Raw genomic sequence first — 57671 nt, 5'->3', positions numbered from 1 at the left:
GGGATGACGGCCATCATCAACGGTATCGCACTGCACGGTGGTTTCGTCCCTTACGGCGCAACCTTCCTGATGTTCATGGAATATGCCCGTAACGCGATGCGTATGGCTGCCCTGATGAAAGTTCAGAACATTCAGGTATACACCCACGACTCCATTGGTCTGGGTGAAGACGGCCCGACGCACCAGCCGGTTGAGCAAATGGCTTCTCTGCGCCTGACGCCAAACATGAGCACCTGGCGTCCGTGTGACCAGGTTGAATCTGCGATGGCGTGGAAACTGGCCATCGAGCGCAAAGACGCGCCAACCGCGCTGATTTTCTCGCGTCAGAACCTGGCTCAGCAAGAGCGCAGCGAACAGCAGGTTGCTGATATCGCAAAAGGTGGTTACATCCTGAAAGACTGCGCAGGCAAACCTGAGCTGATCCTGATTGCCACCGGTTCTGAAGTTGAGCTGGCCGTGAACGCAGCGGCTGAACTGAGTGCAGAAGGCAAGCTGGTTCGTGTTGTTTCAATGCCGTCTACCGACGCATTCGACAAGCAAGATGCGGCTTACCGTGAATCTGTGCTGCCATCTGACGTGACTGCCCGTATCGCCATTGAAGCCGGTATTGCCGACTTCTGGTACAAGTACGTTGGCTTTGACGGTCGCATCATCGGCATGACCAGCTTCGGTGAATCTGCACCGGCTGGCGAGCTGTTCAAACTGTTCGGCTTTACCACTGAAAACGTGGTGAGCACGGCGAAAGAACTGCTGGCTTAAGCACTACCCGGACCAATTGTTATGCTCAGGTTGCAGAAAAATTATTTCGAAGGTTGAAAAAAAGGCTCCGGAACGGGGCCTTTTTTATCCCGCGAATGTGTGAATCAGATATTTGATATAAGGGACAATAGTGTCGGAGCGGGCGTATTTACTGGATTTGTGACCTCCTCACAGAGAATCATTCTGGGGGGTGAGGCGGGTCACAATTAGGGTGATTCTCGTTAACGCTTGGTATACACTAGAGCGGCTTTTCACTTTTGTAGCACGGATATGACAGTACGAGTCGCAATTAATGGATTTGGCCGTATTGGCCGCAGCATTCTGCGGGCCTTATATGAAAGCGGCAAACATCGCCAGATCAAAGTCGTGGCGGTCAATGAACTGGCTCAGCCGGAATCAATGGCGCATCTGCTCCAGTATGATTCCAGCCATGGTCGTTTTGGCCGTAAAGTGACGCATGATCAGGAGCATCTCTTCGTGGCCGGAGAAGACGGCGAAGATGCGATTCGTATTCTGCACCTGAGTGATATCGAGCTCTTGCCCTGGCGCGATTTAGAAGTGGATATCGTTCTCGATTGCACCGGCATTTTTGGCTCCAGAGCAGATGGCGAAGCCCATCTGAAAGCGGGCGCCCGGCAAGTTCTTTTCTCTCATCCTGCTGCAAATGACATCGATAACACGATTATCTTCGGTGTGAACCACCAGACATTGTCGCCTCAAGACCGCATCGTTTCCAACGGCTCCTGTACGACCAACTGTATCGTCCCTGTAATTAAAGTGCTTGATGATGCCTTCGGCATTGAATCCGGTACTATCACAACCATCCACTCTGCGATGAATGACCAGCAGGTGATCGATGCCTACCACACGGATTTGCGACGGACACGTGCTGCCAGTCAGTCGATTATTCCTGTCGATACCAAACTGCACTTGGGCATAGGTCGTATTTTTCCCAAATTTGCGGACAAATTCGAGGCGATTTCAGTCAGGGTTCCTACAATTAACGTCACCGCGATGGATTTAAGCGTCACCGTCAAAACTAATGTCTCGGTTGATGATGTAAATCAAGCTCTGGCTGAGGCCGCTCGGTGTAAATTGACAGATATCGTCGATTACACCACTGCACCGCTTGTTTCTGTTGATTTCAATCATGATCCCCACAGCGCCATTGTTGATGGTACCCAAACCCGGGTCAGTAACCAGCACCTGCTGAAGCTGCTGGTCTGGTGTGATAATGAATGGGGATTTGCCAACCGTATGCTGGATACGGCGCTGGCGATGTATCAGGCAAGCCACAAACTAAAAGACGTCACAGAATTTCCCAGTCAGGCGAATTCGCAGGGCTGAAAGTATTTATCATTTAAACAGTAAGACTATTGAGAGGACAAACCATGTCTGTAATCAAGATGACTGATCTGGATCTGGCCGGTAAACGTGTACTGATCCGTGCTGATCTGAACGTGCCAGTCAAAGAAGGCAAAGTAACTTCTGATGCACGTATCCTGGCATCTCTGCCAACGATTCAGCACTGCCTGGCGGCAGGTGCTAAGGTAATGGTTACCTCTCACCTGGGTCGTCCGACCGAAGGTGAATACTCGGAAGAATTTTCTCTGCAGCCTGTTGTGAACTATCTGCAGGACGCACTGGATTGTGACGTGAAACTGGCGAAAGACTACCTGGATGGTCTGGAACTGAACACCGGCGAGCTGGTTGTTCTGGAAAACGTTCGCTTCAATGCGGGCGAGAAGAAGAACGATGAAGCGCTGTCCAAGAAATATGCTGCACTGTGCGACATCTTTGTTATGGATGCATTCGGTACCGCGCACCGTGCGCAGGCGTCTACGCATGGCGTCGGCATGTTTGCCCCGGTTGCCTGTGCAGGTCCGCTGCTGGCAGCTGAGCTGGAAGCTCTGGGTAAAGCGCTGGATAACCCGGCTCGTCCAATGGTTGCCATCGTTGGCGGTTCAAAAGTATCGACCAAACTGACCGTGCTTGAGTCTCTGGCGAAAATTGCCGATCAGGTTGTTGTCGGCGGCGGTATTGCGAATACCTTCATCGCAGCAGAAGGCCACGGCGTTGGTAAGTCTCTGTATGAAGCTGATCTGGTTGATACGGCGAAAGCACTGATGGCACAGACTGACGTGCCAGTGGCAACTGATGTTGTGTGTGCCAAAGAATTTTCTGAGTCTGCTGAAGCGACCATTAAAGCTGCGAACGAAATCGCAGAAGACGACATGGTACTGGATATTGGTCCGGACTCAGCGGCTGAGTTGGCTCGTATCATCAAAGATGCGAAGACCATCCTGTGGAATGGCCCTGTGGGTGTCTTCGAAATTGAGCAGTTTGGCAAAGGCACTGAAGTGGTTTCTAAAGCCATTGCTGAATCCGCTGGTTTCTCAATTGCAGGTGGCGGTGATACGCTGGCAGCGATTGATAAGTACGGCATCAAAGATAAAGTATCTTACATTTCAACCGGTGGCGGCGCATTCCTGGAGTTTGTGGAAGGTAAAAAACTGCCAGCCGTTGCTATGCTGGAAGAACGAGCGAAAGCCTGATAACAGTTGCGCAGGGTTGGTCCCTGCGCCCTGAACATGCGGTGTGTGGCTGTACAGCCAAAACAGATTCTGGCGGCCACACCAATTTGCAACGAGTTTATCTTTAAACCCGGACAACAAAGCTAATAGGACTATTGTTATGTCTAAGATCTTCGACTTCGTAAAACCTGGTGTGATTTCTGGCGATGACGTTCAGAAAGTTTTTGAAGTGGCAAAAGAAAACAAATTTGCCCTGCCAGCAGTAAACGTGGTTAACACTGACTCTGTCAACGCTGTACTGGAAGCTGCTGCAAAAGTAAAAGCGCCGGTTGTGGTTCAGTTTTCTAACGGCGGTGCCGGGTTCTTTGCGGGTAAAGGCCTGAAACTGGAAGGTCAGCAAGGCCCGATCCTGGGTGCTATCGCGGGTGCGAAATACGTTCACGCTGTCGCTGAGACGTATGGCGTGCCAGTTATTCTGCACACCGACCACGCGGCGAAGAAACTGCTGCCATGGATTGACGGTCTGCTGGACGCTGGTGAGAAGCACTTTGCAGAAACAGGCAAGCCGCTGTTCTCTTCTCACATGATTGACCTGTCTGAAGAGTCTCTGGAAGAAAACATCGAGATCAGCGCCAAGTACCTGGAACGCATGAGCAAGATGGGCATGACGCTGGAAATCGAACTGGGTTGTACCGGTGGCGAAGAAGACGGTGTTGATAACTCTCACCTGGATCAGTCTTCTCTGTACACGCAGCCAGAAGATGTTGCTTACGCTTACGAGAAACTGATCGCAATCAGCCCTCGTTTCACCATCGCGGCCTCTTTCGGTAACGTTCACGGTGTTTATAAGCCAGGTAATGTTGTCCTGACGCCAACCATTCTGCGCGACTCTCAGGCGTACTGTGCTGAGAAATTCGGTATTGCACCAAACGCACTGAACTTCGTATTCCACGGTGGTTCTGGTTCAACGCTGGAAGAAATCCGTGAGTCTATCGGTTACGGTGTGATCAAAATGAACATCGATACTGATACTCAGTGGGCGACCTGGAATGGTATCCGTGAATACTACCTGGAGAATGAAGCTTACCTGCAGGGTCAGATCGGTAACCCAACTGGTGAAGACGCACCAAACAAGAAATTCTATGACCCACGCGTATGGCTGCGTAAAGGTCAGGAATCGATGGTGAAACGTCTGGAACAAGCTTTCTCTGATCTGAATGCGATCGACGTTCTGTAAATCTCAGTAATTTGAGAAGAAAGCCCGCGAATGCGGGCTTTTTTATTGTGTTTTACCAGACTTTCACAATAATTTGTTGGTTGCCGCATAAACTGAACCTTGTTCCGAATTGCACGGACAGCGTCAATTGAGCAATAGTGATTATTCGGTAAGACAAAGCGGTTCAATGTTGATAGGTTAGAGAGAAATTCAGTTTGTTTCATTATCAGGGACGTGCATGATCGCGTCAGTTGAATAATAAATAATAGAGAGAGTGCTATGACTGAAAGCGTGACAGATAAAGTGGTGGATACCATAGCAAATAATGAGTTGGCGGACGGGGTCAAACAAGCTGGCGGCTGGATTATGGATAATCAGGATCTGCTGATCCAGTACGGGGTAAACCTGATCTCAGCATTGCTGATTCTGTTTATCGGTAATCTGATTGCCAAAGGCATTGCGAACGGCTTCAGTAAGATGCTGCGCCGCAAGCAGATGGATGAAGCGGTTGTGAAGTTCCTGCAGTCACTGGTGCGCTATCTGCTGTTTGTGATTGTCCTGATTGCGGCGCTGAGCCGGGTAGGGGTGCAGACGGCTTCCGTTGTCGCGGTGATCGGTGCCGCCGGCCTGGCCGTGGGTCTGGCCTTACAGGGGTCTCTGTCTAACTTCGCAGCCGGTGTGCTGATTGTTGCGTTTCGTCCTTTTAAATCCGGCGATTATGTGGAAGTGGCAGGGGTTGCAGGCTCTGTGGAGTCGATTCAGGTATTTCAGACTGTACTGAAAACGCCGGACAACAAAATGGTTGTCGTTCCGAACTCTGCTGTGATTGGCGGACCGATTACGAACTACTCCAGACATGAGACCCGCCGGATTGACTTCTTGATTGGCGTTTCATACAAGTCTGATCTGAAGAAAACCAAGGAAGTGCTGAAGCGAGTGGTGGATGCTGAGTCGCGTGTGCTGAAAGATCCGGCACCGACCATTGGTGTGGTTGCACTTGCCGATTCTTCCGTGAATTTCGTAGTACGCCCCTGGGTGAAGACTTCTGAATACTGGGCTGTGTATTTTGATTTGCTGCAGGCAATCAAAGAAGGGCTGGATAAAGAAGGCATTGAGATTCCATTCCCGCAAATGGATGTGCATCTCAACAAAGTCGAAGACTGATGTCTTTCAGACTGACCCTGAACAATGGAGCCGTTTGGCTCCATTGTTGTTTAGGGACGGATTAAACCAGTAAACCTTTGGCTAAATGGGCCGCGATGACAAACATCATTGCGGCGACGGCGATATCAATGCCCCGTTTGACATGAGGCTTCGATAACGTCAGTGCCATTTTTGCTGCCGCAACCGACAGGGTAAAGAACCAGACAAAAGATGCCAGAATGGTGCCGATTGCAAACGCAATACGGTCGTGTCCTTCAAATTGACCGCCAATGGACCCCAGAATGACCACGGTATCCAGATACAGATGCGGGTTCAGCACCGTCACTGCCAGTGCGCCGGCAATCACGGCCCGTCGGCCGCGGGCCAGCATCTGGTCCTGAGCTTCCTCTGAGGATGGATGGCTGAAGGCGCTTTTCAGAGAGAGGCTGCCGTAAAACACCAGAAATGCGATGCCCCCCAGAGTGACCACCAGCAATACGGTTTCATTACTGGATAACAGGGCGCCGCCGCCAAAGACCCCCAGACTGATGAACAGCATGTCCAGCAGACTGCACACCGTTGCTGTGGTCAGGTGATGGTTGCGTTTGATTCCCTGATTCAGCACATAGGCATTTTGTGCGCCGATAGGGATAATCATACTGGCGCCCAGGCCAAAGCCTTGCAGTAACGGCCACAGACTCATATTTTTTTGTCCTTACTCTGAATTGTGATGATGGGCTAAAACTTTCAACTGGCTAAAGCTTAAAGGGCTCGCTATGATTTAGTAAAACTAATAATTTTTATGATTTATTAGATTGGCTAATAATCAAGGGGTGACATGGAAGGACTCGATTATCGCTGGGTACAGGCGCTGGATGCTGTTGTGTCTCAGCGGGGCTTTGAGCGTGCAGCCGAAGTCCTGTGTATTACGCAGTCCGCAGTTTCGCAGCGGATCAAACAGCTGGAAAAACACATGGCTCAGCCGCTGCTTGTTCGTGAACAGCCTCCGCGTCCGACACCGGCAGGGCAAAAGTTGCTGGGGTTGTACCGGCGAGTGCGTTTGCTGGAGCAGGAGCTGTTGCCGGATATCCGTCCCGGCGAGCAGAGTCAGCCGCTGCAAATGTCGATTGCCTCCAATGCCGACAGCCTGGCAACCTGGTTGCTCCCGGCACTCAGCCCGCTGCTCAAACAGCGACGCATTGAAATCAATCTGATGCTGGAAGATGAAAGCCGCACACTGGACCGGTTACGCAGCGGGGAAGTGGTCGGCGCGATCAGCATGGAAGCAACGCCAATGCCGGGCTGCGTGGCCGATTATCTAGGCCGGATGGACTATCTGTGTGTTGCCAGCCCCGACTTTCAGGCGACCTATTTTGCAGACGGAGTGAATCGCGATACGTTGCTGGGAGCCCCCGCTGTAGCTTTCGATCAGTACGATGACATGCACGAAGTTTTCATTCAGCAGCACTTTAATCTGCCGCGGGGCAGTGTCCTGACACACCGGGTGCGCTCTTCGGAAGCATTCGTCAAGCTGGCGCTTCACGGCGTGGCATACTGCCTGATCCCGAAAGTGCAGATAGAAGAAGAGCTGGCAAGCGGCGAACTGGTGAATCTGACGCCGGGCATCATGCTGACCCGGCGAATTTACTGGCATCACTGGGCACTGGAAAGCGGTGTATTCAGCGAAGTGACCGCTCAGTTGCTGGACCATGCCCGGCATAAGCTGCCGCAGTGAGGCTTTTCCGGAACGCCGGATGTCCTGTCATCAGCAGAATGTTTTGTGTAAATTGATGTAAAGCCGGGATAAATTCTTTTATCCGCTTGTCCAAACCCGCACAAGTTTACAGAACCGGATACCCGTAACACCTCAGAAGGCTGGGTGTCACTTTATCAATAGATTGGGATGGTGTTATGAAGAAAACTTTGCTTGCTGTTTGTTTCGGTGGTGCCAGTCTGCTCAGCCCGCTGGCTATGGCAGATGACAACTTTCCGCGGCTGGAAACCATTGGCGTGGGCGAGGTGACTGCTCAGCCAGATATGGCTATGTTCACGGTCGCGGTTGAGGAAACCCGTAAATCGGCACAGGAAGCCAAGCAGGCTGTCGACAAAGCTGTGACTGCGTTCATGGACCGTCTGCAAAAGAGCGGCGTGAAGCGTGCAGATATTGAAAGTGCCAACATCTATCTGCATCCGCAGTACCACCGGAGTAACGACAATCCGCCTGAACTGGTCGGCTATCAGGCGACGCGTCAGGTGACGGTGATGGTCCGTGACCTCGATAAACTCAATACCTATCTGGATAATGCGCTGGGTGACGGGATCAATCACATTCAAAATATTGAGCTGAAGGTCAGCGACGCAGAAAAGTATCAGGAGCAGGCTCGTCAGGCTGCTATCAAAGATGCGAAGAGCAAAGCCAAATCTCTGGCAAAAGGCTTTGATAGCGATATTGATGGGGTCTGGAATATTCGTTATTTCGATCCGATGCCTCGCCCGGTCATGGGACGCATGGCGATGGATGCTGCGGTTGAAACTAAAGCGACCTATCAGGATGCTGAAATCACCTTTCGTGACCGTGTGGAAGTGGTCTTCCGTCTGGAAAACTAATCTCAGCTGGTTTATCTCCGAAAGAAAGAAGCTCGCCATAGGGCGAGCTTCTTGTTGTTTACAAGGAAGGAAACTGAACGGTTAGTGCAGGATACGGGCTCGAATGGTTCCGTCGATAGCCTTCAGTTTGTTCAGGGCTTCTTCTGAGCGCTCTGTCTCAACATCAATGACCACGTAACCCAGTTCAGGACTGGTTTGCAGGTATTGTGCCGCGATGTTGATGCCTTCTGAAGCGAAAATCGTCGTAATTTGGTTCAGAATGCCCGGACGGTTTTCGTGAATGTGCAGCAGACGTGAACACCCTCTGTGCTCGGGCAAAGTTACTTCCGGGAAACCAACGGCTGAAACGGTTGAACCGTTGTCTGAGTACTTCACAATCTTACCGGCGACTTCAATGCCGATATTCTGTTGCGCTTCCTGTGTTGACCCACCGATATGCGGCGTCAGAATCACGTTGTCGAAACGGGTCAGTGGTGATTCAAACGGGTCGTTATTGGTTTTAGGCTCAACCGGGAAAACATCAATTGCCGCACCGGCCAGATGCTTGCTCTCCAGTGCACTGCACAGCGCGTCAATATCGACCACAGTGCCGCGGGCCGCGTTGATGAAGATGGAACCCGGCTTCATGCGTGCAAACTCTTCTGCACCCATCATGTTCTGAGTATCCAGCGTTTCCGGGACATGCAGTGTGATGACATCGGCTTTGTTCAGCAATTCACTCAGCGTATCCACCTGGGTTGCATTGCCCAGGGTCAGCTTGTTTTCAATGTCATAGAAATAAACATCCATTCCCAAGTTTTCAGCCAGGATACTGAGCTGTGTACCGATGTGGCCGTAACCGATGATCCCCAGTTTTTTCCCGCGGGCTTCATAGGAGGCGTCGGCGCTTTTCTGCCATTCACCGCGATGGGCTTTGGCATTTTTTTCCGGAATGCCGCGCAGCAGCAAAAGAATTTCACCCAGCACCAGCTCTGCAACACTTCGGGTATTTGAGAATGGGGCGTTAAACACCGGGATACCACGGCGGCTGGCTTCCGCCAGATCGACCTGGTTGGTCCCGATACAGAAACAACCGACGGCGATCAGTTTCTTGGCGGCATCAAAGACTTCTGCGGAAAGCTGCGTGCGGGAACGGATACCCACGAAATGCGCGTCTTGAATTGCTTCCAGCAGTTCATCACCAGCCAGAGAGCCTTTGTGATACTCAATGTTTTCGTAACCGGCTTGTTTGAGAACTTCCAGTGCTGAGGGGTGAACGCCTTCCAGGAGCAGGATTTTAATTTTATCTTTATCCAGAGAAACTTTAGCCATAGGTTCTTTTCCTTAAAAACAACAGGTATTCCATTCAGCGAGCAGGATAACGTGCTCCCGCCACATCACTGTGTGATGCGGTATGGTGACAGGCGTACACCCTGTATTGCTGTCTGGTGAGCTTAAACGATTGCGTTCTCACTAAAGTATCAAAAAATTTGGTGGCGTGGCGAGAATATTACGAAATGGATAAGAAAAAACGGCATATATTATGCCGTTTAGTCATCAAGCCGTATGAAAAGCGTCAAAACTGTTATTTAGTGACAGTTTTCACGCCCTTAGGTGTGCCAACCAGCAGGACATCTGCGCCACGATGGGCAAACAGGCCAACCGTAACCACGCCCGGCAGGGCATTGATTTGATCTTCCAGTGCTTTCGGGTCGGTGATTTTCATGCTGTGGACATCCAGAATGATGTTGCCGTTGTCTGTGACCACGCCTTCACGGTAAACCGGGTCACCGCCCAGTTTCACCAGTTCACGGCCAATGAAAGACCGGGCCATCGGAATCACTTCAACGGGCAGCGGGAATTGGCCCAGCACGTCGACTTCTTTGGTGTTATCGACAATACAGATGAACTTCTTGGCAATTGCGGCCACGATTTTTTCGCGGGTCAGGGCGGCTCCGCCCCCTTTGATCATGTCAAACTCGGCATTGATTTCATCGGCACCATCGACGTAGATGTCCAGTGAGGACACTTCGTTGGCATCAAAGACTGGGATACCCAGCTCTTCCAGACGCTTGGTGGAAGCCACAGAACTGGAGACCGCCCCTTTGATTTCTTCTTTGCGGGTGGCCAGGGCATCGATGAAGTGATTGACGGTCGAGCCGGTGCCAACGCCGACAATGCTGCCTTTGGTCACATAGTCCAGGGCTGCCCAGCCCGCCGCTTTCTTCATTTCATCTTGTGTCATGCCTTTCTCCTCGTGATGACCAACAGAATGCGAGCGCTGATTATAGCCGACCCTGCGGTTGCTGACATTGGAAAAACATGACTGAGATCCCTGTTTAGATATCCTGTGATTCAGATGTTTACCAATGATGGTAGGCCGATGGGGTGATGATGGCGGGTAAGGGGACATCCCAGGCTTCGGATGGCAGGTGACGGACCTGCTGGCAGTCATGTGCCAGTCCGAGTGGCCGAGGTCCTTTTCCGTGATGATGCCACTGGCTCAGCGTACGGTCATAATAGCCGCCGCCCATGCCCAGTCGCTGCCCCTGTTCATCAAAGGCAACCAGTGGCGTGCACATCAAATCCAGTTCGTGTACGGGTTTGACATGGCGAACATCCAGCACAGGCTCCGCTATGCCGTAGCGGTTACAGTGCATCCGGCTGTCCGGATGATAGTGTAAAAACAGCAGGTGGCCTTTGCTGAAGGGATGCAGTACCGGCAGATACACGGTTTTACCATGATGCCACAACCACTCGATCAGCGGTCCTGTATCCAGCTCTCCGTCACTGCTGAGGTAAATCGCAACATGCTGCGCGTGATGCACATCCTGAAGCTGATTAAAACGTGCCAGCACGGCTTTGCTCGCCTGTTCCTGCTGGTGAAGCGACAGTGTCTGACGTTTCAGGCGGACTTGCTGACGAAGTTGCTGTCGGGTGGATTGAGTTGTCAGGCCAGCCTGGCCATGGCGGTGGAAGGCATCCATATCATGCTTTATCCGTCGTCACCTGCTCAGGAAAATACTGCTGGCTGAGAGCAGGATAGAAAAGAAGGAGTACCCCAAGGTGCCGTTGCGAATTGTTGCCCTTGAACCAGACGTTCAAGGTGGATTGGCAGCATCAGCCGTAGGCTTCTCAGTCATGCTGAGCCTGCTCAGTAGCTGATAAAAGCCGATCCTGGTTTTTTGCTTATCGGCTCGGGGACGTCGATTCGCTGACGTACACCCCAGGGTCAATTCATTATCAACGTTGCGGTTGATTTTGCAATGCCTGATCTAAGCTTTCTGCTAATTGTCCGATTCGGTCGGACACAGATTGCGCATTGCTGCTAAATTCTTTACGTTCTTTGTGCAGCTCGCTGCAAATGTTTAGTCCGGTAAACATCAGTAACTGTTCTGGATTCGAGACTTTGGTTCGCTGAGACAGCTCTTGCAGGCGGTTATCAAAATCTGCCGCCGCCGCACGCAGTGCCGTTTCCTGGCCTTCCGGACAATTGACCTTAATGGTACGGCCTAAAATTTCAATTTCAACTGCCTGCGAGCTCATAGCTGTCTTGGTTCCGTGTCAGTCACTGTGATTTGATTGAGCCATTATCCCCAACTGACCTCAAGCGACAGAGACCATCAACCGGTACCGGGCCTGTGAACCAAGCAAATCTGACTGAACCAGACTTCTTGAGGGGATTTGGATATATCTGCGGCTAATATAGAAAAAGCCAATTTAACTTGCAAGCGCGCGACTGGGTCAGACTGAAGGGAAGCCATCAGGGAGACAGTTCTTCATCAGTTCGGCGCTTTTTCTGTCATTCTGCTGAAGGGAGGCTGCAAAAATGACGGATGAATCAATCGCCTCCTGCTTTACGTTAGCCTGAAACCAGCCTTAGTGGTAGCATATCTCCAACCCATCTGACACCAACTGATTAAGGTGAAAAGCCCATGAGCGAAGTAAAGTTGCCGGCATATGAAGCGGTTGAAACTGCTTTGAAAATTCAGTCTCTGGCAGTCACGCCTGCTGAACTGCACGGACTGCTGACAGGCATGTTGTGCGGCGGTTTGCCGGCAGACGGAGAACAGTGGATTGGTCCGATTGCGGACTATGCCAATAACGGTGAATCGCTGGGTGGTGAAGCCAGAACACTGACACAAAGTCTGGTGGAAATTACGGCCAAAGCGCTGGCGAGTACCGGGTTTGAAGTCACTTTGCTCCTGCCGGATGATGAAATGGACCTGATGGATCGCGCCGAAGCATTAAGCGAATGGGTGAACTGTTTCCTCTCCGGGCTGGGTTTGATGGGATTGAATCATGAGAAATTACCGGCTGCCGTCCAGGAAGCGCTGGGTGATTTGCAGGATATTGCACAGCTGGGCATCGATGAAGATGACGATATGGAAGAGCAGGCCGCGCTGTTCGAACAGGTGATTGAGCATGTTCGCATGTGTGCACTGACCTGTTACTTTGAACTGGTTGCACGGCACCAGAGTGAGCAGGCTGACAAGCCGACCCTGCACTGATCATCGTGGTGTTCTGAGGGAAGACAAACGTGAAGCAGTATGATGTTGTGATTGCCGGAGGCGCAATGACGGGCGCCAGCCTGGCGCTGGCGCTGGACAGGCTGAGTGAAGGCGCTTTGCGTATTGCTGTTGTTGAGGCCGTGTTACCGGAGCAGTCCGGCCATCCCGGTTATGACGCCCGCAGTATTGCCCTGTCGCTGGGGTCGGTGCAGCTGATGACGGAGCTTGGTCTCTGGTCTGCACTGAAGCATGAAGCAACTGCGATTTCCCGGATTCATGTGTCTGACCGGGGCCATGCCGGTCTGGCTCGGATCGCGGCAGATGAATATGGTGCTGATGCGCTGGGTTATGTGATCGAACTGGCTCAGGCTGGCGCGGTTTTTCATGAACAGCTCGCGCAAAGTTCAGGGATTGATCTGCTTTGTCCGGTAAAAATCATGTCGATTGAGCGGGAGACTGATCAGGTCATCCTGCAGCTTTCTTCCGGTGAATCCTGCCGGGCGAATTTGTTGGTTGCTGCAGACGGAGGGCTGTCGGAATGCTGCCTTCAGCTGGGAATCAACCAGACGTCACTGAATTTTGAACAGGTGGCAATTATTGCCAATGTGTCAACTGCGAAACCGCATGAGGGCGAAGCTTTTGAACGCTTTACGCCCTTTGGCCCGCTTGCCCTGTTACCGATGAGTCATGGACGCAGCTCACTGGTTTGGTGCGTTCCCCCGGAACAGCAAGAGACGGTGATGGGCTGGGATGACGAAATGTTTTTGCAGCAATTACAGAAAGCTTTTGGCTGGCGTCTGGGACAGATGGTCAAAACGGGTCAGCGCTATGCCTACCCGCTGAGCCTGCGTCAGGCGGAGCGTCGGGTGTCGCACCGGTTCGCGGTCATTGGCAATGCAGCACAAACCCTGCATCCGATCGCCGGACAGGGATTCAATCTGGGGTTGCGTGATGTGATGACGCTGGCTGAAGAAGTTGTGGCCGGCGTTTCGCGGGGCGATGAGGCTGGCAGCATGGCTGTACTCAGTCGTTTCCGTCAGCGCCGAGAGTCAGATCAGGCCGCCACAATTGCGATGACCTCAGGATTGGTGACAGTCTTTGCCAACGAATACTGGCCATTGGTGGCAGGCCGGAATGCCGGTCTGATGGCCATGAATGCACTAAACGTATTGAAAGCACCGCTGGTGAAGCGGGCGATGGGACAGGTGGACAGATAAGCATGATGCAAAGCGTAGATGTAGCAATTATCGGCGGTGGTATGGTTGGCCTGACCCTGGCTGCGGCACTGGCAGATACGGAGCTCCGGATCGCTGTGATTGAAGGCCACCTGCCGGAGCCTGCATTGTCGTCGCTGCCGGATGTCCGGGTATCGGCGCTCAGCCGGGCCAGCGAACGTATCCTGCGCCGTGTCGGCGCCTGGCAGGGGATGGCAGCACGCCGGATCAGCCCCTATCAGCAAATGGATGTCTGGGAGCAGGACAGCTTCGCTCATATCAGTTTTGACGCACAAGCGTTGTCACAGCCGGATCTGGGCCACATCGTTGAAAATCGTGTGATTCAGTTATCTTTACTGGATCAGATCCAAAAACAGCACAATGTCAGCCTGATGGCTCCTGTCCGTTGCCAGCAACTGGCCTTTGGTGAACATGAAGCCTGGCTGACCCTGGATAACGGACAGCATCTGACGGCCAAACTGGTGGTTGGTGCTGATGGCGCCAATTCCTGGGTACGCAATCAACTCGATATTCCGCTGACACACTGGGATTACGGTCATCATGCGCTGGTGGCAAATATTCGTTGTGCGGAGCCGCATCAGCAGACTGCCCGGCAAATTTTCACGCCGGATGGCCCGCTCGCATTTCTGCCGCTGGCAGAGCCGGATTTGTGCTCCATCGTGTGGTCCGTCACACCGGAGAAGGCGGAAGCGCTCCTGGCCATGACGCCGGATGCATTCAATCATGCCCTGACAGCTGCATTTGATTGTCGTCTGGGCTTATGCAGTCTGGAAGGAGAGCGTCAGGTTGTGCCGCTGAAAATGCGTTATGCCCGTGACTTTGTCCGGGATCGTGTTGCTCTGATTGGAGACGCTGCCCATACCATTCATCCATTGGCGGGTCAGGGCGTGAATCTGGGACTGCTGGATGCGGCGAGTCTGGCGGAGACGTTGATTGAACTGTGGCGTCAGGATAAGGATATCGGCGCTCGTCAGCACCTGCGTTACTTTGAGCGCTGGCGTAAAGCTGAAGCCGCGAAGATGATTGCGACCATGCAGGCATTCCGCGAATTGTTTGACGGCAATCATCCGGCGAAAAAATTACTGCGTGATGTCGGCCTTCTGCTGGCCAATCATGCCCCGGGCGTGAAAGATCAGTTCATGCGCCGGGCGCTGGGTCTCAGTGGCGACTTGCCGGCACTGGCGAAAGCGTAGGCAGAGAATCAGTCGTTGAGCTGAGTGATTATTTTAAAATTTGAAACAGAAGCCGTCTCGAAAGAGGCGGCTTTTTTTTGTGAGGGTATTTGCTTTCAATCTGATTTTTTTCTCCTAAAGTAATGTTAGGCAGGGCTGGCGAAGCCCGCTTTTCGGGAAACTTCTTTTGTCGAGAACGTGTCGGCTGTCGCGAAACAGGCCGCTTTGGGTAAGGAACTATTTATGAGTCACATTCCTTCTGAACTGAAATATACGAATACCCATGAATGGGTGCGTCCCGAAGGGGATGGCGTTTATACCGTAGGGATCAGCGATCATGCTCAGGAATTGCTGGGAGATATGGTTTTTGTTGATCTGCCGGATGTGGACAGTACGACAGAAGCGGGCGATGAATGTGCCGTTGCGGAGTCGGTGAAAGCGGCTTCCGATGTGTATGCTCCTTTATCCGGGGTGGTCATTGCGATCAATGAAGATCTTGAGCTGGCTCCGGAACTGGTGAATAACGATCCTTACGGCGATGGCTGGCTGTTTCAGATCAAAGCGGATGATGAAGGTGAACTGGATGAACTGCTTGATGCGGCGGCATATCAGGAGTTAACACAAGAAGAAGATTAATCCATCGGGTTGTTGATCTTTGCCAGTCAGGCCGGTTGTGACCGGCCTGCTCATTTCGGTTACGCAGCCTCTTTCAGGCGGCGGATTTCCTGATTGACTTCTTTGACGGTGTCAAAATGACGCTGTTGTGCTTTGGTTGGGATTTTTAACAGCCCATTATCGAATTCATACCCCCCGCGACCATCAATATAAATTCTTCCACTGAATAGCCTGCTGACGTGTTTTGCAACCATCTTGGGGATGTACTGTTTAAACATGCGCATAATGATGAGCAACCTTGCCTTAAGTTTTTATGTTTTCTTGGTGTTCGTGACCGGGGGCATTATAGGGAATCAACTGTGAAATAATTGTGATATTCACAGCATAATGTTTATGTAAAATGAGATCTTGATTTAAATAATTTTGTCAAAATCCGACCGATACAGGATAAAGTTCTGAAGTATTGTATGGATAGCCATGTAACAAAATGTTTGGAAACAGACAGATGTCTGTATTTGATTTAGATATTCCTTATATTTATCAGTGGTTTAAAGCTTGTTTTTGGAGTGCTGTGCAACTTTCCGACACGTTCATAAGGCTGGGGTGTGGTGAAATATGAGGCAGAAAACGGGAGAGCCAGCAGATAAAAAAGTAGGATCTGCTGGAATTTATGACTGCTCCGATCTCTGCGTTTTATGACGGAAAAGTTGCATGTTTACGCAAATGAGAATCAGATGCTGAGGAAACCTAACGGCAAATGTCGCCGTACATCGGCGCACAGAGCTGAACTAAATCCTGCATTGCCAGTTCAATTCCGGCCATACGGTCGCCGCTGCTGATATTGACGCGCTGGAATTCTGCCAGCGCGTGGTCGAAGACGACCGGCAATCTTTGCTTCAGCCCGATGGGGGCGACGGTGCCAATGATCAGTCCGGTGACACTTTCGACGTCTCTGGCGTCTGCGCAGGTCATACGCCGGCACGCAAACAGAGCCCGGACCTTCTTGGGATCGACCTGCCTGGTACCCGGCACACAGGCCAGGACATGAAAACCGCTCATATCCCGCAGCAGAATCGATTTGACCATTACTTCGGGTGCGACTCCGCGGGCTTCAGCTGCTTCCTCGATGGTACGGGCGGGTTTGCTGTGCGTCAGCAGCAGGAAGTCGATGCCTTCCTGCTGAAGATAACGGGTGACAGGCGTATCTAACATCAGGCCTCTTCATCCAGCGAATAGGGCAGTGGTTGTTGCAGCCACTGACCTTCAGGCTCGGCTGCCAGACGGAAAGCCGTTCCCTCATCCAGATCATTCGGCAGCACAACCAGGGCAATCGCCTGACCATCGCTGAACTGATAACCGGCAATCACCGTGCCGCCTTTACGCCAGTTTTCGCCGACGCTGCGCTCCAGTACGTCTCCGGCTTTCGGACAGTGCGCTGCCGGTCCGGACAGCAAATACATGGCGCGTTTATTGATGCCGCGCCATTTGGCCCGGGCAACGGTTTCCTGGCCGGTGTAGCAGCCTTTCTTGAAGCTGATCCCGTCCAGTGCCTGCAGATTCAGGGACTGAGGAATGAATTCAAGCTCAGTTACTGATTCGATCCGGGCAATGCCCTGACGGATATCATAAAGATCCCACAGTGAATCATCAGACAATAAGGCTGTGCCACTCAATTTGGCTGCAATGTCATTGGCCGTTGCTGCATCGACGGCCAGCAGCCAGCGCTGATCATCAATTTTCACGGCAGTGCCATCAGGCAGCGGGCGCACATCACCTTCGCCGCCAACAAGCTGATCGATCATGGCTTCAGCCTGCTCACCCGCGAATCCCAACAGAATGTCCTGACTGGCTTCGATGGTGGTTTTTGAGAAGATGGCGTACTTTTTCAGTTCCGGTAACTGGGTGTCCATCACGCTCTTGCGCTGTAACCAGCCCAGCCCATCCCGATGGCGGAACAGACGGAAGACGGTCCGCATCTTGCCTTTGGCATCACAATGAGCGCCCAGGGTAGACTGGTCCGGCGCCAGTGAGACGACATCACAGGTCACTTGTCCCTGCAGGTATGAAATGCTGTCCGGGCCAACGAGAGTCACCAGTCCCCAGCTGCTGAGATCGATCAGGGCAAGGGAAGGCATTGCGCTTTCAGCGGTAAGCGGGATTTTGTCGAATTGCAAAGTTTCAGACCAGGTACTCATCATCGTATCCATTGTTGAAAGAGGGAACGAATTACCCTCAGAAAGGCATCGAATAAGCGCTATGTTATCGCTCTGGCTGGATTTTGTCAGCCAGCAGTCTGCAATACCTGAGTTTTGATGTCAGGTATTATCTCGACCAGCTCTCATTTTACTGTGCCGTCTGCTTGTGCAGATAGGCGGCGGCCAGCCAGGCTGGTAGTATTGCCGCAATATATACACCAACAGGAGTTGAGGTTGGAAATGATAGGTGCCAATGATAAAGCACGAATTAGGTGGGCTTGCCGCCGTGGCATGCTGGAGCTGGACGTCATCCTTTTGCCGTTTTTTGAAGAGTGCTTTGATGATCTGAGCCCGCAGGAATGTCAGGATTTCGTTTCTCTGCTGACATGTGACGATCCTGACTTGTTTAATTGGCTGATGGAACACGGGAACAGCAGCAACCCGGTTCATGCAGCGATGGTGGACAAAATTGTTGCCCACAACAAGAGTAAGCTTCGCTAATCTGCATATCTTTCCTTCTGATATCTTGCTTGTCGCTTTAACCGGGGCTTACCTGACGGCGGCAGGCATGCTGTTCTTTCTGGCCGTGATTGAGGTGTTGTCATTGCCGCTGGTTTGGCTGATGTGTTTATGGCTGTGGCCTGAATATGTAAAAGCCGGAAACCGCGCCGCTCAAATCAAAGGTCGCCTCGTTCTTTTTGCGGATCAGCAACTGGAATGGCAAAACCGACAGTGGCAATTATCTCATGCACTGTTGCTCACCCCCTACCTGCTGGTGATGGAACTGGAAGCTTCCCAACACGTACATCGCCTGACGATATGTCGGGATGCCTGTACAGATCAGGAATTCCGACGTCTGAGTCTCTTCTGTCGGTTGGCTTAACTATTTCCTTTGGCTTGTTACTGCGACAGATTCAAACTTGGAAGGCACTTCAATTTTTAACACATAACCCGCTTGAAAACCGCGCGAAGTCCTCAGGATACCGGCGTTGTCTGACGTTCTTACTGTGTAATTACATGATGAGAAATTTATAATAACAGCCTCGGAATTAGCAATGGCGAACTTCCGCACAGGTGTCTCTTGAGGGAAAGCAATGTAATGAAAATCAGACATAAGTTACTGGGGCTGGCGGGGTTAACTGTTGCTGCGATTTTTTTACTGATCGGGATCAACAGTTACAGTAATCAGCAGTTCGCAAAAATAGAAACTGCAAAAGGGCAAATCGATAAGCTGGAAGTGACATTGCTGAACCTCAGACGCAATGAAAAAGATTTTCTGGCCCGTATGGACGTGAAATATCTCAAGACGTTTAACGGGAATATCGACAAGTTTTCTCGTCAGCTGACATCGCTGAAAAATGACTTGACTTCACTGTCGATTCAATTGCCGCAGATCAATTCACTGCCCGGGCAGATGGCAAGCTACCATCACGGGATGCAAGACCTGGTTGCCGGTTATCAGTCTCTGGGACTGAGCTTGTCTGAAGGGTTGTATCATGACCTGTATGAAAAAGGCGATGTTCTGATTACGCAGGCATCGGACAGCCCGCTGTCGCTGGAAGCTTATCAGGTTGTCCTGACGGCCAAGCTATTTGCGACTACAGATGACAAAGCTTTGCTTTCCGAATATCACCGCTATCAGGACGCATACGGCGATCAGTTAACGGCCGGACTGGGTCAGCTGTATCGTGATTTTCAACAGGCATTTGATCAGTTTGTCGCTCAGAAAACCCGGGTGGGCCTGAGCCATAAAGAAGGCCTGAGAGGTCAGATTCGTGATCAGTCACATCAGGTTGAAGCTGAGTTTGCACTGATGCAGCAGAAACTGGATCAAGAGGCGGTTGCCGTCAATGCCATGATTACCCGGTTTACCTGGCTGGTGGTCATCGCGATCATTGCGACTGTGATCGTTCTTTCCTGGCGAATCAGTGTGTCCATCTTGCGTCCGGTTGAACGCCTCAGCGGTCTGATGAACTGTATTGCGACGCGCCATGACCTGACTTTGCATGCCGATACTTCGGGGAATGATGAGCTGGCGGAAATGGGGACACATTTTAACTATCTTCTGAATAGCCTGCGTCAGCTGGTGAGCGAAGTACAGTCAGCTGTATCTGAGCTGGGTGCCGCTTCTTCTCAGCTGCAAAAGCGAAGCCAGGAGGCTGAACATGCTCTGGCCGCCCAGCTGACAGACAGTGACTCGGTTGCTACAGCCAGTACGGAAATGCGCGCGACGATCGGGGATGTCGCCAGCAGTACTCAGCAGGCGGCTTCGCACACGGCCCGCAGTCATGATGAAGCGTCACGGGGACTGGCGGAAGTTGTGGAGACCCGTTCGCGTATTTATCAGCTGTCGTCCGGTCTGGCGCAAAGTACCGAGGAAGTGTCGAGCCTATCGGGCTTGTCTGACAATATCGGCTCTGTGGTCGATGTGATCAAAAATATCGCTGAGCAGACCAACCTGCTGGCACTGAATGCGGCGATTGAAGCAGCCCGTGCCGGTGAGCAGGGCAGAGGCTTTGCGGTAGTTGCGGATGAAGTTCGCTCTCTGGCGATGCGGACTCAGCAATCGACACAGGAAATCACGTCGATTATCAGCTCCCTGCAACAGCAGACCGAGCAGGTCGTGAGCCATATTGAACATTGTCGTTCGCTGGGTGAACAGAGCGTTGCGCAGGCCGACAGTGCGGAGACCAAAATCAACACTATTATTTCGGATATGCAGCAAATCCTGGAGACCAGCACTCAGATTGCCGCTGCTGTGGAACAGCAAAGCTATGTGTCTGAGGACATTGGTGAGCGTGTGGTTTCAATCCGTGATGTGACCAACAGTAATGTCACCATCGTGCAGGAAAATGTGCAGGCGGCGCAGTCGGTCTCGCAGCAGGCCAGTACGCTGGCTGAAGCCATCAAGGTCTTCAAAGTCTGAGTTGATTAACTGTCAGATCTGAAACGGGAGCCATGGCGGCTCCCGTTTTTTTAGCCGCTATTGGGTCTTGCGCGGATCCAGAATGGTTGGCGACAGGGTCTCCAGCATTTCCGGGTAATCGAGTGTGTAGTGCAGGCCCCGGCTTTCTTTGCGTGCCAGGGCACAGTGGACCATCAGCTCAGCGACTTGTACCAGGTTGCGTAACTCCAGCAGGTTGTTTGAGACCCGGAAGTTACTGTAGTACTCGTCGATCTCCTGCTTCAGCAGCTGGATACGGCGCATGGCTCGCTCCAGACGCTTGGTCGTCCGCACGATTCCCACATAGTCCCACATAAAGAGACGCAACTCATGCCAGTTGTGCTGAATCACGACTTCTTCGTCGGAGTTGGAGACTTTACTTTCGTCCCACAGCGGCAGTGAAGCAGGCAGGCTGACCTCATTCATATGCTCGCTGATATGGTTTGCGGCCGACCAGGCGTAGACCACACATTCCAGCAATGAGTTAGAAGCCATCCGGTTCGCACCGTGCAGACCGGTGTAGCTCACCTCACCAATGGCATACAAGCCGGTCAGATCTGTCTGGCCCTGTTTGTTCACCATCACACCGCCACAGGTATAGTGGGCTGCAGGTACGACAGGGATCGGATCGGTCGTGATGTCGATGCTGTAGGTCAGCAACTTTTCATAAATGGTCGGGAAGTGTTTGGTAACGAAATCAGCCGGTTTGTGACTGATATCCAGATACATACAGTCTGCACCCAGACGCTTCATCTCATAGTCGATGGCGCGGGCGACGACATCCCGGGGGGCCAGTTCCGCACGCTCGTCAAATTCCGGCATGAAACGGGAGCCGTCCGGGCGACGCAAGTAAGCACCTTCACCACGCAGTGCCTCCGTTAACAGGAAGTTGCGCGCCTCCGGATGGAACAGACAGGTTGGATGGAATTGGTTGAACTCCAGGTTAGCGACCCGGCAACCGGCCCGCCAGGCCATGGCAATCCCGTCACCGGAAGAAACGTCCGGGTTTGACGTATACTGATAAACCTTGGATGCCCCGCCAGTGGCCAGAACCACGAATTTTGCACGTACGGTTTCGACGGACTCGCGCTGGCGGTTCCAGATATAAGCACCGAGAACACGGTTTGGCTGTTCGGTCTGACCCAGCTTGTGGCTGGTGATTAAGTCCAGTGCGTTGTGGCGTTCAAGCACCTGAATGTTCGGGTGATTGTGGACGTTGTCCTGCAGTGACATCTGCATCGCCATACCGGTGGCATCGGCTGCATGCAGAATTCTGCGGTGACTGTGGCCGCCTTCGCGGGTCAGGTGGTAACGCGGTTGAGCATCCGTACTGTTATCTTCCTGATCAAACGGTACCCCGGCATCAATCAGCCATTGCACGCAGTCGCGGGCATTTTCCGCAATGAAACGGACCACATCTTCATCGCATAAATGGGCACCGGCAATCTGAGTATCTTCAACATGAGAGTCCACACTGTCCGTTTCATCAAAAACAGCAGCGATACCGCCTTGGGCATAGTAGGTTGAACCTTCGCTACGCGGGCCTTTACTCAGGACAAGCACTTGACACATCGGAGCAAGACGCAGTGCCAGAGACAGGCCTGCCGCGCCACTACCGATGACCAGGACATCGCAACTGTGTTCTCGGTTCTCTTTCATATTGATCTCATATCCCTGTGGTAAGCTCGCTATATTATCAAAAAACCGTTTTGGTGGGACTTTTTTGATGGTGTGAGCATTGAGTTTGCATTTCTGTCGATCGCGGCTGTGCGGTTCAATTGTCAATAGATAGGCAGTTGCGCACAAACGGCTGAGTCAGTATGGTGTTCATGGAACTTTGCGCTTTTTTTGGGGTCTTTAGTTCTTTAGGCTTCTATGTCCATAGAATATAAGCGGTTCTGAAGTGAGGATGATCAATGGTGAAGCCATCTTTATTATTGCATTCAGAACAGGATGACCTTGTCACAGACAGAGGAGTACACGCTCGAATGAGCGAGCCGTTAACTGACCAGGTACTGATAGAGCGAGTACAACGAGGGGACAAACAAGCCTTTAATCTGCTGGTCGTGAAATACCAGAATAAGGTTTGTAATCTGATTGCCCGTTATGTCGGTAACTCCGGTGATGTGCCGGATGTAGCGCAGGAAGCTTTTATTAAGGCTTACCGCGCGCTGCCGTCTTTTCGTGGGGAAAGCGCGTTTTATACCTGGCTTTATCGTATTGCTGTCAACACAGCAAAAAATCATTTAGTTGCTCAGGGGCGACGTCCGCCAGCCACCGATGTGGACGCGGAGGAGGCCGAATATTATGAAAATGGCGGTGCCCTGAAAGAAATTTCGAACCCTGAGAACCAAATGTTGTCAGATGAATTGAAGCGGGTGGTATTCAGTACCATAGAAAGCCTCCCGGATGATTTGAAGACCGCAATTACGCTTCGTGAACTTGAGGGATTGAGTTACGAGGAAATTGCAGAAGTCATGGGCTGTCCGGTCGGTACGGTACGTTCTCGTATTTTCCGGGCTCGGGAGGCGGTCGAAAAACGGATCACCCCCCTGATGCAGCGCTAATATTTGGGCCAAACGGTGACAAAGATGGCTGATAAAGAAAAAATTTCGGCTTTGCTTGATGGTGAAGATGTCGATCAGAGTGTGATTAACCAGCTTCTGGTCGATGACGCCGCAAAGCAAAGCTGGCAGGCTTATCATTTGATGAGCGATGTTTTGCATGGTGAAGCGCCGGGACAACCGCGATGGGATATCGCCGGTCAGGTGGCGATGGCACTGGAAGACGAACCTGCGCACAGCCTGTCAGGCAATCATGCTGTAACGACAGGTCATGACAATGTGGTTCAGATGCCACAGACTGAGCAGCCTCGTCCTCAGCAGGCTCGGCGTTCTATGCCAGCCTGGCTGACGCAGTTTGGTCAGGTTGCTGTCGCAGCCAGCGTCTCATTGGCAGTGATTATCGGCGTACAACAATATAACGGTGGTGAAGAAGCATCATTAGCCAGTGGGGCAAATAATGATGTACCTGTTCTTCAGACCATTCCTTTTGCCGGAACTGCTGAACCTGTGAGCCTGACCCGTGATTCTGTTCGCCCTCACTCTGAGTCGCCAAGCGAAGCACAACTGATGGAGCAACGCCGGCGTATCAACGCAATGTTGCAGGATTATGAGTTGCAGCTGCGCCTGAATGCAGAAGACGGCAGTCTGGATAAAACTCTGTTGGAATCACACTGATTCGTGGCGGTGATATGAAAAAATTTCTGGTCGGTGTAATGACACTGGTCAGCCTGGCAATGCCTTGGCAAGCCTCTGCGGAAGAAGAAACAACTACTTCTGCAGAGGCTTTGTTGCATCAAATGGATAAGGCCACCAGGCAATTGAGTTATGAGGTGTCTTACATCCTCATCAAGAAAAACAGTATTGAACCGTTACGCTACCGCCATGCGATAGAAGACGGTCAGACTTATGCACATCTGGTTTATCTCAGTGGTCCGCCGCGGGAAGTGATTCAGCGGGGAGAGGAAGTCAGCTATTTCGAGCCTGGTCTGGATCCGTTTACGATCAACAGTAACCGTATGGTGGCCCCTTTGCCGCCGATCATGCGGAGTAATGTTGCAGAACTGGCGCAATATTACGATTTCATTCCGATGGGACGCTCCCGCGAGGCCGGAACGGCCTGCGATGTGGTGCGTATTGCTCCGAAAGACGGCGCCCGTTACTCCTACCTGCTGTGGATGGATACTCACTCACACCTGGTGCTGAGGGCAGATTTGCTCGATCGCGACGGGGAACCGCTGGAGCAGTATCGGGCGGTCTCGTATGTCGTCAATGATAAAGTGGCGGATGTGCTGGAAAGTCTGAAGTCGGTGAAACTGCCTGAAGTTGTTCAGTTGCCGCCCCAGCCTCAGGTTCAGTTGTCCTGGCAGGTGACCTGGCTGCCACAGGGGTTTGAGAGTATTGCGCATAATCGGCACCGGCTGATGCTGACAGAGCGTCCGGTGGAAAGTCAGATGTATACCGACGGGTTGTTCAGCTTTTCAATTTACGTTTCGGCAGCGGACGGGTTCAGTGTGCGGGAACAACTGGTTCGTCAGGGCCGCCGCACGCTGCACAGCCAGCTGCTGAAAGATAAAGAAGTGACTGTGGTCGGGGATATTCCGCCTGCGACCGCCAGACGGGTTGCTGAATCAGTAACCTTTGATGGAGCCGGAAAACCATGATGCATTCACTGGCGACGGTCGTCGCCGTTGCACGGAACCAGATTACGGTGAGTTGCCAGCAACAAACCAGTTGTGGTTCCTGTGCCTCGCAGAATAGTTGCGGGACGGGAGTCATCAGCAAGGTGCTGCCCGGGCGGCAGCATCAGCTGACTCTGTCGACAAGAAATATTGATGAACCGATTGAAGTCGGGCAGCTGGTTGAAATCGGTCTGTCTGAGCGCAGTGTGCTGCAGTCGGCGCTTTTGGTGTACGTTTTGCCGCTGGTGTGTATGCTGCTCGGGACCTTACTGGGTCAATGGTGGTTTGTTGAGCTGGCCGGTGGCGGTGAAGGCGGTGTGATTGCCTGTGCACTGCTGGGCGGTGCGCTGGGGTTGCTGTTGGCCCGTCGTCGCGCGTCCGGCTTGTCTGCTCAGGGGGAATACCAGCCCAGCCTGATCCGGGTTCTTGGTCAGCCCGTTGCGGACGGCCTGTCAACAAATGCGTTATCGAAAGATAGCAGCAGCCGTTGAAATTCGGTAGAATCTGCCAACTTGATCTTAGGATCCCATTCATTTTTTAATCACGAGTTAGTCACGCCAATTCATGAAGCACATTCGTAACTTTTCGATTATTGCACATATCGACCATGGTAAGTCGACGTTATCTGACCGCCTGATTCAAGTCTGCGGTGGCCTTTCCGATCGTGAAATGGCTGCGCAAGTGCTTGATTCAATGGATCTGGAACGTGAACGTGGTATCACCATCAAGGCCCAGAGCGTGACGCTCAACTATACGGCAAAAGATGGCGAAACCTATCAGCTGAACTTTATCGACACCCCGGGGCACGTGGACTTTTCCTATGAAGTTTCCCGCTCGCTGGCGGCCTGTGAAGGCGCGCTGCTGGTAGTCGATGCCGGTCAGGGGGTTGAAGCCCAGACGCTGGCCAACTGTTATACAGCGATCGAGATGGATCTGGAAGTTGTGCCGATCCTGAACAAAATCGATCTGCCTGCCGCTGACCCAGAGCGTGTCGCGGAAGAAATTGAAGAAATCGTGGGTATCGATGCACTGGAAGCGACCCGCTGTTCAGCCAAAACCGGTTTGGGTGTTGAAGATGTTCTGGAGAACATCGTGCGTTCAATTCCGGCGCCAGAAGGTGATCCGGATGCGCCGCCACAGGCACTGATCATCGACTCCTGGTTCGATAATTATCTGGGTGTTGTTTCTCTGGTCCGTATTAAGAATGGTTCCCTGAAGAAAAACGACAAGATTAAGGTGATGAGTACCGGTCAGAGCTGGAATATTGATCGTATCGGTATCTTTACGCCAAAACAGGTTGATACAGACATCCTGAGAACCGGTGAAGTGGGCTGGGTTGTTTGCGGTATTAAAGACATCCTCGGTGCGCCGGTGGGTGATACCCTGACGCTGGCGAAAAACGGCTGTGACAAACCACTGCCGGGCTTTAAGAAGGTGAAACCTCAGGTTTATGCAGGTCTGTTCCCGGTTTCATCTGATGAATATGAAAACTTCCGTGATGCGTTGGGCAAGCTGAGCCTGAACGATGCGTCACTGTTTTACGAGCCGGAAAATTCAGCCGCACTGGGCTTTGGCTTCCGTTGTGGTTTCCTTGGCATGCTGCATATGGAAATCATTCAGGAGCGCCTGGAGCGTGAGTATGATCTGGATCTGATCACGACTGCACCGACTGTGGTGTATGAAGTGAAGAAGAGCAACGGTGAATTATTCTATGTTGACAGCCCGGCGAAACTGCCGCCAATCAATGAGATTGAAGTGATTGGTGAGCCGATTGCCCGCTGTAACATTCTGGTACCAAGTGAATATCTGGGTAACGTGATCACACTGTGTGTGGAAAAACGCGGTACGCAGGTTGACATGGTTTACCACGGAAATCAGGTTGCGCTGACATACGATATCCCGATGTCTGAAGTGGTTCTGGATTTCTTCGACCGTCTGAAGTCGACTTCCCGCGGCTATGCGTCGCTGGATTATGGCTTCCAGCGCTATGAAGAATCGGACATGGTTCGCGTAGATATTCTTCTGAATGGTGATCGTGTTGATGCCTTGGCTATTATTACCCATAAGGATCATGCACAGTCCCGTGGCCGTGATCTGGTTGAGAAGATGAGAGAGTTCATTCCTCGCCAGATGTTCGATATCGCAATTCAGGCGGCTATTGGTAACCACATCATTGCCCGTTCGACGGTCAAACAGTTACGTAAAAACGTGATTGCCAAGTGCTACGGTGGTGATGTGAGCCGTAAGAAAAAGCTGCTGCAGAAGCAGAAAGAAGGCAAGAAGCGGATGAAGCAGATCGGTAACGTCGAACTGCCGCAGGAAGCCTTCCTCGCCATTCTGCATGTTGGCAAAGACAAATAAATCGAGTTCGCCTTCCGCCGCAGTTTTGCGGCGGAATGGCTAGAAAAACATGAAAAAATCATCATAGGGACATAGGAACAGCAATGGCTAATCTGTTTTCGTTAATCCTGGTGCTGGCGACCCTGTTTACCGGGATCATCTGGGCACTGGATCGGTTTATCTGGGCACCCAAGCGTCAGCTTAAAATTGATGCTGCCGCTGCAAATGCAGGTGGCCAGGTAGATTCAAAAACACTGGAGTCGGTTGCACCACAGCCGAGCTGGGTTGAGTCAAGCAGCTCAATGTTCCCTGTGATTGCCATTATCATGGTTTTTCGCTCATTTATTTATGAGCCGTTCCAGATCCCATCCGGATCGATGATGCCAACCCTGCTGGTGGGTGATTTCATTCTGGTTGAAAAGTTTGCCTATGGCCTGCGTGATCCGGTTTTCCGTCACAAGATGGTAGAAACCGGTGAGCCGGAACGTGGGGATATTGTGGTTTTCAAATATCCGCCGCAACCGAGCGTAGATTACATTAAGCGCGTCGTAGGACTGCCAGGTGATACCGTGCGGTACAGTTACAACAAGCAGATTTGTATCGTGCCTCAGGGCGGCACTGAGTGTAAGCCAGTCCTGATGACCCATATGCAGGACAGTGATTTTGTTCAGGGCAGAACGCGCCTGATTCAGTTCACGGAACAGCTGGGTGAAGTGCAGCATAATATTCTCATCCATCCGCTGGAGCCGAATCAGACGCTGAAATATCAATATCACTCAGCGTCAGACATGGCGGAGTGGGTTGTACCGGAAGGTCAATACTTTGTGATGGGTGACAACCGTGACAACAGCGCTGACAGTCGTTACTGGGGCTTCGTGCCGGAAGCAAACCTGGTGGGCAAGGCGGTCGGGATCTGGATCAGCTTTGAATTTGAACGAAGTGCCGAGAGCGTACTTCCATCTTGGATTCCTACCGGTGTGCGATTCAATCGCATCGGTGGCATAAACTGATCGGGAAAAAATGACATCTCCTGTAGAAAGACTCCAGCGAAAGCTGGGACACGAATTTAATAACAGCGAATTACTGACGCTGGCGCTGACGCACCGCAGCGCGAACGGGACACACAACGAACGTCTGGAATTTCTGGGCGATTCTATTTTGAGTTTTGTGATTGCCGATGATTTGTATCACCGCTTCCCGAAAGTGGATGAAGGTGATATGAGCCGGATGCGTGCCACGCTGGTACGCGGCAAAACCCTGGCTGAACTGGGCCGGGAGTTTGAACTGGGTGATTACCTGTTGCTGGGACCGGGCGAACTGAAAAGTGGCGGCTATCGCCGTGATTCGATTCTGGCCGACTGTGTGGAAGCTATCATTGGCGCTATTTATCTCGACAGTGATATTGAGCATGTCCGCAGCATCGTCCTGAGCTGGTATCAGAGCCGTCTCGAAACCATTAAGCCCGGGATTAACCAGAAAGACCCGAAAACCCGCCTACAGGAATGCCTGCAGGGACGACGTTTGCCGTTGCCTGCGTATACTGTAACTAAGGTGCAGGGTGAAGCACATAATCAGGAATTCACTGTGCAGTGCGAGGTCACGGGGCTGGATAAACCTGTGATTGGAAAAGGCGGTAGCCGGCGCAAGGCTGAGCAGGCTGCAGCAGAACTGGCATTGAAGCAGTTAGAATCATGACAGACAAAACCCATTGTGGCTTTATTGCCATTGTAGGCCGTCCGAACGTCGGCAAATCCACGCTGCTGAACCGTTTGGTCGGGCAGAAGTTATCCATTACCTCACGTAAGCCGCAGACAACACGTCACCGGATTATGGGGGTGGACACCCGCGACGGCTTTCAGGCGGTATACGTCGATACGCCGGGACTGCACATCGAAGAAAAACGAACCATCAACCGTCTGATGAACCGGGCGGCAAGTAGTTCTCTGACTGATGTGGAGCTGGTGTTGTTCCTGGTCGACGGAACCCAGTGGACGCCAGATGACGAGATGGTGCTCAACAAGCTGGCGAAAACAGGTCTGCCTGTTGTATTGCTGGTGAATAAAATCGACAACGTCAAAATGAAATATGATCTTTTCCCGCACATTCAGGCGTTGTCGGAAAAGATGGATTTTAAAGCAATCGTACCGGTTTCGGCCAAACACGGCGGCGGTATCGACGTGGTCGAGCAGATCGTTCGCGAAAGTCTGCCGGAAGGGGAATACTACTTCCCGGAAGAGTATGTGACAGACCGTTCTCAGCGCTTTATGGCGTCTGAAATTATCCGTGAAAAGCTGATGCGTTTTACCGGTGAGGAACTGCCGTATTCTGTGACCGTGGAAATCGAGCGGTTTGACTATAATCCGGAAACGGACGGCTTTGATATCAATGGCCTGATTCTTGTGGAACGTAAAGGCCAGAAGAAGATGGTCATCGGTAAAGCTGGCGAGAAAATCAAAACCATCGGCCGTGAAGCCCGTCTGGATATGGAAGATCTGTTCGAACGTAAGGTTTACCTGGAACTCTGGGTGAAAGTGAAATCCGGTTGGGCAGATGACGAGCGCGCCTTGCGCAGCCTCGGTTATATCGACGATCTCTAAGGACAGCGATGGAAGGGTTGCAGCGCTGTTTTGTCCTGCATGCTCGTCCCTACAGTGAGACGAGTCTGATCCTGGACGTCTTCAGTGAAGAGTCCGGTCGGATCAGCCTGATGGCAAAAGGCGCACGCCGTAAGCGCTCCAATCTCAAAGGAGCGCTTCAACCTTTTACCCCGTTATTTCTCAAATGGTCTGGTCGTGGCAGCATGCCCGTCATGACCCATGCTGAGCCGATCAGTATCGGACTGCCGATGCGCAGTTACATTCTCTATTCCGCCCTGTATGTGAATGAAATTCTCGCCCGGGTGCTGGAAGCACAGACGCCGTATCCGGCGCTGTTTCTTGATTATCTCAATGTCTTGCGTGAACTGGCTCAGGCCGAGAACCCGGAACCGGCCCTGCGACGGTTTGAACTGGCTTTATTGGATCATCTGGGGTACGGCGTGGATTTCCTGCATTGTGCGGGCAGTGGCCTGCCTGTGGATGATGTGATGACCTATAACTACCGGGAGCAAAGGGGGTTTATTGCCTCTGTCGTCGCCGGGCAGCTTACGTTTACCGGACGGCAGCTGAAAGCCATTGCCGCCCGTCATTTTGAAACACAGGATCAGCTCAGGGCTGCAAAGCGCTTTACACGGATGGCCCTGAAACCGTATCTTGGCAGCAAACCATTAAAAAGCAGGGAATTGTTTATCCCTAGAGGAAGGAGTACCGCTTCATGAAGAATATACTGCTCGGCGTCAATATTGACCACGTCGCTACTTTACGCAATGCCCGTGGCACCCGTTATCCGGATCCTGTCCACGCGGCAGAAGTAGCCGAACGCGCTGGCGCTGATGGTATTACCATTCATTTACGCGAAGACCGCCGCCACATTACCGACCGTGACGTGCGCATTCTGCGTGAAACGATTCAGACCCGGATGAATCTGGAAATGGCGGTGACCGATGAAATGGTTCAGATTGCTCTGGAGACCAAACCTGAGTTTGTTTGCCTGGTGCCAGAAAAACGCGAAGAGCTGACCACAGAAGGAGGCTTGGATGTGGTCGGACAGCTGGACAAAGTGAAAGCGGCGACTGAAAAACTGTCTGCAGCCGGAATTCTGGTGTCGTTATTCATTGATGCTGACCGTGGGCAGATTGATGCTGCGGTAGCCTGTGGCGCGCCTTATATCGAGCTGCACACTGGTCACTATGCCGATGCAACGACGGATACAGAGCAGCAGGCCGAGCTGAAAAAAATTGCTGCGGCAGCCAGCTACGCCAGCGATCAGGGGATCAAGGTGAATGCCGGTCATGGTCTGACGTACCATAACGTGAAGCCAATCGCCGCACTGCCGGAAATCTATGAGCTGAACATTGGCCACGCGATTGTGGGCCGCGCTCTATTCGACGGTCTGCACCAAGCGGTTGCCGACATGAAAGCTGTGATGCTGGAAGCGCGCTGGTAATGGCCATTGTCGGTCTGGGCACGGATATTGCGGAAATTGCCCGCGTTGAGCTCGTGCTTGAGCGTACCGGGGCAGCCTTTGCACGCAGAGTGCTGACCCCTCAGGAGCAGGCCATTTTCAGGCAGCACAAACAGGCTGGCCGTTATCTGGCAAAGCGCTTTGCTGTCAAAGAAGCGGCTGCTAAAGCGCTGGGAACCGGCATCGCCTGTGGTGTGTCTTTTCAGGATTTTACTGTGACGAACAATGAGCGCGGTAAACCGGAACTGACGCTGAGCGGGAAAGCTGCTGAACTGGCGGCGCAGATGGCTGTTCGTCATGTCCACCTGACAATTGCTGATGAAAAGCACTATGCCGTTGCTACCGTGATTCTGGAAACAGACTGACGCGCGCGGTTACCCCGGCGACAAACAAAAAAAGGCCAGACGCGATATGTCTGGCCTTTTGTTTGTCATGTAGATGGCTTATTGCCGGTAGGCCTGTGATGCTTTCACGACATTGTTCATCTCATCAATCAGCTCAAACAGCTCCGGCTCCAGGTCTGTGACTGCCGTGCCGGCTTTCAGCTGGGTTTCCAGTGTGTAGCAGAGATTTTTCAGCCTCGGAACCCCGCTGTAGGCACAACTGCCGTGAAGTTTGTGTATCGACGGCCACAACTCAATCTCTTTGCCGTCCAGCACTTCGTTTACCAGCATTTCGACCTCGGGCATGAAGTCGAGCAGCATCTGCAGCATGTCTCTGGCCAGATCTTCCTTACCGGCGGCCTGCTTCAGCGCCAGATCCCAATCCCAGCTGACATTCTGATTGAGCGGACCCGGCGCGGGGGCTGCTGAATTGGTTGGTGCCGGTTCCGGGAGGCTGGCTGGCCCGTTGTTCTGAGGCTGAGGAATCCATTTGGCCAGCATCTGCTGCAAGATCTGTTCTTCAATGGGTTTGGTCAGGTAGTCATCCATCCCCGCCCGGAGCAGGCGTTCGCGCTCACCGGCCATGGCGTGGGCCGTGACGGCAATTACCGGCGTATTGTGGTTAAGGTCGGTTTCGTGGATAGCCTGACAGGCGCTGACCCCGTCCATTTCCGGCATCTGAATGTCCATGAAAATAAGGTCAAAAGCCTTCTGATGGGCATATTCCACCGCTTTGCGGCCACCCGTTGCGGTGATGACGGTTTCGACCCGCTCACTGAGCAGGGCTGCGATCAGCTTGAGGTTCGCCGGGTTATCATCGACGGCCATGACCGTCAGTGGTAACAGCACATCAGCCGGGGAAGCCAGCGGTAAAGGTTCAGGTTCTTCCTGCTGATCGGTCTGGCCGATCAGTGCATCGAAGAGTTTACGTTGTGCCAGTGGTTTACCCAGGCAGGCGGTGACACCTGCGGTCAGCAGGCGTTCCGACAGGGCAAGCTCAGTGGTCGGCAGACACACCAGAACCTTATCGGCCAGTTGCTCAGCTTTGAACACCATATCCAGAATGTTCGCCAGCGGCGGCTGTTCGCCCGGCGACAGGCAGAGCAGGGCAAAATCGTGATGCTCGACATCATCTTCCGGCATATCGGCGCGGTAGGTTACTTCCAGTCCGGCCTGAAGCAGGCGCTGTTGCAACACGTTGGCAGCCTGCAGATTCGATTCGATCAGCAGCAGGTGGCGTCCTTTGAGGTCGCGGGTATCGATCGGCTGTGAAACCGGCAGGTCGGTTTTATTCAGCCGCAAGGTAAACCAGAAGGTAGAGCCCTGATGCAGACGGCTGGTCAGGCTGATTTCACCGCCCATCTGGGTGACCAGTTTCTGGGTAATCACCAGCCCCAAACCAGTCCCGCCATACCGGCGTGAAATACTGGCATCGGCCTGACTGAATGCCTGGAACAGCTGGGCTTGCTGGCGTTCAGAAATCCCGATCCCGGTATCCCGGACCATGAACTGAAGTTCCAGGTTTTCATCTCGGTCGGCTTTCAGCTCGACGGCAATATCAATGTTACCGCGCTCGGTAAATTTAACGGCATTACCAATCAGGTTCGTCAGTACTTGCTGGATGCGAAGCGGATCCCCAATCAGGCCGGTCGGAATCCGGGGATCGACCCGCAGCGTCAATTCCAGTCCTTTTTCGTGGGCGCTTGGTGCAAGCAGTCTCATCACCTCATCGAGAGAATCGGTAAAGTCGAACGGAATGTTTTCCAGCAGCAGTTTTCCGGCTTCCAGTTTCGAGAAGTCGAGGATGTCATTGATGATGGTCAGCAGGTTGTTGGCCGACTTTTCAATTGTCAGCAGATAATCATGCTGGCTGGCACTGAGCCGGGTTTTCAGCATCTGACGGGTAAAGCCGATGACGCCGTTGAGCGGGGTGCGCAGTTCATGGGACATGTTAGCCAGGAATTCCGATTTCACCCGGGCTGCTTCCTGTGCCCGCTTTTTGGCAATATCCAGCTCGACGTTCTGGATCTCCAGCTGCTCCAGAGTTTCACGCAGATCGGAAGTGGCCTGATCGATGCTCTGTTGCATCTCGATGTGATAATCCGACAGGGAAATCGCCATGGCGTTGATCCCGTTTTTCAGGTTATCCAGTTCGCCCAGCAGTTCTCCTTCAATCCGAACGTCCAGGTGGCCGCGGCGGATACGGTCAACGACACTGATCATGTGGGAAATCGGCCGGGTGACATCCCGCATCAGGCGATAAGCGAACAGGCCGGAGAGGATCAGACCCAGCAACAGGACCATCAGGGCGGTGAAGACTTCCTGATACTGTTGCAGCCGCAGCGGACTCATGTCCATTTCAATCGAAATGTAACCCAGTGCCTTGGCCTGAAAGCCCGGGGCTGAGAGGTTACTTTGCTGGGCTTCTGTCAGGATCGGTGCCCGCATGATCATCGTGGTGTCATTGACGACAATATCGGGCAGGAAAGGAATCGGCTTGTCATCCGGGAACATCAGGGCTTCAAAATTCCGGTGGAAGTTTGAAGTGACAAAAAGCTCATTATTGCTGTCGAAGACGGCGATACTGCGTACAATGTCGGAATGCTTGCGGTGCGCGTAGCTGATAATGCGCCGGACTGCTTCACGGTTGTGATCAGCCATCCCGTATTCGGTCGAGATTGCCAGCGGTTCAATAATGCTGGTCCCGGTCGCCACCAGCTGATGTTCCAGATCCCGGTAGCGGCTCAGGGTAAAAAATGCGCTCAATAGCAGGCCAATGATCAGGGTTGGTGCTAATGTCAGGGTGAAAACCCGGGCGCGAAGTCCGTATTTGGTCATGGTTACAAGAAATCGATTCTGTGGGAGAATTGCGGCCTATGCTGGCCACGCAAGCATGTTCCAGCCCTTAGCTTAATGAATCTTTCCCGCAGCGACAATTGAAGTCTCTGCGGCATCGCCCTGAAAAGGCGACAAAACACCGTGAGTTACAACATTATGGCACGCTTTTTTAAGCCAACGAAACGTACTGTCAGCGACACCAAGCACAAAGAAGTTACTGTGACCCGCCTGGATCATCTGGGCGCGGGGATTGCCCACCTTGACCGTAAACCGGTGTTTATTCCGGGGTTGCTGCCCGGCGAACGCGCACTGGTTCAGCTCACTGAAAACAAAAAACAATACGCCCGAGCGAAAGTGATCAAACGGCTGACAGACAGCCCGGAACGCATTACACCGCAGTGTCCGGTTTATGACCAGTGCGGTGGCTGTAACTTGCAACACCTCTCTCATTCTGCTCAGGTTGATGCAAAGCGTCAGTCGCTGGGAGAGCTGATGGCAAAATTTGCCCTCGCTGACGGGCAGGAAAAAACCGCAGTTCTGACTCAGGACAGCGCAGTGACGGGTCAGGAATGGCTGTATCGGCGCAGTGCGCGTTTCAGCCTGAGGGTTGAGCCGGGTCAGGGGCTGTGTCTTGGATTTCGCAAGGAACAGAGCAAAGACATTGTCGACATCGTACATTGCCCGGTGCTGGCCGCATCGCTGAATGATCTGCTGCCGCCGCTCCGGGAAATGCTGAACTCCCTGCAGGGACGGCGTAACCTCGGGCATGTGGAGCTGGTGGAAGCGGATAACGGCCCGGTGGTCCTGATCCGGCATCTGAAACCATTTTCTGACCCGGATATGACGAAGATTCAGCAATTTGCTGACAATCAACGTGTTATGCTATTCCTTTCACCCGCTCCTGATGAAGTGATTCAGCTGACCGGCGATGCGCCGTATTACGAAGTGGAAGGACTCCGGCTGGCGTTTTCACCGAAGGATTTTATTCAGGTCAACCGGCCGGTCAATGAACAGATGATCGCACAGGCGATGTCATGGCTGGATGTGCAGCCTGAAGACCGGGTGCTGGATTTATTCTGCGGGTTGGGTAACTTCAGCTTGCCGCTGGCCAAAAGAGCGCGGGAAGTGGTAGGCGTTGAAGGCGTGGATGCCATGGTGCAGCGTGCCAGTGAGAATGCTGCGCTGAACGGTCTGAAAAATACTGCTTTTTATCAGGGCAATCTGGAAGACGGAATTGCGTCGTTCAGCTGGGCGCATGAAGGCTTTGATAAAGTCCTGCTGGATCCGGCCCGTGCAGGAGCGGCAGGCGTGATGACGCAGGTGGCAGCTTTGTCACCCAGCCATATTTTATATGTGTCCTGCAATCCGGCAACGCTGGCGCGGGACAGTCAGGTACTGTTGCAGCAAGGCTATCAGTTGCAACGCCTGGGGATGCTGGATATGTTTCCCCATACCGGACATTTGGAATCGATGGCCCTGTTTACCCGTGCCTGAATTCAGGCACTGACTTGAAAGGTGACAGGTATCCATCCGTAACTACGAAATACAGGACAGAATCATGGTCGCAGTTCGCGGTGCGCATTTAAAGGAAAACGTTCAATTTGAGCTGGTGCCTTGGGCAGAAAGCCTGTTACAGGACAGTACAACCTCGAACCGTCTGATCCAAACCTATCAGCGTTGTGAAGCGCATCTGGATAATCAGGCTGTTGCCAGTCAGATGCTGTGGCGTGGCCGGGAGATGGTCGAAATCCTGGTGATGCTCAGTATGGATGCCGATACCCTGATTGCTGCGTTGCTGTTCCCGCTGGTCGAGGCCGGGCTCTACAAGAGTGATGAGGTCAGAGAGGAATACGGCCAGTCGATCCTGTACATGGTGAAAGGGGTCAAACAGATGGCTGCTATCAGCCAGCTGAATGCCATCAAAGAAGGCGCGGCACAATCGGCGCAGGTGGATAATATCCGCCGGATGCTGCTGTCGATGGTAGACGACTTCCGCTGCGTGGTTATCAAACTGGCTGAGCGGATCTGTCATTTGCGCGAAGTGAAAGACGAGCCGGATGCGGTACGCCGTGCTGCTGCGCGCGAATGTGCCAATATCTACGCGCCGCTGGCGAACCGTCTGGGGATTGGTCAGCTCAAGTGGGAAATCGAAGACTACGCCTTCCGGTACAATCACCCGGAGACCTACAAGCAGATTGCCAAGCAACTGGCTGAACGCCGGATTGACCGTGAACAGTACATCGAACGCTTCGTGGCCGATCTGGATGAATCGATGAAAGCCTCGCACATCAAAGCCGAAGTACATGGCCGGCCGAAGCATATTTACAGCATCTGGCGCAAGATGCAGAAGAAGAGCCTGGCGTTTGATGAACTGTTTGACGTGCGTGCGGTGCGGATCATTGCCGACCAGCTTCAGGATTGTTACGCCGCGCTGGGGGTGGTCCACACCAAGTACCGTCATCTGCCCAAAGAATTCGACGACTATGTCGCGAACCCGAAACCGAACGGTTATCAGTCGATTCATACCGTGGTGATTGGTCCGGAAGGCAAAACGATTGAAATCCAGATCCGGACCAAGCAGATGCACGAAGAGTCGGAACTGGGCGTGGCTGCGCACTGGAAATACAAAGAGTCCGGCACGTCGTCCGGTGCTCATTCCGCCTATGATGAGAAAATCAACTGGCTGCGGAAACTGCTGGCCTGGCAGGAAGAGATGTCCGATTCGGGCGAAATGCTCGAAGAACTGCGCAGTCAGGTGTTCGACGATCGGGTTTATGCCTTTACGCCCAAAGGGGATGTGGTGGACCTGCCGCAGAATGCGACCCCGCTGGATTTTGCTTACCACATTCACTCAGAAGTGGGACACCGCTGTATCGGTGCCAAAGTCGAAGGACGTATCGTACCTTTCACCTATCACCTGCAAATGGGTGATCAGGTGGAAATCATCACCCAGAAAGAACCCAATCCGTCCCGTGACTGGCTGAATCCGAACCTGGGCTTTGTGAATTCCAGCCGTGCCCGTGCCAAAGTGCATGCCTGGTTCCGGAAGCAGGACAGAGACAAGAATATTGCGGCCGGCCGGGAGATCCTGGAGCAGGAACTGCACAAAATCGGCGCGACGATGAAAGACGCCGAAGCTTATGCTCTGAAACGCTTCAACGTGAATTCGACCGACGAACTCTTCGCGGGTGTCGGGAGCGGTGACCTACGTATCAATCAGGTGATCAACCACATCAATGCGCTGGTGAACAAACCGACCGCGGAAGAAGAAGATCAGCAATTGCTGGAGCGCCTGACGGAAGCGAGTAACAAGGCCAGTCAGAAAAAACCGCAGCGTGATGCGGTGGTCGTGGAAGGGGTCGATAACCTGATGACGCATCTGGCGCGCTGTTGTCAGCCGATCCCCGGTGATGACATTGCAGGCTTTGTGACTCAGGGTCGGGGGATCTCGGTGCACCGCAGTGACTGCGAACAGCTGGAAGAATTGCGTCATGTAGCGCCGCAGCGAATCATCAACACGGTCTGGGGCGGCAGTTTTGCAGGGCGTTACGCGCTGACAGTGCGGGTAACGGCATCTGAACGCAATGGCCTGATCAAAGATCTGACGAACACACTGCATAACGAGAAGGTCAAGGTTGCCGGTGTGAAGAGCCGGATTGATTTCAGAAAGCAGATGTCGATCATGGATTTTGATGTCGAACTGACTGATCTGGATACGCTGGGCAGGGTCCTCAAGCGACTGGAACAGGTCAAAGATGTGGTCGAGGCCAGACGGTTACACTGAATCTGGCAGATTCACGAGATTAACCATTCAGCAGAAGCGGGCACCGGCCCGCTTCGTTTTATGAACAGAGCAGGATACGGTCATCATGAGCGAGAAAGCCCCCATCAACACATTGCAGGCTATTATGGCAAAACTGCGGGATCCGGACGGCGGTTGTCCCTGGGACCTCCAGCAGGATTTTGCCTCAATCGTGCCGCATACCCTGGAAGAAGCTTACGAAGTCGCGGATGCGATTGCTGAAGAAAACTGGGCTGAAGTGAAGGAAGAGCTGGGGGATTTGCTGTTTCAGGTGATTTTCTACAGTCAGTTGGGGAAAGAACAGGGACTGTTTGAATTTGATGATATCGTCAGCGGAATCAACAACAAGCTGATCCGGCGTCATCCGCATGTGTTTGCCGACCAGCGTTTTGAAGATGAAGCTGCCATTCACGCTAACTGGGAAGCGGAAAAAGCCAAAGAGCGTGCAGAAAAAGGGCTGGACGACAGCATTCTGGCGAATATCCCCAAAGCCATGCCCGCACTGAACCGGGCCGATAAAATCCAGAAACGCTGTGCGAGATATGGTTTTGACTGGCTAACGCTGGGCCCGGTCGTCGAAAAAGTGCAGGAAGAAATGGATGAAGTGATGGCAGAAGCCCATCAGGCCATCCCTGATCAGGACAGAATTGAGGAAGAGATCGGGGATCTGCTGTTCGCGGTGGTGAACCTCAGCCGTCACCTGAAAGTGAAGCCGGAAATGGCGCTGCACCGGGCCAACCGAAAGTTCGAACGCCGCTTTCGCGAAGTAGAACAAAGTGTCCTGGAACAAGGAAAACGCGTAGATACCTGCTCACTGGATGAGCTTGATGCCGAGTGGGAAAAAGTTAAACAGAAGGAAAAACAGAGCCAATCGGGGGAGTAAGCGCTAACCGGCTTGCATTTAAACCGTCAAGGCATTTGGGCTTGATTTGGGACAAAAAGCTGTCGTCTATACTGTGATAGTTTTCACGTTGTGGCAATAAAATGTGTCTGGTATACTAATTTCCCGTCCAGATACTTTTTATCCTCTACACCAAATCTTCCAGGTTTAACATGACAACGAATTACATTTTTGTGACGGGCGGTGTTGTATCCTCCCTAGGTAAAGGTATTGCTGCAGCATCACTAGCGGCCATCTTAGAGGCCCGTGGTCTGAAAGTGACCATGATGAAGCTAGACCCTTACATCAACGTTGATCCGGGTACGATGAGCCCCATTCAACACGGTGAAGTATTCGTTACGGAAGACGGTGCAGAGACCGACCTAGACCTCGGTCACTACGAGCGTTTCATTCGTACCAAGATGACCAAGCGCAACAACTTTACCGCAGGCCGTGTTTATGAAGACGTACTGCGTAAAGAGCGTCGCGGTGACTACCTGGGTGCGACCATTCAGGTGATCCCACATATCACAAACGCGATTAAAGAGCGTGTGATTGCCGGTGCCGAAGGCCACGACATTGCGATTGTCGAAGTGGGCGGTACTGTGGGTGATATCGAATCCCTGCCATTCATGGAAGCGATCCGTCAGCTGGCGGTTGAGCTGGGCCGTGAGCGTGCCATCTTTACTCACCTGACGCTGGTGCCATATCTGGCTGCCGCGGGTGAAGTGAAAACCAAGCCAACTCAGCACTCAGTGAAAGAACTGCTGTCTATCGGTATTCAGCCAGACGTGCTGATCTGCCGTTCTGACCGCATGATTCCTGCGAACGAACGTGCCAAGATTGCACTGTTCTGTAACGTGCCTGAGAAAGCTGTGATTTCGATGAAAGACGTCGACTCCATCTACAAAATCCCTCAGCTGATTAAGTCTCAGGGTCTGGATGAGCTGGTTTGTCAGCGTTTCGGCATTACTGCGCCAGAAGCTGATCTGAGCGAGTGGGAACGCGTGATTTATGAAGAAGCGAATCCAACCAGCGAAGTGACGATCGGTATGGTCGGTAAGTACACCGAGCTGCCAGATGCTTACAAGTCAGTCAACGAAGCGCTGAAACATGCCGGTCTGAAAAACCGTCTGTCTGTGAACATCAAATATGTTGATTCACAGGACGTTGAGTCGAAAGGCGTTGAAATGCTGGAAGGCCTGGACGCAATTCTGGTTCCGGGCGGCTTCGGTGGTCGTGGTGTTGAAGGCAAGATCATGACAGCGCAGTATGCGCGTGAAAACAAAATTCCGTACCTGGGCATCTGTCTGGGCATGCAGGTGGCTCTGATTGAGTACGCTCGTAACGTGGCTGGCCTGACTGGTGCACACTCCACTGAGTTTGATGCGAAATCCCCTTATCCGGTTGTGGGTCTGATCACTGAGTGGGTTGACAGCGAAGGGAACGTTGAAGAACGTACTGAAGCGTCTGATCTGGGCGGTACTATGCGTCTGGGTTCTCAGCTGTGTCATCTGGAAGAAGGCAGCAAAGCCCGTGAACTGTACGGCAGTGCGACCATTCATGAGCGTCACCGTCACCGTTACGAAGTGAACAACAATCTGCTGCCTCAGCTGAAAGAAGCAGGTCTGAAAGTCTCCGGCCTGTCCGCAGACAAGAAACTGGTCGAAATTATTGAAGTGCCGGATCACCCATGGTTCGTTGCGGCTCAGTTCCACCCTGAGTTCACTTCGACCCCACGTGACGGGCATCCGTTGTTTGAAGGTTTCGTGAAGGCGGCTGGTCAGCACCAGCGCGGCGAGCTGGAAAACAGCTAAGATTACAAATAGCTGTTGCACAGGAGTGCGACAGCTTTTTTTTCGCTTTTTTAAATCAAAATAAAGCAAGAGGAAACACAATGTCTAAGATCGTTAAAGTTCTGGGTCGTGAAATTATCGACTCACGCGGTAACCCAACAGTTGAAGCGGAAGTTCACCTGGAAGGCGGATTCGTAGGTATGGCTGCGGCGCCATCTGGTGCATCTACCGGTTCTCGTGAAGCACTGGAACTGCGTGACGGCGACAAATCTCGTTTCCTTGGCAAAGGTGTACTGAAAGCCGTTGAAGCGGTGAATGGTCCTATTGCTCAGGCACTGGTTGGTAAAGATGCGAAAGCACAAGCCGACATCGACCAAATCATGATCGACCTGGACGGCACTGAAAACAAATCTAAGTTCGGTGCAAACGCAATCCTGGCGGTATCTCTGGCAAACGCAAAAGCAGCCGCTGCTGCGAAAGGCATGCCTCTGTATGAGCATATCGCTGAGCTGAACGGCACTCCGGGCCAGTTCTCTATGCCTCTGCCAATGATGAACATCATCAACGGTGGTGAGCACGCAGACAACAACGTAGACATCCAGGAATTCATGATTCAGCCAGTTGGCGCAAAAACGCTGAAAGAAGCGCTGCGTATCGGTGCTGAAGTATTCCATAACCTGGCGAAAGTTCTGAAGGCGAAAGGCCTGAACACTGCTGTGGGTGACGAAGGTGGTTTCGCACCAAACCTGGAATCTAACGCTGCGGCACTGGCTGCAATCAAAGAAGCAGTTGAAATGGCTGGTTACGTTCTGGGTAAAGACGTGACTCTGGCGATGGACTGTGCGGCTTCTGAGTTCTATGACAAAGAAGCGGGCCACTACAACATGAAAGGCGAAGGTAAAATCTTCACTTCTGAAGAGTTTAACTTCTACCTGCAGGATCTGGCGAACCAGTACCCAATCGTTTCTATCGAAGACGGTCTGGACGAGTCTGACTGGGATGGCTTCAAGCACCAGACAGAACTGCTGGGCGACAAACTGCAACTGGTGGGCGACGACCTGTTCGTAACCAACACCAAGATCCTGAAAGAAGGTATCGAGAAAGGTATCGCGAACTCTATCCTGATCAAATTCAACCAGATCGGTTCTCTGACTGAAACCCTGGCTGCGATCAAGATGGCGAAAGACGCGGGTTACACTGCCGTGATCTCTCACCGTTCTGGTGAAACTGAAGATGCAACTATCGCTGATCTGGCGGTAGGTACTGCAGCGGGCCAAATCAAGACAGGTTCTATGAGCCGTTCTGACCGTGTTGCGAAGTACAACCAGCTGATCCGTATCGAAGAAGCGCTGGGTGAGAAAGCACCTTTCAACGGTCTGAAAGAAGTGAAAGGCCAGGCATAAGCCTGATCTCTTCCTTTCGTCAGCACTGCTGACACAGAATGATAAGCCGCTCATACAGAGCGGCTTTTTTATGTCCGAATGGCGGTGCAGGAACTGGTCACACCGGGCGCTTTATGGGATTATTAGCCATTCCGGGGCTGAAAATCTGGCCTGCCGGTCTGAATCAATCAACCAAGAACGAGGCTTGCATGCGTGTATTCTGTGCTGTGTTGCTGTTAGTCCTAGCCTGGCTGCAGTACGAATTCTGGCTCGGCAAGAATGGCATGTCTGATTACATGGCGCTGACTGAAAATGTCGCGTTACAACAAAAAGCCAATGCGGAGTTGGGACAACGAAACCAGCAGATGTATGCGGAAATTAATGATTTACATCAGGGGCTGGAAGCTGTTGAAGAACGTGCCCGCCATGAGTTGGGCATGATCAAGCCGGGAGAAACCTTTTTCCGCATCGTGGGTGACAATACGCCCTGAGGGCACACTCTGACGTTATTTTTGCAGTAAGACCAACCATGACTCAAACCTTAACTGCAGTCGTTCCTGCCGCGGGTATCGGCAGCCGGATGAAGGCTGACCGCCCCAAGCAGTATCTGACCATTGCAGGCAAAACGATTTTAGAACATACGGTGGACTGCCTGTTGCAGCATCCCGCGATAGGCCGGGTTGTGATTGCGATCAGCGACGGCGATCCCTATTTTAAACAACTGCCGCTGGCACACCGCCCGGAAGTCGTGGTTGTGCCGGGCGGCGCTGAGCGTGCTGATTCGGTTTTTGCCGGTCTGGCGGTGCTGGCAGACGACGACTGGGTGCTGGTCCATGATGCCGCGCGTCCCTGTCTGCATCAGGATGATATTACCCGCTTAATTACACAGGCCAGACAGAGCCGGGATGGTGCCATTCTGGCTGCGCCGGTGCGCGATACGATGAAACGGGGCAATGGGCATCAGGCGATCGCAACGACGGTTGACCGGACGGATCTCTGGCACGCGCTTACACCGCAGATGTTTCAGGTGGGCAGGTTACGTGATGCCATGGCCAAAGCTCTGGCCGAGGGGGCTGTGATCACCGATGAAGCCTCGGCGTTAGAATATTGTGGTTTTGCACCAACGCTGGTTCCGGGCCGGGCCGATAATCTGAAAGTGACACAGCCGGAAGACCTTGTACTGGCTGAATTTTACCTGCAGCAAAGATGTAAGGAGCAGGCGTAATGCGAATTGGACACGGTTTTGACGTACATAAATTTGGCGGCGAAGGCCCGGTCATCATCGGTGGTGTTGAAGTGCCTTATGAATATGGCCTGATTGCTCACTCTGACGGGGATGTTGCCCTGCATGCCGTGTGCGATGCGCTGCTGGGTGCCATTGGTGCCGGTGATATCGGCCGTCATTTTCCGGATACCGATGCCGAGTGGGCAGGCGCGGACAGTCGGATGCTGCTCCGCGATGTGTATTCCAAAGTGAAGGCTAAAGGCTACTGTCTTGGGAATCTGGATGTCACCATTATTGCCCAGGCACCGAAAATGGCACCTTACATTGATGAGATGTGTCAGCGGATTGCCGACGATCTGGAAACAACAGTCGATAATATTAATGTAAAGGCCACGACCTCTGAGCGTCTGGGCTTTACAGGTCGCAAAGAAGGCATTGCCTGCGAAGCGGTCGTTCTGCTGCGTTCTCTGTAACGCAGTGACTTTCTGTTGAACGGAAAAACTATGACAATTGATATGGACAGCCTGAGCTGGCTGAATGGCAAGCCTGTCTGTGAGGGCCGGAGTAAAGTCCGCCCGGAAGATTTTATTGTAAAAGAGCAGCTGGGTTTTGACTTTGCCGGGAGTGGTGAGCACTTCATGGTGAAGATCCGTAAAACCGGTGAAAACACCAAGTATGTGGTCAATGAACTGGCGAAAGCATGCGGTGTGAAATCCCGGGATGTCAGCTGGGCGGGTCTGAAAGACCGGCATGCGGTGACAGAACAGTGGCTGAGCGTTCATCTGCCGGGTAAACCGGATCCGGATTTGACTCAGTTTGTTGCTGAACATCCGGGTGTGGAAGTGCTTGCGACAGACCGACATGATAAGAAACTGCGTCCGGGCGATCTGGCCGGCAACCATTTTGAGTTGCGCCTGACTGAGCTGACACAACCGCAGGAGCTGGAATCGCGCCTGGTGAAAATTCAGCAACAGGGTGTCCCGAATTATTTTGGCGCTCAACGCTTTGGTCACGACGGCAATAATGTGGTGAAAGCCCGTGCCTGGGGGAACGATGAGTTTCGGGTCCGGGATAAGAGCAAGCGCAGTTTTTACCTCTCTGCGGCCCGTTCCTGGCTGTTCAATCAGGTGCTCTCCCAGCGGATTGCTCAAGGTCAATCTGGGCTGCTGCTGGCCGGTGACTGTGTTCAGGCTGTAAACAGTGAAGGCTGGGACGTGGTCGAGCAGGTAACGCCGGAATTACAGGCGCAGGTCGACAACGGAACCTTGTTTATTACTGCGCCAATGATGGGGGACAACGCCTTACCGAGTCTGGGAGAGGTGGCGGCCTTTGAAATGCAGGTCATTGAGCAGGAACCCCTGTTGCTGAAGCTGATCCGTGATAACCGGATGCGGCACGAACGCCGTCCGCTGATGCTGCGTCCGTCAGAAATGGACTGGCAACTGGAAGAAAATTCGCTTGTGGTTCAGTTTTCTTTGCCGGCTGGCTGTTTTGCGACGGCTGTCATGCGGGAGCTGATCGATGAGCCAGAGCAAAAGGATGGCAGATATGCGAATTTTGATCAGTAACGATGACGGTATCTTTGCTGAAGGAATTAATATTCTGGCCGATACCCTGAAAGAGCTGGGTGAGGTTTATGTGGTTGCCCCTGACCGGAACCGCAGCGGGGCTTCGAACTCTCTGACCCTGGAGACACCTTTGCGTGTCCGTGAAGAAGGGATCAGAAGAGTCTCCGTTGAAGGAACTCCGACGGATTGCGTGCATTTCGCGCTGAATGAATGGTTGACCGAAAAACCGGATATCGTGGTGGCAGGTATTAATCATGGCGCAAATCTGGGGGATGATGTCCTGTATTCAGGCACCGTTGCTGCCGCAACGGAAGGTCATTTTCTGGGCGTTCCTGCAATTGCCGTCTCCCTCGTTGGTCGTGAACATTTTGCGACGGCAGCGCAGGTCGTGAAGGAAATGATCGGGCGGCTCAAGATGCAGCCATTGCCCAGCAATAAGATTTTGAATATTAATGTACCTGATGTTCCGCTGTCCGATTTGGGTGAGTGGCAGATCACCCGCTTAGGTGCACGTCACCGGGCGGAAAAAATGGTGAAAGATGTCGATCCCCGGGGCAAAACGATCTACTGGCTCGGCCCCCCGGGTAGTTGTCAGGATGCCGGACCCGGAACGGATTTTTACGCCATTGAACGTAAGCAGGTATCAATTACACCGCTTCAGGTCGATCTCACAGCGCATGATGTGCTGGACGAGCTGACACAGTGGATGAAACAAGTGGAGAACAACGGATAATGCGCTATGCGGAACAACGCCATAGCCTGATGGAATATTTGCGTCAGCAGGGAATTGCTGACCGGAAAGTGCTGCAAGTCATGGACAGGGTTCCCCGCGAACATTTTGTGGATGAGGCTCTGTCACACAAAGCTTATGAAAATAATGCTCTGCCGATTGGCAGCGGGCAGACCATTTCTCAACCCTATATCGTCGCCAGAATGACGGAATTGCTTGAGCTGAAACCGGATTCCCGGGTGCTGGAAATCGGCACCGGTTCCGGTTATCAGACAGCCATTCTGTCACAGATGGTCGAACGTGTTTACTCGGTTGAGCGGATCAAAACGCTGCAATGGCAGGCCAAGCGCCGCTTCAAGCAGCTGGATTTGCATAACATATCCACCAAGCATGGTGACGGTTGGCTCGGCTGGGCCAGCAAAGGACCTTTTGACGCCATTATTGTCACCGCAGCCGCCGAAACGGTGCCAACCGCACTGCTCGGACAGCTGGCTGAAAGAGGGCGTCTGGTCATTCCGGTAGGCGACGATTATCAGGTTCTGAAGCGTATTCGTTTCATTGACGGCCAGTTTGTCACGGACGATATTATTCCCGTTCGTTTTGTTCCCTTAGTTGCTGGGGAGCTGGCATAACGGATGAATGGCATGAGCAGAAAGAAGCGCAGACTCTCAGTGATGTTGACAGCGGGCTTGCTGCTGTCTGCTTGTGCCACTTATCCGCCGCCCGGCGCCAATTATGAGAATACTGAAGCCGGAAGCTATCGCGGCAGTTTTTACGAAGTGCAGAGAGGAGACACGCTGTACTTCATTGCCTATCTGTCTGGACGTGATGTCAATGAGCTGATTGCAATTAATCAGCTGGCTCCGCCTTATACGATTTACCCGGGCCAGAAACTCTTCCTGTGGAAGCCCAAGTATGTGGCGCCTCAGTTTGGCCATAAGGTTGCGGTGCAGCCGACTCAGCCAATCATCCAAAAACCGTCCGCGCCGCCCAAACCGCCAAAACGTGAGGTTGTGCCTTATCAACCCACCGTTGTGGTCGGTCCAGCAGTTGCGGCAACGGCAGTCCCTGCAACCGCAGCGACCTCGGTGCCGGCTCCGGTGATCAAACCGCCTGTCAAATCAGCCCCAGTCAGTAAGCCAGTGGTGAAGCCATCGCCCAAACCGGCGACAGTACCACCAAAACCGGCGACATCTACGACTAAAATCGCACAAAAAAGCGTCAAGAAAGATGTTGATCGTCCTTCCACAAAAGAGTACTCTCAAGATTCAAAAAGTAACAAAGTTGTTACAAGCCAGGCCCAGCCGAAGGACGATTCTGGTAAGACTTCAAAGTCTGGTGCTGACAAGGTTGACAGTTGGGTATGGCCGACGAAAGGAAGAGTGATTGCCCGTTTCTCCGATAAGGAAAACGGCAATAAAGGCATTGATATCGCTGGTCACAGAGGCCAGGACGTCAAAGCCACTGCAGCCGGAAAAGTCGTTTATGCCGGTAATGCATTAAGGGGCTATGGCAACCTTGTCATTATCAAACACAACGACGATTACCTCAGTGCATATGCGCACAATGACCGGGTACTCGTCAGGGAGCAAGATACGGTAACCGCGGGGCAAAAAATTGCCGCGATGGGCAGCTCAGGAACGAACAGTGTCCGGCTGCACTTTGAGATCCGTTACAAAGGCAAGTCAGTGAATCCGCTCAGGTACCTGCCAGACTGACAGACTGCTCGAGCGTGATGAACCGGATTTGTGAGATGCTATCTGGGAGGCGCTATGAGCAGAAGTAATGCAGCTACTGATATCGAAAACTATGATGAGTTTGATGATGACATGGAGATCGATGTCGAAGAGCAGGAAGCCGATATTTCCGCTAAATCAGAGATCGATGATGCAGACGATGAGCTGGACATCTCGTCATACACTGTCACTCAGAAAGCATTAGATGCGACTCAGCTTTACCTTGGTGAGATCGGTTTTTCCCCACTTTTAACCGCCGAGGAAGAAGTTCTTTACGCCCGTCGTGCCCTGCGTGGTGACGAAGTGGCGCGCAAACGCATGATTGAAAGTAACCTTCGATTGGTCGTGAAGATCTCCCGCCGTTACAGCAACCGCGGTCTGGCACTGCTGGATCTGGTTGAAGAAGGGAACCTTGGCCTGATCCGTGCGGTTGAGAAATTTGATCCGGAACGTGGTTTCCGCTTCTCGACCTATGCAACCTGGTGGATCCGTCAGACGATTGAACGGGCTATCATGAACCAGACCCGGACAATTCGCCTGCCGATTCATGTCGTCAAAGAGCTGAATGTCTACCTGCGGACTGCCCGTGAGCTCGCTCAGAAGTTGGATCACGAACCAACCGCTGAAGATATTGCGTTGCAGCTTGATAAGTCGGTCGATGATGTGAACCGGATGCTGCGTCTGAATGAACGCGTCGGTTCGGTCGACAATCCGATAGGCGGTGACTCAGAAAAAGCGTTGCTGGATATTATTCCGGATGAACGTTGCGGCGGACCGGAAACTTCAACTCAGGACGACGATATGAAAACATCCATCGTCACCTGGCTGCAGGAGCTGAATCCGAAACAACGCGAAGTACTGGCCCGACGTTTTGGCCTGCTCGGTTATGAAGCCTCAACGTTGGAAGATGTTGGCCGGGAAATCGGTCTGACCCGTGAGCGGGTGCGCCAGATTCAGGTTGAGGGGCTGCGCCGTCTGCGTGATATGCTGACCCATCAGGGCTTGAATATCGAGTCGCTGTTTAATCAGGAAATGTGAATACAGCTTTGTTGAGAGCATTTCAGTAGAAAATAAAAAAGGACGCCACGGCGTCCTTTTTTGATCGGGAGAGTTCTGAATTACAGCAGTGCTTTCAGGCGGTATAACTCATCAAGCGCTTGTCGTGGCGTCAGCTCATCCGGATTCAGACGCGCCAGCGCTTCTTCGACTTCACTCGACTCAGGAATCAGTGAAAGTTGCTGATTATCGGAGTGTTGCTGGCTTGGCTGCTCAATGGCCTGCTGATGGCCACTAGCCTCCAGTTGCTGCAGCTTTTGCTTCGCGCGCTTGATCACGGACTTCGGAACCCCGGCCAGGCTGGCGACGGCTAAACCGAAGGATTTACTGGCTGCGCCTTCCTGCACCGCGTGCATAAAGGCGATTTCGTCACCATGCTCAATCGCATCCAGATGGACATTGGCCAGTCCCGGAAGCAGTGAAGGCAATTCTGTCAGTTCGAAATAGTGGGTTGCAAACAGGGTCATGGCAGCGATCTTCTCGGCCAGCCATTCAGCACTGGCCCAGGCCAGTGACAAACCATCGTAAGTACTGGTGCCGCGGCCGATTTCATCCATCAGCACCAGACTGTTTTCCGTCGCATTGTGCAGGATATTTGCGGTCTCGGTCATTTCCACCATGAAAGTCGAACGGCCGGAAGCCAGATCGTCAGAGGCGCCAATCCGGGTAAAGATCCGATCCAGCGGGCCAATGGTGGCTGCATCTGCCGGGACGTAAGAGCCGACATGAGCCATCAGGGCAATCAGTGCCGTCTGTCGCATGTAGGTGGATTTACCGCCCATGTTCGGTCCGGTAATGATCAGCATGCGGCGGTCCTGATGCAGCGAAATCGGGTTGGCAATGAACGGATCATCCAGCACTTGCTCAACGACAGGATGGCGGCCAGCACTGATTTCAACCTCAGGTTTGTCACTCAGGGTCGGACGACAGTAATTCAGGGTATCAGCCCGTTCAGCCAGGTTTGCCAGGACATCCAGTTCTGACAGTGCTGATGCGGTCTGCTGTAATTGCGCCAGATGCGGCAGCAACTGATCAAAGAGGGCTTCCCAGAGCTGTTTTTCCAGTGCCAGTGCTTTGGATTTGGAATTCAGAACTTTGTCTTCATGCTCTTTCAACTCAGGAATGATATAACGCTCAGCGTTTTTCAGGGTCTGACGACGGACGTAATGACTGGGCACACGGTGGCTCTGGCCCCGGCTGATCTGGATATAGAAGCCATGGACCTGATTAAAACCGACTTTCAGGCTGTCGATGTCGTGGCGTTCCCGCTCACGTTCTTCCAGCTCTTCCAGAAACTTGGTTGCGCCGTCAGCCAGATCCCGCCATTCGTCCAGTTCAGCATTGTAGCCGGGGGCCAGGACGCCGCCATCGCGGATCACGACGGGCGGATTTTCAATAATGGCACGTTCTAACAGTGCGCACAGTTCATCCATTGGCTGGCTGTATTCGGCGAGCTGGCGAACATGGGCACTGTCGAGCTCATTCAGCAATTCTGCCAGCTGAGGCAGATGTTGCAGTGCGGTCCGCATCCGGGCCAGATCCCGGGGACGGGCTGAACGGAGTGCCAGTCGGGCCAGAATCCGCTCCAGATCTCCCATATGGCGCAGGACCTCAGCCAGCTCGGCAAACATGCCACTGTCTTTCAGATTGCCAATGGCGTCCAGCCGGTGATTCAGTTGCTGGCGGTTGCGAACCGGCTGATGCAGCCAGCGTTTGAGCAGGCGGCTGCCCATCGGCGTTGCAGTCTGATCTAAGACTGAAGCCAGCGTGTTTTCGGTGCCGCCGGCCAGATTCTGGGTCAGTTCCAGATTTCGGCGGGTGGCGGCATCCAGCACCACCGACTCATCCTGGCTGTCACGGGTGATGGCGCGAATATGCGGCAGGGCAGTGCGCTGGGTATCTTTGACGTACTGCAGCAGGCAGCCTGCGGCACAGAGGCCAAATTCAGCCTGTTCAACACCGAAACCAATCAGATCCCGGGTGCCGAATTGCAGCGTCAGTTGCTGGCGGGCCGTTTCCAGATCGAATTCCCAGACCGGACGACGGCGTGCGCCTTTCATATGGCTGAACAGGCCGGGCAGCGGGAAATCTTCCGGGTACAGCAACTCGACCGGGCTGGTGCGTTGCAGTTCAGCCTGCATCGCCTCTTCTGTTTCGGGTTCGGTCAGCATGAAGCGGCCGGAGGTGATATCCAGTGTGGCATAGCCGAAGCGGCCGTTCTGACAGAAAATTGCGGCAATCAGGTTATCACGCCGCTCGTGCAGCAGCGCTTCGTCACTGACGGTACCCGGCGTGACAATCCGCACGACCTGTCTTTCCACCGGGCCTTTGCTGGTGGCCGGGTCGCCGATCTGCTCACAGATTGCCACCGACACACCTAACTGGACCAGTTTGGCCAGATAGGCTTCTACAGCGTGGTAAGGCACACCGGCCATCGGGATTGGCTGGCCGTTGCTGGAGCCCCGCTTGGTCAGTGATATATCGAGCAGCTGAGAGGCTTGTTTGGCATCGTCAAAGAAAAGCTCGTAGAAATCTCCCATCCGGTAAAACAGCAGGACATCAGGGTTTTCTGCCTTGATCCGTAAGAATTGCTGCATCATGGGGGTGTGTTTTTCTAAACCTTGTACTGTCACGCTGTCGCCCGCTTCAAACCGAGAAAAATCAGGCTGCCTAGGATACGTGAAAGGCCCTGATGGGCAAAGGGGGGAGGAAGAATTTCTGTGGCTTGATAGCGGATGGACAACCGAGTAAGGTGGCGGCATTGGCTGCGCACGGAGGAAAGCAGATGACAGGAACATCTTTGGCAATACAGGTTGGACAGGCACTGAAAGACCAGCAATGGCTGGCGGTGACTGCGGAATCTTGTACCGGTGGCGGTGTATCTGCTGCAATCACTGATGTTGCCGGGAGCTCGGGCTGGTTTGACCGCGCTTTCGTGACTTACAGCAATGAGGCCAAGCAGGACATGCTGGGGGTACGGGCAGACACGCTGACTGAGTATGGTGCTGTGAGTGAGCCTGTGGTGTCACAAATGGCGCAAGGCGCGCTGACTTACTCTCGAGGCCAGATCAGTGTCGCCATCAGCGGCATTGCGGGTCCGGATGGCGGAACGCCGGACAAACCGGTTGGCACGGTCTGCTTTGCCTGGGCGGATGCGACGGGCTGGATGTTGGTGGAGACCTGCCATTTTGACGGTGACCGCTGGAGCGTGCGTGAGCAGGCCGTCGAGCGGGCGCTGCAAGGGATTTTGGATCGCCTGAATGCGATGCAGTGAAGATCACAATCCGGCCCGATGGATCCCCCGGAGCGGAAAAAAATGCCATCCAGTGCTAGACACTGTATGAATAGACAGTATACTAAGCACAACTTTGATTGAATGAATTAGCATCCGTTGGAGAGTCGAATGGACGACAACAAACAGAAGGCTCTTGCCGCTGCCCTGGGTCAGATCGAAAAGCAGTTCGGTAAAGGCTCCATCATGAAGCTGGGTGACAACCGTACGATGGATATTGAAACCATCTCGACCGGTTCTCTGTCACTGGATATCGCACTGGGCGCGGGCGGCCTGCCAATGGGTCGTATCGTTGAAATCTATGGTCCGGAATCTTCGGGTAAAACAACGCTGACGCTGGAAACAATTGCAGCGGCACAGCGTAAAGGAAAGACTTGTGCCTTCATTGATGCCGAGCACGCACTGGATCCGATCTATGCGAAGAAGCTGGGCGTGAACATCGATGAGCTGCTGGTTTCTCAGCCAGATACCGGTGAGCAGGCGCTGGAAATCTGTGATGCACTGGCCCGTTCCGGTGCGGTCGATCTGATTGTTGTTGACTCCGTGGCTGCACTGACGCCGAAAGCTGAAATTGAAGGCGAAATGGGCGACTCTCACATGGGTTTGCAGGCGCGTATGCTGTCTCAGGCAATGCGTAAGCTGACGGGTAATCTGAAGCAGTCAAACTGTATGTGTATCTTCATCAACCAGATCCGGATGAAGATCGGCGTGATGTTCGGTAACCCGGAAACCACAACTGGTGGTAACGCCCTGAAATTCTATGCTTCTGTTCGTCTGGATATTCGCCGTACCGGCGCCATTAAAGAAGGCGACGAAGTGGTGGGTAACGAAACCCGTATCAAGGTTGTGAAGAACAAAGTGGCTGCGCCGTTCAAGCAAGCGGATACACAAATTCTGTACGGACAGGGCTTCAACCGCAATGGCGAGCTGATTGACCTGGGTGTGAAGCAGAAATTGATCGAAAAAGCCGGGGCCTGGTACAGCTATCAGGGCGATAAGATTGGTCAGGGTAAAGCCAATGCTTGTAAGTACCTGGCGGAGAATCCGGAAATCGCTCAAGTTATTGACAAGCAATTGCGTGAGCAACTGCTGAACCCGGCGAATCTGGCTGATGAGGCGGGTGAACCGACCAGTGCTGAGGCGGAAGATTTTGAAGCGCAGCAGGACGATGCGTTTTAATCTCTAAACCAGAGACATAAGCCTGGTTCAGAAATGTTGGAACAAACAGGCTTCTCTTAGCGGGCGCTGAACGGCGGTGGAAACACCAAAGTCAGTGCCCGCTTTGTTTTTATCAATCAGCCCGTGGGTGAATCAGTCACAGCATGGGAAAGAGGGAGACATCAGGTGAGGAGACAAGCTCCCAAAATATCAGCAAAAGAAGCGGCGGTTGGCTATCTGTCACGCCGGGATCATGCTGAACGAGAATTGCAGCAAAAGCTGAAACAGCGAGGCTACACTGCACAGGAAGTCAGCGAGGCGATTGCTTATTGCCAGGATTATAACTGGCTGGATGATGCGCGCTATGCAGCCATGGCGGTTAGGAACGGAATCGGAAAGGGCTGGGGCAAGCTGCGGATACAGCAGGAAATGAAGATGAAGGGAGTCCATGAACTGTGTATCCGACACGCATTAGATGAAGCAGACGTTGACTGGTTCGAGCAGGCGAAAAGTGTTGCCCAGCGGAAATTTGGCGAAACACCGATGGAAACCCCGAAAGAGAAAGCACGCCGTTTGCGCTTTATGCAGTCTCGCGGATTCGACTTTGATCAAATTCGTTATGCGCTGTCGGTCGATGATGAATATTGAGCCTGATTTTTCTCATGTGTTAACAGAACATTTCCCGTCAAACCCGCGTTGTTTTACAATAGTCGGCAAACCTTTTATCTTAGTCTGATTAAACCTGCGGCGGACTGCACTTTAACGCGCAGCCGCAGACAACTGAACCGCAGTTGCAGGCAGGGTGATTAACACAGCATTATTCAGGATTTTCAAATGTACATGAGCACTGATGAGATTCGCCGTGCGTTTCTTACGTTTTTTGAAAGTAAAGGCCACCAGATAGTCGAAAGTTCGTCACTGGTTCCAGCCAATGACCCGACCCTGCTGTTTACGAACGCGGGGATGAACCAGTTTAAAGATACTTTCCTGGGTCTGGAAAAGCGTAATTACACCCGAGCGACCACGGCGCAGCGCTGTGTACGTGCCGGTGGTAAGCACAATGACCTGGAAAATGTCGGTTTTACAGCCCGTCACCACACTTTCTTTGAAATGCTGGGCAACTTCAGCTTTGGTGATTATTTCAAAGAAGATGCGATTCAGTTCGGCTGGGCATTCCTGACTGATGTGCTGAAACTGCCGAAAGAGCGTCTGCTGGTGACTGTGTATCAGACGGATGATGAAGCGTTTGATATCTGGCACAAAGTGATTGGTCTGCCTGAAGATCGCATTATCCGTATCGGTGATAAAGAAGGCGGTAAAGCCTTTGAGTCAGATAACTTCTGGCAGATGGGTGATACTGGTCCTTGTGGTCCGTGTACTGAGATTTTCTACGATCATGGTGATCACATCTGGGGTGGTCCTCCGGGTTCTCCGGAAGAAGACGGCGATCGTTTCATTGAAATCTGGAACATCGTTTTCATGCAATTCAACCGCCATGCTGATGGCAACATGGACCCGCTGCCGAAGCCGTCTGTAGATACCGGTATGGGAATTGAGCGTCTGGCTGCCATCATGCAGAACGTTCACTCCAACTACGAGATTGATATCTTCCAGACCCTGATTAAAGAAGCGGCATCTGTGATTGGTTACGACGATCTGTCGAATCAGTCGCTGCGTGTGGTCGCCGACCATATCCGTTCTTGTGCGTATCTGATTGTTGATGGTGTGATGCCGTCAAATGAAGGCCGTGGTTATGTGCTGCGCCGGATCATTCGCCGTGCCGTTCGTCATGGGAACAAACTGGGTGCGAAAGGGGCGTTCTTCTACAAGCTGGTTGGTCCGCTCGCAGAGGTTATGGGTACTGCGGGAGACGCGCTGAAACAACAGCAGGCTGTGGTTGAGAAAGTTCTGAGGATCGAAGAAGAAAATTTCGGCCGTACGCTGGATCGCGGCATGGCAATTCTGAACGAAGCGCTGGAAACACTGAATGGCAAAGTGCTGGACGGTGAGACGGTATTCAAACTGTATGATACCTACGGTTTCCCGGCTGACCTGACCAACGATGTCGCACGTGAGCGCGGTTTCAGCATTGATGAAGAAGGCTTCAATAATGCGATGGAAGCACAGCGTCAGCGTGCTCGCGAAGCCGGTCAGTTCGGTGTGGATTATAACGACAGCGTGAAAGTGGATGCGGAAACTGAATTCTGTGGCTATGAAGGCACACAGGGTGAAGGCAAGGTGATTGCACTGTTCCGTGACGGCGAAGCCGTGGATGCGATTGCTGCCGGTGAAAAAGCGCTGGTGGTTCTGGACCATACACCGTTCTACGCCGAATCTGGCGGTCAGTGTGGTGATGCCGGTATCCTGTCTGGCAACGGGGTGACTTTCAGTGTTGAAGATACCCAGAAGTTTGGTGATGCCATTGGTCATCAGGGAGTCCTGCAAGCAGGCAGCCTGTCTGTCGGCGACAGCCTCAACGCTGTGGTTGATGCAGAGCGTCGTGCTGCAATCAGCCTGAACCACTCCGCAACGCACCTGCTGCATGCAGCATTGCGTCAGGAGCTGGGTGAGCATGTGGCTCAGAAAGGTTCATTGGTGAAACCAGACGGCCTGCGTTTCGACTTTTCGCATCTGGAGTCGGTCAAACCGGAACAATTGCGTAAGATCGAACGTATCGTCAACGAGCAGATCCGTCTGAACCATGTGATTGAAACCCACATCATGGATATCGAAGCGGCGAAAGCCAAAGGTGCGATGGCACTGTTTGGTGAGAAGTATGACGATGAAGTCCGTGTTCTGAGTATGGGCGACTTCTCGACTGAGCTGTGCGGTGGTATTCACGCGCGTCAGACCGGTGATATCGGTTTGTTCAAGATTGTTTCTGAAGGTGGTATTGCTGCCGGTATCCGCCGTATTGAAGCGGTGACGGGTGCCGGTGCGATTGCTGCGCTGCATGCGCAGGACAGTCAACTGGCAGAAACGGCCAGCCTGCTGAAGTCTGATTCAGCGTCTGTGACCAGTAAAGTCAGCGCATTGGTGGCGCAGAACAAGCAGCTGGAAAAAGAAATTCAGCAACTGAAAGACAAACTGGCGGCTCAGGAAAGTGCTGACCTGATCAATCAGGTACAGGATATCAATGGGACTAAGGTCTTGATTGCGAAGCTTGACGGTGCAGATAACAAAGCACTCCGTGGTATGGTAGACGAGCTGAAAAACAAGCTGGGAAGCGGTGTCGTCGTACTGGGGAATGTCAGCGATGGTAAAGTTGGCCTGATTGCAGGTGTGACTAAGGATATGACCGCCAAAGTGAAAGCCGGTGAACTCATTAATATGGTCGCCCAGCAGGTTGGCGGTAAAGGCGGCGGTCGTCCGGATATGGCTCAGGCTGGTGGTACCGATGCCGGTGCATTACCTGCCGCGCTGGAAAGTGTGTCGCCTTGGCTGAGTGAACGTCTCTGATTCTGGTCATTCGCACTGAAGTGTCTGATGTCGGCTGTGGTTCAGTCGACATCAATGATGAAGAAAGTGCTACAATTACAGGCAATTGAGTCGTTGAACCTGACAGTGGATGCTCGGGCGGGTGGTCATGTACAGTGATTCGAGAAGGATCTGAGCTGTACGCCTGATGCAGAAAATGTTTGTGGTTGATTGTCAAAGTCTGGATAATCGCCCACTTCTCGCTGTTTCTTGAGCAGTGACCATGAACCCGAAGGACATTGTTGAATGAATAATGGCCTTGTTTAAACTAATTAAAAGTAAGATTACTCAAGGAGCAATCGAATGCTAATTTTGACTCGTCGCGTAGGTGAGACGCTAATGATCGGTGACGAAGTAACAGTGACCGTACTTGGCGTGAAAGGAAATCAGGTTCGCATCGGTGTTAATGCGCCGAAAGAAGTGTCTGTTCACCGTGAAGAAATTTACATGCGGATACAGGCAGAGAAAGATACCGGAACGCAAGGCTCGGGTAACTACTAAACCCTGTTTTATAAAGAGGTCGGCATTGAAGCTGGCCTTTTTTGTTTTTTGGCGGCCAGCTTTGTTTGGTCAGGAAATAGAGTAGGTTGTACCGCTTAGGTTGCTTTTGTTAGCGGTTTGGTGATTAAGTATCCAGCCGGGGGCGGAAAGGCACTTTTTCTCAATAAAGTGTTTGACTTATTTTTGCCTGACAGTAATATGAGCGACCGCAAGACGGTGAGGTGGCCGAGAGGCTGAAGGCGCTCCCCTGCTAAGGGAGTATACGGTTTATCCCGTATCGAGGGTTCGAATC

Annotated in this window: 54 protein-coding genes and 1 other RNA gene (1 of these 55 running past the window's edge); 43 read left to right on the top strand and 12 right to left on the bottom strand. The window is 52.7% G+C overall.

Features of this window, described 5'->3' with window-relative positions; translation table 11 throughout:
- The 5 genes from tkt to mscS all read left to right on the top strand — a co-directional run.
- Positions 1-759 carry the 3' end of a transketolase gene (gene tkt, locus ACYP03_RS21800; RefSeq protein WP_459782086.1) on the top strand. It extends 1236 nt beyond the left edge of the window, so 759 of the gene's 1995 nt are visible here — the last part of the coding sequence; its start codon lies beyond the left edge, outside the window; its stop codon occupies positions 757-759.
- A 270-nt stretch (positions 760-1029) separates the two neighbouring features.
- Positions 1030-2106, top strand: coding sequence for an erythrose-4-phosphate dehydrogenase (epd, locus tag ACYP03_RS21795; protein WP_248144000.1), 1077 nt, complete (start codon positions 1030-1032; stop codon positions 2104-2106).
- A gap of 44 nt (positions 2107-2150) precedes the next feature.
- A complete protein-coding gene (locus ACYP03_RS21790; RefSeq protein WP_459782085.1) occupies positions 2151-3314 on the top strand; it encodes a phosphoglycerate kinase in 1164 nt (387 codons plus the stop codon).
- A 139-nt stretch (positions 3315-3453) separates the two neighbouring features.
- Positions 3454-4530: a class II fructose-bisphosphate aldolase gene (gene fbaA, locus ACYP03_RS21785; protein ID WP_248144002.1), complete on the top strand. Its 1077-nt coding sequence runs from the start codon at positions 3454-3456 to the stop codon at positions 4528-4530.
- A gap of 258 nt (positions 4531-4788) precedes the next feature.
- A complete protein-coding gene (gene mscS, locus ACYP03_RS21780; RefSeq protein ID WP_248144003.1) occupies positions 4789-5673 on the top strand; it encodes a small-conductance mechanosensitive channel MscS in 885 nt (294 codons plus the stop codon).
- Positions 5674-5734: 61 nt separating this feature from the next.
- Here the strand turns inward: mscS and ACYP03_RS21775 are convergent, their stop codons facing one another.
- A complete protein-coding gene (locus ACYP03_RS21775) occupies positions 5735-6355 on the bottom strand; it encodes a LysE/ArgO family amino acid transporter (protein ID WP_459782084.1) in 621 nt (206 codons plus the stop codon).
- Between the two features lie 135 nt (positions 6356-6490).
- Between ACYP03_RS21775 and ACYP03_RS21770 the strand changes: the two genes are divergently transcribed.
- Together ACYP03_RS21770 and ACYP03_RS21765 are read left to right on the top strand one after the other, a co-directional pair.
- Positions 6491-7387 carry a LysR family transcriptional regulator ArgP gene (locus ACYP03_RS21770; RefSeq protein WP_248144005.1) on the top strand — a complete coding sequence of 299 codons (897 nt, stop codon included), beginning with the start codon at positions 6491-6493 and terminating at the stop codon, positions 7385-7387.
- 176 nt (positions 7388-7563) lie between these two features.
- Positions 7564-8259 (top strand): oxidative stress defense protein, encoded by a 696-nt coding sequence (locus ACYP03_RS21765; protein WP_459782083.1) that lies wholly within the window; start codon positions 7564-7566, stop codon positions 8257-8259.
- 81 nt (positions 8260-8340) lie between these two features.
- Here ACYP03_RS21765 and serA read toward each other — a convergent pair whose 3' ends face one another.
- The 5 genes from serA to zapA form a co-directional block, all read right to left on the bottom strand.
- Positions 8341-9570 (bottom strand): phosphoglycerate dehydrogenase, encoded by a 1230-nt coding sequence (serA, locus tag ACYP03_RS21760; RefSeq protein ID WP_330961849.1) that lies wholly within the window; start codon positions 9568-9570, stop codon positions 8341-8343.
- A 253-nt stretch (positions 9571-9823) separates the two neighbouring features.
- The gene (rpiA, locus tag ACYP03_RS21755) at positions 9824-10483 is read right to left on the bottom strand and encodes a ribose-5-phosphate isomerase RpiA (protein ID WP_459782081.1); all 660 of its coding nucleotides are present in this window, start codon (positions 10481-10483) and stop codon (positions 9824-9826) included.
- A gap of 118 nt (positions 10484-10601) precedes the next feature.
- The gene (locus ACYP03_RS21750; RefSeq protein ID WP_248144009.1) at positions 10602-11225 is read right to left on the bottom strand and encodes a 5-formyltetrahydrofolate cyclo-ligase; all 624 of its coding nucleotides are present in this window, start codon (positions 11223-11225) and stop codon (positions 10602-10604) included.
- Between the two features lie 67 nt (positions 11226-11292).
- Positions 11293-11474: non-coding RNA, 6S RNA (ssrS, locus tag ACYP03_RS21745), on the bottom strand.
- Positions 11475-11481: 7 nt separating this feature from the next.
- Positions 11482-11784: a cell division protein ZapA gene (zapA, locus tag ACYP03_RS21740; RefSeq protein WP_248144010.1), complete on the bottom strand. Its 303-nt coding sequence runs from the start codon at positions 11782-11784 to the stop codon at positions 11482-11484.
- A 389-nt stretch (positions 11785-12173) separates the two neighbouring features.
- Between zapA and ACYP03_RS21735 the strand changes: the two genes are divergently transcribed.
- From ACYP03_RS21735 to gcvH, 4 genes are all read left to right on the top strand, one after another.
- Positions 12174-12749: a YecA/YgfB family protein gene (locus tag ACYP03_RS21735; RefSeq protein WP_248144011.1), complete on the top strand. Its 576-nt coding sequence runs from the start codon at positions 12174-12176 to the stop codon at positions 12747-12749.
- 29 nt (positions 12750-12778) lie between these two features.
- Positions 12779-13966, top strand: coding sequence for a 2-octaprenyl-6-methoxyphenyl hydroxylase (ubiH, locus tag ACYP03_RS21730; protein ID WP_459782080.1), 1188 nt, complete (start codon positions 12779-12781; stop codon positions 13964-13966).
- Positions 13967-13968: 2 nt separating this feature from the next.
- On the top strand, positions 13969-15177 hold the full coding sequence (locus tag ACYP03_RS21725; RefSeq protein ID WP_459782079.1) for an FAD-dependent 2-octaprenylphenol hydroxylase: 1209 nt from the start codon (positions 13969-13971) through the stop codon (positions 15175-15177).
- Between the two features lie 222 nt (positions 15178-15399).
- Positions 15400-15792, top strand: a complete 393-nt coding sequence (gene gcvH / locus ACYP03_RS21720; protein WP_248144017.1) for a glycine cleavage system protein GcvH — start codon at positions 15400-15402, stop codon at positions 15790-15792.
- Positions 15793-15851: 59 nt separating this feature from the next.
- Here gcvH and ACYP03_RS21715 read toward each other — a convergent pair whose 3' ends face one another.
- The 3 genes from ACYP03_RS21715 to ygfZ form a co-directional block, all read right to left on the bottom strand.
- Complete coding sequence (locus tag ACYP03_RS21715) at positions 15852-16055, bottom strand: DUF1107 domain-containing protein (RefSeq protein WP_248144019.1); 204 nt, start codon at positions 16053-16055, stop codon at positions 15852-15854.
- 463 nt (positions 16056-16518) lie between these two features.
- On the bottom strand, positions 16519-16983 hold the full coding sequence (locus tag ACYP03_RS21710) for an aminoacyl-tRNA deacylase (protein WP_248144021.1): 465 nt from the start codon (positions 16981-16983) through the stop codon (positions 16519-16521).
- A complete protein-coding gene (gene ygfZ / locus ACYP03_RS21705) occupies positions 16983-17966 on the bottom strand; it encodes a tRNA-modifying protein YgfZ (protein WP_459782078.1) in 984 nt (327 codons plus the stop codon). Before ygfZ ends, ACYP03_RS21710 begins: the two co-directional genes overlap by 1 nt.
- 240 nt (positions 17967-18206) lie before the next feature.
- Here ygfZ and ACYP03_RS21700 point away from each other — a divergent pair, with 240 nt between their 5' ends.
- From ACYP03_RS21700 to ACYP03_RS21690, 3 genes are all read left to right on the top strand, one after another.
- Positions 18207-18467, top strand: a complete 261-nt coding sequence (locus ACYP03_RS21700; RefSeq protein ID WP_036749374.1) for an FAD assembly factor SdhE — start codon at positions 18207-18209, stop codon at positions 18465-18467.
- A 25-nt stretch (positions 18468-18492) separates the two neighbouring features.
- Positions 18493-18849 (top strand): protein YgfX, encoded by a 357-nt coding sequence (locus tag ACYP03_RS21695; RefSeq protein WP_442957596.1) that lies wholly within the window; start codon positions 18493-18495, stop codon positions 18847-18849.
- Between the two features lie 216 nt (positions 18850-19065).
- Positions 19066-20892 (top strand): methyl-accepting chemotaxis protein, encoded by a 1827-nt coding sequence (locus ACYP03_RS21690; protein WP_459782077.1) that lies wholly within the window; start codon positions 19066-19068, stop codon positions 20890-20892.
- A gap of 57 nt (positions 20893-20949) precedes the next feature.
- Here ACYP03_RS21690 and nadB read toward each other — a convergent pair whose 3' ends face one another.
- Complete coding sequence (gene nadB / locus ACYP03_RS21685; protein WP_459782075.1) at positions 20950-22569, bottom strand: L-aspartate oxidase; 1620 nt, start codon at positions 22567-22569, stop codon at positions 20950-20952.
- A gap of 329 nt (positions 22570-22898) precedes the next feature.
- Between nadB and rpoE the strand changes: the two genes are divergently transcribed.
- The 11 genes from rpoE (at position 22899) to acpS (ending at position 31920) form a co-directional block, all read left to right on the top strand.
- A complete protein-coding gene (gene rpoE / locus ACYP03_RS21680) occupies positions 22899-23477 on the top strand; it encodes an RNA polymerase sigma factor RpoE (RefSeq protein WP_248144030.1) in 579 nt (192 codons plus the stop codon).
- 24 nt (positions 23478-23501) lie between these two features.
- Positions 23502-24149 (top strand): RseA family anti-sigma factor, encoded by a 648-nt coding sequence (locus ACYP03_RS21675; protein ID WP_330961858.1) that lies wholly within the window; start codon positions 23502-23504, stop codon positions 24147-24149.
- Between the two features lie 14 nt (positions 24150-24163).
- On the top strand, positions 24164-25135 hold the full coding sequence (gene rseB, locus ACYP03_RS21670) for a sigma-E factor regulatory protein RseB (RefSeq protein ID WP_330961859.1): 972 nt from the start codon (positions 24164-24166) through the stop codon (positions 25133-25135).
- Positions 25132-25644 (top strand): SoxR reducing system RseC family protein, encoded by a 513-nt coding sequence (locus ACYP03_RS21665; RefSeq protein ID WP_330961860.1) that lies wholly within the window; start codon positions 25132-25134, stop codon positions 25642-25644. The genes rseB and ACYP03_RS21665 overlap by 4 nt, the downstream gene beginning before the upstream one ends.
- 73 nt (positions 25645-25717) lie before the next feature.
- Positions 25718-27514: a translation elongation factor 4 gene (gene lepA / locus ACYP03_RS21660; protein ID WP_248144035.1), complete on the top strand. Its 1797-nt coding sequence runs from the start codon at positions 25718-25720 to the stop codon at positions 27512-27514.
- A gap of 83 nt (positions 27515-27597) precedes the next feature.
- Entirely contained in the window at positions 27598-28503 is a 906-nt protein-coding gene (gene lepB, locus ACYP03_RS21655) for a signal peptidase I (RefSeq protein WP_459782073.1), read from the top strand.
- Between the two features lie 10 nt (positions 28504-28513).
- Complete coding sequence (rnc, locus tag ACYP03_RS21650) at positions 28514-29188, top strand: ribonuclease III (protein WP_248144037.1); 675 nt, start codon at positions 28514-28516, stop codon at positions 29186-29188.
- Positions 29185-30090 (top strand): GTPase Era, encoded by a 906-nt coding sequence (gene era, locus ACYP03_RS21645; protein ID WP_330961862.1) that lies wholly within the window; start codon positions 29185-29187, stop codon positions 30088-30090. Before rnc ends, era begins: the two co-directional genes overlap by 4 nt.
- Before the next feature lie 8 nt (positions 30091-30098).
- On the top strand, positions 30099-30809 hold the full coding sequence (gene recO, locus ACYP03_RS21640) for a DNA repair protein RecO (protein WP_248144039.1): 711 nt from the start codon (positions 30099-30101) through the stop codon (positions 30807-30809).
- A complete protein-coding gene (gene pdxJ / locus ACYP03_RS21635) occupies positions 30806-31537 on the top strand; it encodes a pyridoxine 5'-phosphate synthase (protein WP_459782071.1) in 732 nt (243 codons plus the stop codon). The genes recO and pdxJ overlap by 4 nt, the downstream gene beginning before the upstream one ends.
- Positions 31537-31920, top strand: coding sequence for a holo-ACP synthase (gene acpS / locus ACYP03_RS21630; RefSeq protein ID WP_459782070.1), 384 nt, complete (start codon positions 31537-31539; stop codon positions 31918-31920). Before pdxJ ends, acpS begins: the two co-directional genes overlap by 1 nt.
- A 78-nt stretch (positions 31921-31998) precedes the next feature.
- On the opposite strand, the gene barA is transcribed toward acpS, so the two are convergent.
- Complete coding sequence (gene barA / locus ACYP03_RS21625; RefSeq protein WP_459782069.1) at positions 31999-34776, bottom strand: two-component sensor histidine kinase BarA; 2778 nt, start codon at positions 34774-34776, stop codon at positions 31999-32001.
- A gap of 156 nt (positions 34777-34932) precedes the next feature.
- Here barA and rlmD point away from each other — a divergent pair, with 156 nt between their 5' ends.
- The 13 genes from rlmD to rpoS all read left to right on the top strand — a co-directional run bounded on the left by rlmD (position 34933) and on the right by rpoS (position 48933).
- On the top strand, positions 34933-36270 hold the full coding sequence (gene rlmD / locus ACYP03_RS21620) for a 23S rRNA (uracil(1939)-C(5))-methyltransferase RlmD (RefSeq protein ID WP_459782107.1): 1338 nt from the start codon (positions 34933-34935) through the stop codon (positions 36268-36270).
- Positions 36271-36334: 64 nt separating this feature from the next.
- On the top strand, positions 36335-38560 hold the full coding sequence (gene relA, locus ACYP03_RS21615; protein ID WP_248144043.1) for a GTP diphosphokinase: 2226 nt from the start codon (positions 36335-36337) through the stop codon (positions 38558-38560).
- A gap of 85 nt (positions 38561-38645) precedes the next feature.
- Positions 38646-39461 (top strand): nucleoside triphosphate pyrophosphohydrolase, encoded by an 816-nt coding sequence (gene mazG, locus ACYP03_RS21610; protein WP_459782068.1) that lies wholly within the window; start codon positions 38646-38648, stop codon positions 39459-39461.
- Between the two features lie 170 nt (positions 39462-39631).
- Positions 39632-41275 (top strand): CTP synthase, encoded by a 1644-nt coding sequence (locus tag ACYP03_RS21605; RefSeq protein WP_459782067.1) that lies wholly within the window; start codon positions 39632-39634, stop codon positions 41273-41275.
- Between the two features lie 80 nt (positions 41276-41355).
- A complete protein-coding gene (gene eno / locus ACYP03_RS21600) occupies positions 41356-42657 on the top strand; it encodes a phosphopyruvate hydratase (RefSeq protein WP_248144046.1) in 1302 nt (433 codons plus the stop codon).
- A 188-nt stretch (positions 42658-42845) separates the two neighbouring features.
- Complete coding sequence (gene ftsB / locus ACYP03_RS21595) at positions 42846-43127, top strand: cell division protein FtsB (protein ID WP_248144208.1); 282 nt, start codon at positions 42846-42848, stop codon at positions 43125-43127.
- 38 nt (positions 43128-43165) lie between these two features.
- Positions 43166-43861 (top strand): 2-C-methyl-D-erythritol 4-phosphate cytidylyltransferase, encoded by a 696-nt coding sequence (ispD, locus tag ACYP03_RS21590; RefSeq protein ID WP_330961866.1) that lies wholly within the window; start codon positions 43166-43168, stop codon positions 43859-43861.
- The gene (gene ispF, locus ACYP03_RS21585) at positions 43861-44334 is read left to right on the top strand and encodes a 2-C-methyl-D-erythritol 2,4-cyclodiphosphate synthase (protein ID WP_248144049.1); all 474 of its coding nucleotides are present in this window, start codon (positions 43861-43863) and stop codon (positions 44332-44334) included. Before ispD ends, ispF begins: the two co-directional genes overlap by 1 nt.
- A 30-nt stretch (positions 44335-44364) precedes the next feature.
- Positions 44365-45429 carry a tRNA pseudouridine(13) synthase TruD gene (gene truD, locus ACYP03_RS21580; RefSeq protein ID WP_248144050.1) on the top strand — a complete coding sequence of 355 codons (1065 nt, stop codon included), beginning with the start codon at positions 44365-44367 and terminating at the stop codon, positions 45427-45429.
- On the top strand, positions 45410-46162 hold the full coding sequence (gene surE, locus ACYP03_RS21575) for a 5'/3'-nucleotidase SurE (protein WP_248144052.1): 753 nt from the start codon (positions 45410-45412) through the stop codon (positions 46160-46162). Before truD ends, surE begins: the two co-directional genes overlap by 20 nt.
- On the top strand, positions 46162-46791 hold the full coding sequence (locus ACYP03_RS21570; RefSeq protein WP_248144054.1) for a protein-L-isoaspartate(D-aspartate) O-methyltransferase: 630 nt from the start codon (positions 46162-46164) through the stop codon (positions 46789-46791). Before surE ends, ACYP03_RS21570 begins: the two co-directional genes overlap by 1 nt.
- A gap of 3 nt (positions 46792-46794) precedes the next feature.
- Positions 46795-47877, top strand: a complete 1083-nt coding sequence (locus tag ACYP03_RS21565) for a peptidoglycan DD-metalloendopeptidase family protein (RefSeq protein ID WP_459782065.1) — start codon at positions 46795-46797, stop codon at positions 47875-47877.
- Positions 47878-47931: 54 nt separating this feature from the next.
- Entirely contained in the window at positions 47932-48933 is a 1002-nt protein-coding gene (rpoS, locus tag ACYP03_RS21560; RefSeq protein ID WP_248144057.1) for an RNA polymerase sigma factor RpoS, read from the top strand.
- An 80-nt stretch (positions 48934-49013) separates the two neighbouring features.
- Here the strand turns inward: rpoS and mutS are convergent, their stop codons facing one another.
- A complete protein-coding gene (gene mutS, locus ACYP03_RS21555) occupies positions 49014-51551 on the bottom strand; it encodes a DNA mismatch repair protein MutS (RefSeq protein ID WP_459782106.1) in 2538 nt (845 codons plus the stop codon).
- Positions 51552-51736: 185 nt separating this feature from the next.
- Between mutS and pncC the strand changes: the two genes are divergently transcribed.
- From pncC to csrA, 5 genes are all read left to right on the top strand, one after another.
- The gene (pncC, locus tag ACYP03_RS21550; RefSeq protein ID WP_459782064.1) at positions 51737-52225 is read left to right on the top strand and encodes a nicotinamide-nucleotide amidase; all 489 of its coding nucleotides are present in this window, start codon (positions 51737-51739) and stop codon (positions 52223-52225) included.
- Positions 52226-52354: 129 nt separating this feature from the next.
- On the top strand, positions 52355-53422 hold the full coding sequence (gene recA / locus ACYP03_RS21545; RefSeq protein WP_248144060.1) for a recombinase RecA: 1068 nt from the start codon (positions 52355-52357) through the stop codon (positions 53420-53422).
- Positions 53423-53587: 165 nt separating this feature from the next.
- Positions 53588-54049: a recombination regulator RecX gene (gene recX / locus ACYP03_RS21540; protein WP_459782063.1), complete on the top strand. Its 462-nt coding sequence runs from the start codon at positions 53588-53590 to the stop codon at positions 54047-54049.
- A gap of 186 nt (positions 54050-54235) precedes the next feature.
- Positions 54236-56860 carry an alanine--tRNA ligase gene (gene alaS, locus ACYP03_RS21535; RefSeq protein ID WP_459782062.1) on the top strand — a complete coding sequence of 875 codons (2625 nt, stop codon included), beginning with the start codon at positions 54236-54238 and terminating at the stop codon, positions 56858-56860.
- Between the two features lie 321 nt (positions 56861-57181).
- The gene (csrA, locus tag ACYP03_RS21530) at positions 57182-57379 is read left to right on the top strand and encodes a carbon storage regulator CsrA (RefSeq protein ID WP_027253546.1); all 198 of its coding nucleotides are present in this window, start codon (positions 57182-57184) and stop codon (positions 57377-57379) included.
- Positions 57380-57671: the final 292 nt, after the last annotated feature.

This window comes from Photobacterium sp. R1 (genome assembly GCF_054600795.1).
This window is presented reverse-complemented; position numbering and strand designations above follow the sequence as displayed.

Excerpts from the sequence above, each read along its gene's own strand:
- serA (WP_330961849.1), bottom strand. The coding sequence starts at position 9,570 with ATGGCTAAAGTTTCTCTGGATAAAGATAAAATTAAAATCCTGCTCCTG.
- ACYP03_RS21700 (WP_036749374.1), top strand. The coding sequence starts at position 18,207 with ATGATAGGTGCCAATGATAAAGCACGAATTAGGTGGGCTTGCCGCCGT.
- acpS (WP_459782070.1), top strand. The coding sequence starts at position 31,537 with ATGGCCATTGTCGGTCTGGGCACGGATATTGCGGAAATTGCCCGCGTT.
- ACYP03_RS21775 (WP_459782084.1), bottom strand. The coding sequence starts at position 6,355 with ATGAGTCTGTGGCCGTTACTGCAAGGCTTTGGCCTGGGCGCCAGTATG.
- ACYP03_RS21735 (WP_248144011.1), top strand. The coding sequence starts at position 12,174 with ATGAGCGAAGTAAAGTTGCCGGCATATGAAGCGGTTGAAACTGCTTTG.
- alaS (WP_459782062.1), top strand. The coding sequence starts at position 54,236 with ATGTACATGAGCACTGATGAGATTCGCCGTGCGTTTCTTACGTTTTTT.
- csrA (WP_027253546.1), top strand. The coding sequence starts at position 57,182 with ATGCTAATTTTGACTCGTCGCGTAGGTGAGACGCTAATGATCGGTGAC.
- ACYP03_RS21725 (WP_459782079.1), top strand. The coding sequence starts at position 13,969 with ATGATGCAAAGCGTAGATGTAGCAATTATCGGCGGTGGTATGGTTGGC.
- mazG (WP_459782068.1), top strand. The coding sequence starts at position 38,646 with ATGAGCGAGAAAGCCCCCATCAACACATTGCAGGCTATTATGGCAAAA.
- relA (WP_248144043.1), top strand. The coding sequence starts at position 36,335 with ATGGTCGCAGTTCGCGGTGCGCATTTAAAGGAAAACGTTCAATTTGAG.
- rseB (WP_330961859.1), top strand. The coding sequence starts at position 24,164 with ATGAAAAAATTTCTGGTCGGTGTAATGACACTGGTCAGCCTGGCAATG.
- mutS (WP_459782106.1), bottom strand. The coding sequence starts at position 51,551 with ATGATGCAGCAATTCTTACGGATCAAGGCAGAAAACCCTGATGTCCTG.
- ACYP03_RS21570 (WP_248144054.1), top strand. The coding sequence starts at position 46,162 with ATGCGCTATGCGGAACAACGCCATAGCCTGATGGAATATTTGCGTCAG.
- fbaA (WP_248144002.1), top strand. The coding sequence starts at position 3,454 with ATGTCTAAGATCTTCGACTTCGTAAAACCTGGTGTGATTTCTGGCGAT.
- ACYP03_RS21665 (WP_330961860.1), top strand. The coding sequence starts at position 25,132 with ATGATGCATTCACTGGCGACGGTCGTCGCCGTTGCACGGAACCAGATT.
- recA (WP_248144060.1), top strand. The coding sequence starts at position 52,355 with ATGGACGACAACAAACAGAAGGCTCTTGCCGCTGCCCTGGGTCAGATC.
- recO (WP_248144039.1), top strand. The coding sequence starts at position 30,099 with ATGGAAGGGTTGCAGCGCTGTTTTGTCCTGCATGCTCGTCCCTACAGT.
- ACYP03_RS21690 (WP_459782077.1), top strand. The coding sequence starts at position 19,066 with ATGAAAATCAGACATAAGTTACTGGGGCTGGCGGGGTTAACTGTTGCT.
- surE (WP_248144052.1), top strand. The coding sequence starts at position 45,410 with ATGCGAATTTTGATCAGTAACGATGACGGTATCTTTGCTGAAGGAATT.
- lepB (WP_459782073.1), top strand. The coding sequence starts at position 27,598 with ATGGCTAATCTGTTTTCGTTAATCCTGGTGCTGGCGACCCTGTTTACC.
- rpoE (WP_248144030.1), top strand. The coding sequence starts at position 22,899 with ATGAGCGAGCCGTTAACTGACCAGGTACTGATAGAGCGAGTACAACGA.
- ACYP03_RS21675 (WP_330961858.1), top strand. The coding sequence starts at position 23,502 with ATGGCTGATAAAGAAAAAATTTCGGCTTTGCTTGATGGTGAAGATGTC.
- barA (WP_459782069.1), bottom strand. The coding sequence starts at position 34,776 with ATGACCAAATACGGACTTCGCGCCCGGGTTTTCACCCTGACATTAGCA.
- lepA (WP_248144035.1), top strand. The coding sequence starts at position 25,718 with ATGAAGCACATTCGTAACTTTTCGATTATTGCACATATCGACCATGGT.
- epd (WP_248144000.1), top strand. The coding sequence starts at position 1,030 with ATGACAGTACGAGTCGCAATTAATGGATTTGGCCGTATTGGCCGCAGC.
- ACYP03_RS21715 (WP_248144019.1), bottom strand. The coding sequence starts at position 16,055 with ATGCGCATGTTTAAACAGTACATCCCCAAGATGGTTGCAAAACACGTC.
- rlmD (WP_459782107.1), top strand. The coding sequence starts at position 34,933 with ATGGCACGCTTTTTTAAGCCAACGAAACGTACTGTCAGCGACACCAAG.
- ACYP03_RS21765 (WP_459782083.1), top strand. The coding sequence starts at position 7,564 with ATGAAGAAAACTTTGCTTGCTGTTTGTTTCGGTGGTGCCAGTCTGCTC.
- rpoS (WP_248144057.1), top strand. The coding sequence starts at position 47,932 with ATGAGCAGAAGTAATGCAGCTACTGATATCGAAAACTATGATGAGTTT.
- rnc (WP_248144037.1), top strand. The coding sequence starts at position 28,514 with ATGACATCTCCTGTAGAAAGACTCCAGCGAAAGCTGGGACACGAATTT.
- era (WP_330961862.1), top strand. The coding sequence starts at position 29,185 with ATGACAGACAAAACCCATTGTGGCTTTATTGCCATTGTAGGCCGTCCG.
- nadB (WP_459782075.1), bottom strand. The coding sequence starts at position 22,569 with ATGAAAGAGAACCGAGAACACAGTTGCGATGTCCTGGTCATCGGTAGT.
- ispF (WP_248144049.1), top strand. The coding sequence starts at position 43,861 with ATGCGAATTGGACACGGTTTTGACGTACATAAATTTGGCGGCGAAGGC.
- ACYP03_RS21565 (WP_459782065.1), top strand. The coding sequence starts at position 46,795 with ATGAATGGCATGAGCAGAAAGAAGCGCAGACTCTCAGTGATGTTGACA.
- mscS (WP_248144003.1), top strand. The coding sequence starts at position 4,789 with ATGACTGAAAGCGTGACAGATAAAGTGGTGGATACCATAGCAAATAAT.
- pncC (WP_459782064.1), top strand. The coding sequence starts at position 51,737 with ATGACAGGAACATCTTTGGCAATACAGGTTGGACAGGCACTGAAAGAC.
- pdxJ (WP_459782071.1), top strand. The coding sequence starts at position 30,806 with ATGAAGAATATACTGCTCGGCGTCAATATTGACCACGTCGCTACTTTA.
- ACYP03_RS21605 (WP_459782067.1), top strand. The coding sequence starts at position 39,632 with ATGACAACGAATTACATTTTTGTGACGGGCGGTGTTGTATCCTCCCTA.
- gcvH (WP_248144017.1), top strand. The coding sequence starts at position 15,400 with ATGAGTCACATTCCTTCTGAACTGAAATATACGAATACCCATGAATGG.
- truD (WP_248144050.1), top strand. The coding sequence starts at position 44,365 with ATGACAATTGATATGGACAGCCTGAGCTGGCTGAATGGCAAGCCTGTC.
- ygfZ (WP_459782078.1), bottom strand. The coding sequence starts at position 17,966 with ATGAGTACCTGGTCTGAAACTTTGCAATTCGACAAAATCCCGCTTACC.
- ACYP03_RS21710 (WP_248144021.1), bottom strand. The coding sequence starts at position 16,983 with ATGTTAGATACGCCTGTCACCCGTTATCTTCAGCAGGAAGGCATCGAC.
- ACYP03_RS21790 (WP_459782085.1), top strand. The coding sequence starts at position 2,151 with ATGTCTGTAATCAAGATGACTGATCTGGATCTGGCCGGTAAACGTGTA.
- ftsB (WP_248144208.1), top strand. The coding sequence starts at position 42,846 with ATGCGTGTATTCTGTGCTGTGTTGCTGTTAGTCCTAGCCTGGCTGCAG.
- rpiA (WP_459782081.1), bottom strand. The coding sequence starts at position 10,483 with ATGACACAAGATGAAATGAAGAAAGCGGCGGGCTGGGCAGCCCTGGAC.
- eno (WP_248144046.1), top strand. The coding sequence starts at position 41,356 with ATGTCTAAGATCGTTAAAGTTCTGGGTCGTGAAATTATCGACTCACGC.
- ACYP03_RS21750 (WP_248144009.1), bottom strand. The coding sequence starts at position 11,225 with ATGGATGCCTTCCACCGCCATGGCCAGGCTGGCCTGACAACTCAATCC.
- ACYP03_RS21770 (WP_248144005.1), top strand. The coding sequence starts at position 6,491 with ATGGAAGGACTCGATTATCGCTGGGTACAGGCGCTGGATGCTGTTGTG.
- ispD (WP_330961866.1), top strand. The coding sequence starts at position 43,166 with ATGACTCAAACCTTAACTGCAGTCGTTCCTGCCGCGGGTATCGGCAGC.
- zapA (WP_248144010.1), bottom strand. The coding sequence starts at position 11,784 with ATGAGCTCGCAGGCAGTTGAAATTGAAATTTTAGGCCGTACCATTAAG.